This window comes from Streptomyces sp. NPDC060049, from assembly GCF_042736715.1.
Taxonomy (GTDB): Bacteria; Actinomycetota; Actinomycetes; order Streptomycetales; family Streptomycetaceae; genus Streptomyces.
Map to the genome: position 1 here is coordinate 225,740 of NZ_JBHWVV010000006.1, position 57,671 is coordinate 283,410.

At 71.5% G+C, this 57,671-nt stretch carries 48 protein-coding genes (2 of these 48 running past the window's edge); 28 read left to right on the top strand and 20 right to left on the bottom strand.

Translation table 11 applies throughout. The annotated features are described in order from the left end of the window. A protein-coding gene (locus ACFWBY_RS13555) for a penicillin acylase family protein (protein ID WP_385329555.1) crosses the window boundary here: on the bottom strand, positions 1–1,376 show its 5' portion. Its footprint begins 763 nt before the window's first position; only the first 1,376 of its 2,139 coding nucleotides appear in the window; its start codon is at positions 1,374–1,376; the stop codon falls past the left edge of the window. Positions 1,377–1,446: 70 nt separating this feature from the next. Here ACFWBY_RS13555 and ACFWBY_RS13560 point away from each other — a divergent pair, with 70 nt between their 5' ends. Continuing rightward, complete coding sequence (locus tag ACFWBY_RS13560) at positions 1,447–2,208, top strand: siderophore-interacting protein (RefSeq protein ID WP_385329552.1); 762 nt, start codon at positions 1,447–1,449, stop codon at positions 2,206–2,208. 71 nt (positions 2,209–2,279) lie between these two features. On the opposite strand, the gene ACFWBY_RS13565 is transcribed toward ACFWBY_RS13560, so the two are convergent. Both ACFWBY_RS13565 and ACFWBY_RS13570 read right to left on the bottom strand, forming a co-directional pair. Continuing rightward, on the bottom strand, positions 2,280–2,798 hold the full coding sequence (locus ACFWBY_RS13565; protein ID WP_385329549.1) for a DinB family protein: 519 nt from the start codon (positions 2,796–2,798) through the stop codon (positions 2,280–2,282). Between the two features lie 123 nt (positions 2,799–2,921). Further along, the gene (locus ACFWBY_RS13570; RefSeq protein WP_385329724.1) at positions 2,922–3,731 is read right to left on the bottom strand and encodes a GNAT family N-acetyltransferase; all 810 of its coding nucleotides are present in this window, start codon (positions 3,729–3,731) and stop codon (positions 2,922–2,924) included. 60 nt (positions 3,732–3,791) lie between these two features. Here ACFWBY_RS13570 and ACFWBY_RS13575 point away from each other — a divergent pair, with 60 nt between their 5' ends. The 6 genes from ACFWBY_RS13575 to ACFWBY_RS13600 all read left to right on the top strand — a co-directional run bounded on the left by ACFWBY_RS13575 (position 3,792) and on the right by ACFWBY_RS13600 (position 11,415). Further along, positions 3,792–4,250: a signal peptidase I gene (locus tag ACFWBY_RS13575; RefSeq protein WP_385329547.1), complete on the top strand. Its 459-nt coding sequence runs from the start codon at positions 3,792–3,794 to the stop codon at positions 4,248–4,250. Positions 4,251–4,353: 103 nt separating this feature from the next. Then, positions 4,354–6,603: an MMPL family transporter gene (locus tag ACFWBY_RS13580; RefSeq protein ID WP_385329545.1), complete on the top strand. Its 2,250-nt coding sequence runs from the start codon at positions 4,354–4,356 to the stop codon at positions 6,601–6,603. Positions 6,604–6,642: 39 nt separating this feature from the next. Beyond that, a complete protein-coding gene (locus ACFWBY_RS13585; RefSeq protein ID WP_385329542.1) occupies positions 6,643–7,197 on the top strand; it encodes a GNAT family N-acetyltransferase in 555 nt (184 codons plus the stop codon). A gap of 127 nt (positions 7,198–7,324) precedes the next feature. Continuing rightward, positions 7,325–7,915, top strand: coding sequence for a hypothetical protein (locus ACFWBY_RS13590; protein ID WP_385329539.1), 591 nt, complete (start codon positions 7,325–7,327; stop codon positions 7,913–7,915). A 209-nt stretch (positions 7,916–8,124) separates the two neighbouring features. Next, positions 8,125–8,292, top strand: a complete 168-nt coding sequence (locus ACFWBY_RS13595; RefSeq protein WP_385329536.1) for a hypothetical protein — start codon at positions 8,125–8,127, stop codon at positions 8,290–8,292. A gap of 81 nt (positions 8,293–8,373) precedes the next feature. Continuing rightward, on the top strand, positions 8,374–11,415 hold the full coding sequence (locus tag ACFWBY_RS13600) for an AAA family ATPase (RefSeq protein ID WP_385329721.1): 3,042 nt from the start codon (positions 8,374–8,376) through the stop codon (positions 11,413–11,415). Here ACFWBY_RS13600 and ACFWBY_RS13605 read toward each other — a convergent pair. The 3 genes from ACFWBY_RS13605 to ACFWBY_RS13615 form a co-directional block, all read right to left on the bottom strand. Then, positions 11,412–11,576, bottom strand: a complete 165-nt coding sequence (locus ACFWBY_RS13605) for a DUF6191 domain-containing protein (RefSeq protein ID WP_385329534.1) — start codon at positions 11,574–11,576, stop codon at positions 11,412–11,414. The two genes, ACFWBY_RS13600 and ACFWBY_RS13605, sit on opposite strands and share 4 nt — an antisense overlap. 51 nt (positions 11,577–11,627) lie before the next feature. Beyond that, positions 11,628–12,851, bottom strand: a complete 1,224-nt coding sequence (locus ACFWBY_RS13610; RefSeq protein WP_385329531.1) for a PQQ-dependent sugar dehydrogenase — start codon at positions 12,849–12,851, stop codon at positions 11,628–11,630. 117 nt (positions 12,852–12,968) lie between these two features. Next, positions 12,969–13,976: an aldo/keto reductase gene (locus tag ACFWBY_RS13615; protein ID WP_385329528.1), complete on the bottom strand. Its 1,008-nt coding sequence runs from the start codon at positions 13,974–13,976 to the stop codon at positions 12,969–12,971. Between the two features lie 80 nt (positions 13,977–14,056). Between ACFWBY_RS13615 and ACFWBY_RS13620 the strand changes: the two genes are divergently transcribed. The 6 genes from ACFWBY_RS13620 to serA all read left to right on the top strand — a co-directional run bounded on the left by ACFWBY_RS13620 (position 14,057) and on the right by serA (position 23,844). After that, positions 14,057–15,004 (top strand): 2-hydroxyacid dehydrogenase, encoded by a 948-nt coding sequence (locus ACFWBY_RS13620; protein WP_385329525.1) that lies wholly within the window; start codon positions 14,057–14,059, stop codon positions 15,002–15,004. A 273-nt stretch (positions 15,005–15,277) separates the two neighbouring features. Next, a complete protein-coding gene (locus tag ACFWBY_RS13625; RefSeq protein ID WP_385329522.1) occupies positions 15,278–18,166 on the top strand; it encodes a putative bifunctional diguanylate cyclase/phosphodiesterase in 2,889 nt (962 codons plus the stop codon). Positions 18,167–18,381: 215 nt separating this feature from the next. Continuing rightward, positions 18,382–20,268, top strand: coding sequence for an acetolactate synthase large subunit (locus tag ACFWBY_RS13630; RefSeq protein ID WP_385329520.1), 1,887 nt, complete (start codon positions 18,382–18,384; stop codon positions 20,266–20,268). 32 nt (positions 20,269–20,300) lie between these two features. Beyond that, the gene (gene ilvN, locus ACFWBY_RS13635) at positions 20,301–20,825 is read left to right on the top strand and encodes an acetolactate synthase small subunit (protein WP_053677671.1); all 525 of its coding nucleotides are present in this window, start codon (positions 20,301–20,303) and stop codon (positions 20,823–20,825) included. 127 nt (positions 20,826–20,952) lie between these two features. Further along, entirely contained in the window at positions 20,953–21,954 is a 1,002-nt protein-coding gene (gene ilvC / locus ACFWBY_RS13640; RefSeq protein ID WP_385329517.1) for a ketol-acid reductoisomerase, read from the top strand. A 300-nt stretch (positions 21,955–22,254) separates the two neighbouring features. Then, positions 22,255–23,844 (top strand): phosphoglycerate dehydrogenase, encoded by a 1,590-nt coding sequence (gene serA, locus ACFWBY_RS13645; protein ID WP_385329514.1) that lies wholly within the window; start codon positions 22,255–22,257, stop codon positions 23,842–23,844. Positions 23,845–23,960: 116 nt separating this feature from the next. Here the strand turns inward: serA and ACFWBY_RS13650 are convergent, their stop codons facing one another. Next, a complete protein-coding gene (locus tag ACFWBY_RS13650) occupies positions 23,961–25,505 on the bottom strand; it encodes an MFS transporter (protein WP_385329511.1) in 1,545 nt (514 codons plus the stop codon). Positions 25,506–25,608: 103 nt separating this feature from the next. On the opposite strand from ACFWBY_RS13650, the gene ACFWBY_RS13655 reads away from it, so the two are divergent. After that, entirely contained in the window at positions 25,609–26,220 is a 612-nt protein-coding gene (locus ACFWBY_RS13655; protein WP_385329508.1) for a TetR/AcrR family transcriptional regulator, read from the top strand. Between the two features lie 53 nt (positions 26,221–26,273). On the opposite strand, the gene ACFWBY_RS13660 is transcribed toward ACFWBY_RS13655, so the two are convergent. Next, positions 26,274–27,662 (bottom strand): helix-turn-helix domain-containing protein, encoded by a 1,389-nt coding sequence (locus tag ACFWBY_RS13660; protein WP_385329505.1) that lies wholly within the window; start codon positions 27,660–27,662, stop codon positions 26,274–26,276. 202 nt (positions 27,663–27,864) lie between these two features. Between ACFWBY_RS13660 and ACFWBY_RS13665 the strand changes: the two genes are divergently transcribed. Beyond that, on the top strand, positions 27,865–28,791 hold the full coding sequence (locus ACFWBY_RS13665; RefSeq protein WP_385329503.1) for a proline dehydrogenase family protein: 927 nt from the start codon (positions 27,865–27,867) through the stop codon (positions 28,789–28,791). 33 nt (positions 28,792–28,824) lie between these two features. Then, positions 28,825–30,456, top strand: a complete 1,632-nt coding sequence (gene pruA, locus ACFWBY_RS13670; protein WP_385329501.1) for an L-glutamate gamma-semialdehyde dehydrogenase — start codon at positions 28,825–28,827, stop codon at positions 30,454–30,456. Positions 30,457–30,555: 99 nt separating this feature from the next. Here the strand turns inward: pruA and ACFWBY_RS13675 are convergent, their stop codons facing one another. Beyond that, positions 30,556–31,257: a nitroreductase family protein gene (locus ACFWBY_RS13675; protein WP_385329498.1), complete on the bottom strand. Its 702-nt coding sequence runs from the start codon at positions 31,255–31,257 to the stop codon at positions 30,556–30,558. Positions 31,258–31,459: 202 nt separating this feature from the next. Between ACFWBY_RS13675 and ACFWBY_RS13680 the strand changes: the two genes are divergently transcribed. Continuing rightward, positions 31,460–32,002 (top strand): GNAT family N-acetyltransferase, encoded by a 543-nt coding sequence (locus tag ACFWBY_RS13680; RefSeq protein ID WP_385329495.1) that lies wholly within the window; start codon positions 31,460–31,462, stop codon positions 32,000–32,002. Between the two features lie 5 nt (positions 32,003–32,007). On the opposite strand, the gene ACFWBY_RS13685 is transcribed toward ACFWBY_RS13680, so the two are convergent. Beyond that, positions 32,008–34,035, bottom strand: a complete 2,028-nt coding sequence (locus ACFWBY_RS13685) for a phosphocholine-specific phospholipase C (RefSeq protein WP_385329492.1) — start codon at positions 34,033–34,035, stop codon at positions 32,008–32,010. A 622-nt stretch (positions 34,036–34,657) separates the two neighbouring features. Between ACFWBY_RS13685 and ACFWBY_RS13690 the strand changes: the two genes are divergently transcribed. The 3 genes from ACFWBY_RS13690 (at position 34,658) to ACFWBY_RS13700 (ending at position 37,289) form a co-directional block, all read left to right on the top strand. Next, complete coding sequence (locus ACFWBY_RS13690) at positions 34,658–34,789, top strand: hypothetical protein (RefSeq protein WP_385329490.1); 132 nt, start codon at positions 34,658–34,660, stop codon at positions 34,787–34,789. Positions 34,790–34,928: 139 nt separating this feature from the next. Then, positions 34,929–35,969: a 3-isopropylmalate dehydrogenase gene (locus ACFWBY_RS13695; protein WP_385329718.1), complete on the top strand. Its 1,041-nt coding sequence runs from the start codon at positions 34,929–34,931 to the stop codon at positions 35,967–35,969. 231 nt (positions 35,970–36,200) lie between these two features. After that, positions 36,201–37,289: a branched-chain amino acid aminotransferase gene (locus tag ACFWBY_RS13700; RefSeq protein ID WP_385329487.1), complete on the top strand. Its 1,089-nt coding sequence runs from the start codon at positions 36,201–36,203 to the stop codon at positions 37,287–37,289. A gap of 77 nt (positions 37,290–37,366) precedes the next feature. Here the strand turns inward: ACFWBY_RS13700 and ACFWBY_RS13705 are convergent, their stop codons facing one another. Beyond that, positions 37,367–38,788, bottom strand: a complete 1,422-nt coding sequence (locus ACFWBY_RS13705; protein ID WP_385329485.1) for a cytosine permease — start codon at positions 38,786–38,788, stop codon at positions 37,367–37,369. Between the two features lie 155 nt (positions 38,789–38,943). On the opposite strand from ACFWBY_RS13705, the gene ureA reads away from it, so the two are divergent. From ureA to ACFWBY_RS13735, 6 genes are all read left to right on the top strand, one after another. Then, the gene (gene ureA, locus ACFWBY_RS13710; RefSeq protein ID WP_385329483.1) at positions 38,944–39,648 is read left to right on the top strand and encodes an urease subunit gamma; all 705 of its coding nucleotides are present in this window, start codon (positions 38,944–38,946) and stop codon (positions 39,646–39,648) included. Beyond that, positions 39,645–41,378, top strand: a complete 1,734-nt coding sequence (locus tag ACFWBY_RS13715) for an urease subunit alpha (protein ID WP_385329480.1) — start codon at positions 39,645–39,647, stop codon at positions 41,376–41,378. Before ureA ends, ACFWBY_RS13715 begins: the two co-directional genes overlap by 4 nt. Before the next feature lie 104 nt (positions 41,379–41,482). After that, positions 41,483–42,517: an agmatine/peptidylarginine deiminase gene (locus ACFWBY_RS13720; RefSeq protein WP_385329478.1), complete on the top strand. Its 1,035-nt coding sequence runs from the start codon at positions 41,483–41,485 to the stop codon at positions 42,515–42,517. 45 nt (positions 42,518–42,562) lie between these two features. Beyond that, positions 42,563–43,171, top strand: coding sequence for a TetR/AcrR family transcriptional regulator (locus ACFWBY_RS13725; RefSeq protein WP_385329476.1), 609 nt, complete (start codon positions 42,563–42,565; stop codon positions 43,169–43,171). Positions 43,172–43,463: 292 nt separating this feature from the next. After that, positions 43,464–45,095, top strand: a complete 1,632-nt coding sequence (gene cimA, locus ACFWBY_RS13730; RefSeq protein ID WP_385329473.1) for a citramalate synthase — start codon at positions 43,464–43,466, stop codon at positions 45,093–45,095. Between the two features lie 126 nt (positions 45,096–45,221). Continuing rightward, the gene (locus ACFWBY_RS13735) at positions 45,222–46,592 is read left to right on the top strand and encodes a hypothetical protein (protein ID WP_385329470.1); all 1,371 of its coding nucleotides are present in this window, start codon (positions 45,222–45,224) and stop codon (positions 46,590–46,592) included. A 24-nt stretch (positions 46,593–46,616) separates the two neighbouring features. Here the strand turns inward: ACFWBY_RS13735 and ACFWBY_RS13740 are convergent, their stop codons facing one another. Further along, positions 46,617–47,243, bottom strand: coding sequence for a YceI family protein (locus tag ACFWBY_RS13740; protein ID WP_385329468.1), 627 nt, complete (start codon positions 47,241–47,243; stop codon positions 46,617–46,619). A 299-nt stretch (positions 47,244–47,542) separates the two neighbouring features. Between ACFWBY_RS13740 and ACFWBY_RS13745 the strand changes: the two genes are divergently transcribed. Both ACFWBY_RS13745 and ACFWBY_RS13750 read left to right on the top strand, forming a co-directional pair. Next, a complete protein-coding gene (locus ACFWBY_RS13745; protein ID WP_385329465.1) occupies positions 47,543–49,126 on the top strand; it encodes an acyl-CoA carboxylase subunit beta in 1,584 nt (527 codons plus the stop codon). 22 nt (positions 49,127–49,148) lie between these two features. After that, positions 49,149–49,346, top strand: a complete 198-nt coding sequence (locus ACFWBY_RS13750) for an acyl-CoA carboxylase subunit epsilon (protein WP_385329462.1) — start codon at positions 49,149–49,151, stop codon at positions 49,344–49,346. 92 nt (positions 49,347–49,438) lie between these two features. On the opposite strand, the gene ACFWBY_RS13755 is transcribed toward ACFWBY_RS13750, so the two are convergent. The 8 genes from ACFWBY_RS13755 to ACFWBY_RS13790 all read right to left on the bottom strand — a co-directional run. Then, positions 49,439–50,023 (bottom strand): ATP/GTP-binding protein, encoded by a 585-nt coding sequence (locus ACFWBY_RS13755; protein ID WP_007266770.1) that lies wholly within the window; start codon positions 50,021–50,023, stop codon positions 49,439–49,441. Continuing rightward, positions 50,004–50,606 (bottom strand): DUF742 domain-containing protein, encoded by a 603-nt coding sequence (locus ACFWBY_RS13760; protein WP_385329460.1) that lies wholly within the window; start codon positions 50,604–50,606, stop codon positions 50,004–50,006. Before ACFWBY_RS13760 ends, ACFWBY_RS13755 begins: the two co-directional genes overlap by 20 nt. A gap of 93 nt (positions 50,607–50,699) precedes the next feature. Further along, positions 50,700–51,113: a roadblock/LC7 domain-containing protein gene (locus ACFWBY_RS13765; RefSeq protein WP_007266772.1), complete on the bottom strand. Its 414-nt coding sequence runs from the start codon at positions 51,111–51,113 to the stop codon at positions 50,700–50,702. A 10-nt stretch (positions 51,114–51,123) separates the two neighbouring features. After that, complete coding sequence (locus ACFWBY_RS13770) at positions 51,124–54,327, bottom strand: nitrate- and nitrite sensing domain-containing protein (RefSeq protein WP_385329457.1); 3,204 nt, start codon at positions 54,325–54,327, stop codon at positions 51,124–51,126. Positions 54,328–54,633: 306 nt separating this feature from the next. Next, positions 54,634–55,218 carry an ATP/GTP-binding protein gene (locus tag ACFWBY_RS13775; RefSeq protein WP_385329454.1) on the bottom strand — a complete coding sequence of 195 codons (585 nt, stop codon included), beginning with the start codon at positions 55,216–55,218 and terminating at the stop codon, positions 54,634–54,636. Then, positions 55,199–55,591 carry a DUF742 domain-containing protein gene (locus tag ACFWBY_RS13780; RefSeq protein WP_214947821.1) on the bottom strand — a complete coding sequence of 131 codons (393 nt, stop codon included), beginning with the start codon at positions 55,589–55,591 and terminating at the stop codon, positions 55,199–55,201. Before ACFWBY_RS13780 ends, ACFWBY_RS13775 begins: the two co-directional genes overlap by 20 nt. Before the next feature lie 152 nt (positions 55,592–55,743). Beyond that, positions 55,744–56,157: a roadblock/LC7 domain-containing protein gene (locus tag ACFWBY_RS13785; RefSeq protein WP_008739864.1), complete on the bottom strand. Its 414-nt coding sequence runs from the start codon at positions 56,155–56,157 to the stop codon at positions 55,744–55,746. Positions 56,158–56,166: 9 nt separating this feature from the next. After that, positions 56,167–57,671, bottom strand: the final stretch of a protein-coding gene (locus ACFWBY_RS13790; RefSeq protein WP_385329451.1) for a nitrate- and nitrite sensing domain-containing protein. It continues 2,278 nt past the right edge of the window; 1,505 of the gene's 3,783 nt are visible here — the last part of the coding sequence; its start codon lies beyond the right edge, outside the window; it ends in the stop codon at positions 56,167–56,169.

Genomic DNA, 57,671 nt, shown 5'->3' on the forward strand with positions numbered 1-57,671 from the left:
TTGGCGCGGTGGGGCGGCGCGAACTCCACGCCCAGCGGGGAGGCGATCCCGCGCGCGTTCGCCATGACGGCGAAGCCCTGCACCGGCTCGGCGGGGGTCTTCGCCCAGCCCTGCCAGGCGTGGCGGGCGTCCGAGGCGGGCACCGGCCGCAACCGGTTGGCGGGGTCGCGCAGCGGGACGGCTCCGGCGACGCGGTGCAGCAGGCCGCCCTCGGTGTCGGCGGCGTGGACGACGTTGACGGGCTCGGCCCAGCCGTCCAGGGCGGCGTCGATGTCGGCGACGGTCCGGGCGCGCAGGAGCGCGGGCAGGGCGGCGAAGCCGAGATCGCGGCGGACGCGGGGCGGGTAGCGCAGCGAGAGGGTCCGGCTGTTGCTGCCGTTGCTGCCGTCCCGGGCGGTCGCGCCTTCCGCGTCGGTCGCGTCGTCCGCGTCGGCCTCGTCGGCCTCCCGGATGATCACGGGGCCGCGTGCGGTCTCCAGGACCTCCACCTCGACCGGATCCGCTCCGGCGACCGCGATGGTCTCGGTGTGGCGGGCGACCGGTTCCCAGGCGCCGTCGGGGCCGAGGGCCTCGACGCGGCCGTCCTCCAAGTGCCGCAACCGCTCGCAGTACAGGTCCTGGTAGTCGGCCATGGCGTTGGTGATGGCCCAGGCGGCGCTGCCGGTGTGCCCGAAGTGGGCGATGCCGGGGACGCCGGGGACGGCGAGGCCGAGGACGTCGTACTCGGGGCAGGCGATACGTATCTGCTGGTACACACCCGGGTTCTCGATGAACCGGTGCGGGTCGCCCGCGATGATCGCCGCTCCCGTGGCGGTCCGGTCGCCCGGCACCAGCCAGCCGTTGCTGCCGGCGGTGCCGGGGCCGTCGGTGGCGAACAGGGTGGCGGCTTCGTCGCCGAGGGCGCGGGCCACCCGCTCGCGCCACAGCTTCGTCGCGAAGCCCGCGAACAGGATGTGGGTGGAGATCCAGACGGCGAGCGGGACCCACGGCTCCCACGGCTCGGGGGCGTGCGCGAAGCGCGTGTCGCGGGCGGCCCCGGAGGCCAGCCCGTCGTTCACGCCGGCGACGTACGCCCGGACCCAGTCGGCCGTTTCGGGGTCGAGCGCCTCGTAGCAGCGGCGCGCGGTGTCGGCGAGACGGCTCTGGCGGGCGAAGCGGTCCCAGGGCACGGATCCCGCGCCGAGGAGGGAAGCGCTCGCGCCGTCGGCGCGCAGGTGCTCGATCTCCAGCTGCCAGGCACGGTCGAGGGCGGTGGTGCGCCCCTGGGCGTAGGACAGACGGAGCGGGTCCGGGGCGCGGAGGTGCGCGATGCCCCAGGTGTCCCGGTAGAGCTCGTAATCGTCGTCGTCCTTGTATACGTCGTCCGTGCTGCTCACAAGGCTCACACTCTTCCCCACGTGCAATTAGGTTAGGCTGCCCTAACTATAAGGGGAAGGTAGGGGTGCGATGAGCGTCGCGAGCGGGGCGGAGAGAACGGCCAAGGGCTGGGAGGGCGTGGTCCTCAAACTGATGCGGGGCAAGGACTTCCGCTTCACCGTGACCGGGGCCGAGCAGGTCACCGAACACTTCCGGCGCCTGCGGCTGACGGACGGCGGACTGCTCGCGGCGGCGGGGCAGTCGCTTCATCCGACCATGTGGGTACGGCTCTGGTTCGCAGCCGCCGACGGCAAGCCGCACCAGCGGGCCTACACGCTGGTCGACCCGGACCCGGCCGCCGGTACCTTCTCGCTGGAATTCGCCCTGCACGACGGGGTCGCGAGCGACTGGGCGCGGCGCGCGGCGCCGGGCGACACCATCGAGGCGACCGTCCAGGGCACGGGCTTCACTGCGCCGGATCCGGCCCCCGCGCGGCTCCTCGTGATCGGAGACCCGGCCTCGCTGCCCGCGGTCAACTCCCTGCTGGACGCGTTCCCGGACACCCCGGCGACGGTCTGGTTCGAGACCCAGCACGCGAGCGACGCCGAACTGCCCCTACGGGCACACGCGGACCGCCACGACGTACGGCGGGTCGAGCGGGGCGCGGGCGCAGGCGCGGCGCTGGCCGAGCGCGTGCGCGCCGAACTCCCGCCCCTCCTCGGCGAAGCCGGGTCGGCCTACGTCTGGCTGGCCTGCGACACGGCCACCACCCGCACCCTGACGAGCTGGCTCCGCAAGGACCTGGCCCTGCCGAAGATGCGCGTCAACGCCCTGGGCTACTGGCGCCCTTGACGCGCGGGGACCCGGCCGCGCCGCCGCCGTACGGCGCGGCCCCGTAGGGGGGCGGGCTCATGTGCCCGGGCTCACGCCCCCGTGGTGCCGTCGATGGCCTCGCGGAGGAAGTCCGCGTGGCCGTTGTGGCGGGCGTACTCGTGGATCATGTGCAGCATGAGCGTGCGGAGCGAGGCGTCCTCCTCCCACTTCACGACGTGCGCCGTCACGTCCAGGGACTCGGCGGCCGCCTCCACCGCACGTGAGTGCTCGACCTCCGCCTCCCAGGCCGCGAAGGCCTCGGCGCGGGTCGAGCCGGAGGCGTCGTAGGCGGCCTGGAAATCGCGCTTGTCCGACCACAGGTGCGGGACGTCCGCCCCGCCCATCGTCCGGCGGAACCAGTGCCGCTCGACCTCCGCCATGTGCCGGACCAGCCCCAGCAGGGACAAGGTGGAGGGCGGGGAAGCCTGGAGGCGCAGTTCCTCGTCGGTGAGGCCGTCGCACTTCCAGGCGAGGGTCGCCCGGTGGAAGTCGAGGTAAGCGCGGAGCGTCTCGCGCTCGCCCCCGGTGAGGGGCGGGCCGACGCGCTGGGTGGGTTCTGTCGCTGCCATGCCTGTGATCTTGCCCCGTCGGGACGGGCCGTGGAAGGCGTTCCGGGCGACTCGTCGGGGACCAGCCCGTCTCTCGCGGATCCCGCCGGCCGTCACCGGCAGGCGGGACTCTCGCAACGCGCCCTAGCCCTCCCACACCCACGGCACCGTGACCCCGAGCACCTCGAAGCCCAGCCGCTCCAGGATCGGCCGGCTGTCCCGCGACGCGTCCACCTGGAGGTAGCGGATGCCGCGCTCCGCCGCCACGCGGGCGCGGTGGGCGACCAGGAGGCGGTAGATGCCGCGGCCGCGCCACCGCGGCACCGTGCCGCCGCCCCACAGGCCCGCGAATGAGGTGCCCGGGCGCATCTCCATCCGGGCCGCGGACACCGGGACGTCGCCCGCCATCGCCACGACCGCTTCGATCGTGTCCGGCTCGTCCCGCCACAGGTTCACCATCAGCTCCCTGATGCGCGGCCGGTCCGCGGCGAAGGCGCCCCGGTGGGCCCGCATCATCAGGTCCACGCCCTCTTCGTCGGTCACCACCCGCAAGGTGATCCCCGCGGGCGGCTCCGCCGGGAGCTTCGCGAGCTCCGACGTCCGGCCGATCATCAGCGTCTCCGCCGGCTCCGCCACGAAGCCCGCCGCGCGCAACCGGTCCCCGAGGTCGGCGGGGCGGTCGTAGTCGTAGAGCTTCCACTCGAACTCCGGCGCCGCGATCTCGCCCCGGGCGGCCAGCCCCGTGAAGTACCCCACCTGCTCCGCGATCACCGCATCCGCGGTCCCCTCGTCCAGGTCCGACCAGAGCACGGTGCTGCCGCCCGCGCCCGGCACGATCTGGCGTACGACCGAGCCCGCCCGCTCCACGCGCGCGTCGCTCGTGTCGGGCCGCGCCTCCCGGCGCATCTCGGTGTCGAACTCGGCGCGCAACTTCAGCAAGGCGTCTCGATCCATCGTCATCCGGCCAGCTCACCAGCCGTCACCCACCGGCACAACTGCATTAACCTCACCCGGGTGAGCGACCCCGGACTCCCCGCCCCCGCCGTGTACACCGGCAAGGCCGCGCCCGACGCCGCGGTGGACCGCGGCTGGCTGCTCGGCCATTTCAAAGAGGCCGGCGACCCCCGCCACAGCGAGGACGTGGAGATCAAGTGGGGCGTGCACCCCAAGGGCGAGGAACGGTCGCGCTGGGTGCGCGGCGAGTCCCGAACGGCACTGCAGGTGCTGATCAGCGGCCGGTTCCGCCTGGAGTTCCCCGGCCGCAGCGTCGTGCTCGCCGAACAGGGTGACTACGTCGTGTGGGGGCGCGGTGTGGACCATTCCTGGTACGCGGAGGAGGACTCCGTGGTGCTCACCGTGCGCTGGCCCTCGCTGCCCGGCTACCGGGCCGACGACGGCGCCGCAGCCCGCCCCCTGCCGCCTGTGACGATGCCCACGAAGGCCTCCGACGATCACGGAACGCTGCGATCGTGAAGGGTGGAGGCCGTAAGTTCTGAGAAGCTCGGCGTTCAGTGTTCAAGCGTTCTTTGCGACGGGCCCTTCCCGGTGAAGACCGAACCACCAGGGAGCCCGTCCGTTGGCAGCAATCGCACGGTGGTGCATGCGGCACCGCCTCGTCGTCGTCATGCTCTGGCTCCTCGCCTTCGGCGGGACCGCGGCTGCCGCGATCGGCGCCGGAGCGGCGTTCTCCAACGACTACGAGGTCCCCGGCACCGAGTCCAGCAAGGCGCACGCCCTGCTCCGGGAGGGCTTCCCCGGTCAGGGCGGTGACGCCGGCACCATCGTGTGGCGGGCCCCGGACCACCAGAGCGTACGGACGCCCGCCGTCGAGGAGCGCATGGCGCGGGCGCTCGCTTCGATAGCCGCACTGCCGGGCGTCGGATCGGTCGCGGGCCCCTACGGCGGCGAACCCGAGAGCACGGCCCGGATCAGCGCCGACGGTCGCACCGCCTACGCCGTGGTCACCTTCGACCAGCCGGCCGACTCGGTCCCCCCGTCCGAGGCGAAGGCCGTGGTCGACGCCGCGAAGAACCCGACGACCCAGGCCGACGGCCTCCAGGTCGAGCTCGGCGGCCGCGCCATCGGCCTCACCGAGGCCCCCAGCGCGCACCTCGCCGAGGTGATCGGCGTCGCCATCGCCGCCGTGGTCCTCTTCCTGGCCTTCGGGTCGCTGGCCGCCAGCCTGCTGCCCATCGCGACCGCACTGGTCAGCGTGGGCACCGCCTATTTCGGCATCACCCTCCTCGGTCACGCCATGCCGGTCGCCGACTTCGCCCCGATGCTGGGCACCCTCGTCGGCCTCGGCGTCGGCATCGACTACGCGCTGTTCATCGTCACCCGCCACCGCAAGGGCCTCCAGCGCGGCCTGCCGGTCGAGGAGGCGGCCGAGAACGCCGTCGCCACCACCGGCCGGGCCGTCGTCTTCGCCGGTGCCACCGTCTGCATCGCACTGCTCGGCATGCTGGTGCTGCGGCTGAACTTCCTCGACGGCGTCGCGATAGCCGCCTCCCTCACCGTGGTCCTGACCGTCGCCGCCTCGGTGACCCTGCTGCCCGCCCTCCTGTCCTCCATCGGCACCCGCGCGCTCTCGCGCCGCGAGCGCCGCAGACTGGCAGTCGAGGGCCCGAGAGCCGAGTCCGTCACCGGCTTCGCCGCCCGCTGGTCGGCCTTCGTCGAGCGCCACCCGAAGCTGCTCGGCCTGGTCGCCACGGCAATCATGGCGGTCCTGGCCCTGCCCGCGCTCTCCCTCCACCTCGGCACCTCCGACCAGGGCAACAACCCGGCCACCTCCACCACCCGCAAGGCCTACGACCTGCTCGCCGACGGCTTCGGCCCGGGGACCAACGGCCCGCTGACCGTGGTCGCCCGCCTCGACGGCGCCGGCGACCGGCTGGCCGTGGACCGGCTGGCCGAGTCCCTCCGGACGACCAGGGGAGTGGCGTCCGCGGGACCGGCCGTCTTCAACCGGAGCGGCGACACGGCCGTGGTCACCGTGGTACCGGACTCCTCGCCGCAGACCAGGGCCACGAGCGACCTGGTCGACAGGCTCCGCGAGGAGGTCGTCCCGCGCGCCGGGCACGGCAACTCCATGCGGGTCCACGTGGGCGGCGTGACCGCCGGCTACGACGACTTCGCCGCCGTCATCATCGGCAAACTGCCGCTCTTCGTCGGAGTGGTCATCGCTCTGGGCTGCGCGCTCCTGCTCCTGGCTTTCCGCTCCATCGGCATCCCCGTCAAGGCGGCCGCCATGAACGTCGCCGCCGTCGCGTCCTCCTTCGGCGTCGTCGTCGCGATCTTCCAGTGGGGCTGGGGCAGCGAACCGATGGGCCTGGGCAGCTCCGGCCCCATCGAGCCGTTCCTGCCGGTGATCATGGTCTCGGTGCTCTTCGGACTGTCCATGGACTACCAGGTCTTCCTCGTCAGCCGGATGTACGAGGAGTGGCTCGCCACCGGCGACAACAAGCGGGCCGTCCGCGTCGGCCTCGCCGAGACCAGCCGGGTGATCAACTCGGCGGCGGTCATCATGATCTCCGTCTTCCTGGCCTTCGTGCTCAGCGGCGACCGGCTCATCGCCATGTTCGGCATCGCGCTGGCCGTGGCCGTCGCCCTCGACGCCTTCGTCCTGCGCACCCTGCTCGTCCCTGCCCTGATGCACCTGCTCGGCGGCGCCAACTGGTGGCTGCCGGCCTGGCTGGACCGCAGGCTGCCGCGCATCAGCATCGAACCCCCCGAACGACGGCCCCGTGCGACACTTCCGGCGCAGCGGGCCGGCGCCGTCGACGCCACGAGCGAGGACGGCACCGAGCCCGCCACAGCATCCCGGTGACGCGGTCGACCGCCGCCCGAACCCCAAGGACGAGCCCGCATGTTCTCGATAGACCTCGCCGAAGGCGCCCAGCTGTTCCCCCTGGAGATCCGGCACGCCGAGGAGCTCCTGGCGCACATGGACCGCGGCCGTGAGCACATCGGGCAGTTCGTCGGACTTCCCGACGTCGTCGCGGACATCGAGGGAGCCCGGTCCTACCTGGCGGCCTACGCGCAGAAGGCGGCCACCGACACCGGGCGCCTCTACGGCATCAGGGTCGAGGGCGTCCTCGTCGGCGGAGTCCTCTTCCGCACCTTCGACACCGGCAGCGGCACCTGCGAGGCCGGCTGCTGGCTGGAGCCCGCCATGGTCGGCCGCGGCCTGGTGACGAAGGCCTGCCGGATCCTGATCGACTGGGCCTTCCGCGAGCGCGGGATGCACCGCGTCGAATGGCACGTCGCCTCCGCCAACAAGAAGAGCGTCGCCGCCGCCGAGCGCCTCGGCATGACCCGGGACGGCGTCCTGCGGGAGAACGACCTCTACCGCGGCGTCCGCCAGGACACCGAGATCTGGTCGGTCCTCGCCCACGAGTGGCCCCCGGCCGCTCCCGCGTAACCGCGCCCGCGCCCACAGCCGTTGCCGCGCCCGGCCCCCGTCCCCCCGCGGACCCGGGGCCGGGCGGCGCGGGCGGTCCCGCGGGATTCTCAGACACCTCTCATACAAGCCGCCTACGGTGCCCCGCATGGACACCAAGAAGACCCCCGCCCCGACCGCTCCCGAGGCGGACTCCCCGGCCGACCTGAAGAAGGCCGACACCGCCGGCGAGACAACCGTCCCGGTCGCCGCCGACGCCGCCGTCACCGGCCTCGGCGACGAGGAGATCCCCGACGAGGAGCTCGACTCGGACCTCGACGACGAGTTCGACGCGACGGCCGACGCCGAGCGCGGCAACGGCGTGGGCGCCGGAGCCGGCGCGATCGTCGCCGCCGGTCTCGGCCTGATCGCCCTCAGCGGCAGCTGGGTCTCCCGCGTCGTGGCCGAGCGATCGAACCTCATCGGCCAGATCGACTCGGCCAACGCCACCAGCACCGAGGCGAAGATCGAGGCCCTGTACGGCAACGCCTGGCAGCTGACCGCCCTGGTCAACGGTGTCCTGTCGACGGTCGCGCTGCTCATCGCCGTCCTCGTGCTGGCCCTCCCGGCCTTCGGCGCCCCCGGCCGCACGCTCCCCAGCTGGGTCCGTGCCGTGTCCTGGGCCGCCGTGGCCATCGGTGCCATCGGTGTGATCGTCTTCGGCATCATGTACTTCCTGCCCCTTCCCAAGGTCGCCTAGGCAGTAGGCGGTCTCCACCAGGTCTTTCGTGCTCGCCCCTCTCCCGTCTAGGTATTGCCTCAGCCCACCTCGGGGACCTTCCGCCCCGGACTAAGGACCCCCGGTACGCCCGGATGCGGCATGCTCCCGATGTGCCGGTACCCCCTGGGGCGCGAATCTTGGATCACACCGAACGAGGTGCCCGAGAGAACGCACACAGGGAGTACGAGATGTTCGAGTACGAGATCGCCACCGCCCGCCGCAACGACCTCATCCGTGAGGCCGACGCGTACCGCCTGGCCCTCGAGGCGAAGAAGGCCCGCCGCGTCTTCTCCCGGTTCCAGGAATCCGAAGGGCCGGTGAGAAGCCTGCGGGGCAGCTTCACCCGCGCCGCGTAGCCCCGCGCCGCGAACCGCGTGAATCGCCGCGTGATGAGAAGCGCACCGATAACGAGTGCCGGTGAGCAGGGCCCCTGTGCGATGCTCGGCGGCGTGGAGACCAGATCTGTCAGCCCGGTGTTCGTCGGCCGAGCCGACGAACTGGCCGTTCTCACCGACGCCCTGAGTCGTGCCGCCGGCGGCCAGGAGCCGCAGGCACTGCTCATCGGCGGCGAGGCAGGGGTCGGAAAGACCCGCCTCACCGAGGAGTTCCTCTGCGAGGCCGACCGCCGCGGCGCGGTCGTCGCCGTCGGAGGCTGCGTGGAGATCGGGGCGGAGGGCCTTCCCTTCGCCCCGTTTTCGACGGCCTTGCGCACCCTGCACCGGCTGCTCCCCGCCGAACTGGCCGCGGCGGCCGCCGGCCAGGAGGACGAACTCGCGCGCATCCTCCCCGAACTCGGCGAGACCCCGCGCGGCCCGCACGACGAGGAGAGCACCGCCCGGCTCTTCGAGCTGACGGCCCGGATGCTGGAGCGCCTCGCCGCCGACCGCACCGTCGTCCTCGTCCTGGAAGACCTGCACTGGGCCGACACCTCCACCCGGCACCTGCTCTCCTACCTCTTCCGGGCCCTCGGCAGCGGCCGGCTCGTCGTCGTCGCCACCTACCGGGCCGACGACGTCCACCGCCGCCACCCGCTGCGCCCGCTCCTCGCCGAACTGGACCGCCTGCGCACCGTCCAGCGCATCGAACTGGCCCGCTTCAACCGGGCCGAGGTGCGCCGCCAGCTCGCAGGCATCCTCGCCTCGCAGCCCGACGAGGACTTCGTCGAATCGGTCTTCGACCGTTCCGACGGAAACGCCTTCTTCGTCGAGGAACTCGTCGCCTCCCGTGCCGGCGGCTGTCTCACCGGCCTCACCGAATCCCTGCGCGACCTCCTGCTCGTGCGCGTCGAAGTCCTCCCGGACGCCTCGCAGCGCGTCGTGCGCATCGTCGCCGAGGGAGGCTCCACGGTGGAGTACGGCCTGCTGCGCGCCGTCACCGGGCTCACCGAGGACGAGCTGATCGAGGCCCTGCGCGCCGCCGTCGGCGCCAACATCCTCACCGCCACCTCCGACGGGGACGGCTACCGCTTCCGCCACTCCCTCGTCCGCGAGGCCGTCTCCGACGACCTGCTGCCCGGCGAACGCGCCCGGGTCAACCGCCGCTACGCCGAGGCGCTGGAGGCCGACGCCTCGCTGGCCCGCGCCGAGGAGCGGGTCATCCGGCTCGCCAACTACTGGTACTACGCCAACGACACCACCAAGGCACTGCCCGCCGTCCTCGCGGCCTCGGTGGCCGCCCGGCGCCGGCACGCCTACTCGGAGCAGCTGCGGCTGCTGGAACGGGCCATGGAACTGTGGGAGGGCGTCCCGCAGGAGGTGCGCGGCGAACTGCGTCCGGCGGACTACACCGAGGTGTACCCGCCCTGCGGCTGCGACCCCGCGACCACCCCGTTGCAGCGCCTCGACCTGCTGGCCGAGGCCACCGTCGCGGCCCGCTTCGGCGGCGAACGCGAACGGGCCCTGAAGATCACCAAGCTCGCCCTGCGCTCCCTGGACGACGGCCACGACCCGTTGCGCGCCGCATGGTTCTGGACCGAGCGCTCCCGGCTCGTCGTCAGCCTCGCCCGCGGCGACGGCTGGGAGGAGCTCGCCATGGCACAGGAACTGGTCCGCGGGCTGCCCCCGTCCCAAGTGCACGCCGAAGTCCTGGTCCGGGCCGCGAGCTGGGGCATGCTCCACGATCCGGGCCCCGACAACCTGGCCGCCGCCGAACGCGCCGTGGAGTACGCGCGGATGGTCGGCGCCGAGGAGACCGAACTCAACGCCCGGATCACCATCGGCACCCTGCTCACCGACGCCGGGGACCCCGAACGCGGCCTCGCCGAGATGTACGCGGTCAAGGACCGGGCCACCGAACTCGGCCTCGGCATGCTGACAGGACGCGCTCATATCAACCTCACCTCTCAGTTGGAAAGCATGGGCCGGTCCCGCGAAGCCGTGGAACTGGCCGAACAGGGCGTCGCACTGGTCAAGAAGTCCCGGCTGATGGACTCCGAGGCCTGGGTCCGAGGGAACCTGGCCGAGAGCCTCTACAGCCTCGGACGCTGGGAGGAGGCCGCGAAGGAGGCCCGGCTCACCCTGAGCCTCGTCAGCAGCGCCGCTCCGCGCGCCTCGGCCGCAGCACGCCTCTCCTACCTGGCCCTGGCCCGCGGCGAGCTCGCCGAGGCCGCCGGCCAGCTCAGCGCCGCCCGAGCCCACTTCGGGGCCCACGACGGTCAGCCCCAGCACCGGATCCCGATGTTCCGCCTCGGGATCGGCCTGGCCGCGGGGGAGGGACGGATAGCCGACGTCCGCACCCAGGTCGCCGAGGCCATCGCCTACGGCTTCCCGCTCGGCCACCACCGCTACGCCTGGCCGCTGCTGCTCGCCGCCGCCACGGCCGAGGCCGACGCCCGGGGCCTGCCGGCCGCCGAAGCCGGCCGGGCCGAGGCACTGACGGTCCTGCGCACCGCCGCCCGCGCCCTGGCTGCACCGGTCCCGGTGTGGGTCGCCCACTCCGAGTACCTCCGGGCCGAGCTGCTGCGCGCCGAGGGCCAGGACACGGTCGCCGACTGGACGACCGTGGAGGAAGCCGTCAGCCCGCTCGAACGCCCGTACCTGCTGGCCAGGGCCCGCCACCGGCTCCTGGAGGCCCTCCTCGCCTCCGGGGGCGACCGGGACGCGGCGACCGGGCTGCTCCACCAGGCCCATGCGACGGCGCAGGAGCTCGGCGCCCGCCGGCTCCGCGAGGACCTGGCCCTGCTCGCGCAGCGCGCCAGACTCCCGCTCACCCCCGCGTGCACCCCCAAGGACGCTTCCGCGCCCGACGCCGACCCGGTCCAGGCGCTGGGCCTGACCAGCCGTGAACGGGACGTCCTGCGCCTCGTCGCGGCAGGCCACACCAACCGACAGATCGCCGAGGAGCTCTTCATCTCCCCGAAGACGGCCAGCGTGCACGTCTCGAACATCCTGGCGAAGTTGGGCGTCGCGGGCCGCGGCGAGGCGGCCGCCCTGGCCCACCGGCTACGGCTCTTCGGACCGGTCCCCCCTCAGGCGGCCTAGCCCCGCGGCTGTTCCTTCGGGCGTATGAGCACCTTGCCGGAGTCCAGGTCTATCGGACCCTTTCCCGGGTCGCCGTCGTTCACGTCGATCCGGGAGAGCTCCAGGCGCTTCTTCTCATCGTCCGCGTTCTTGCGTCCCGGGCTGAAAAGCTCCTCGATCATGTTGAACACCGCACCCACCGTGCCTTTCGTCCGCCTGTCGCAGCCCGCCGGTCATCGCACCGTAAGTGTCAGGATCCTGTCGTCGCCCGATTCCGGCGACCCGCGCCCGTCCGTCTCGCTCGTGACCAGCAGCAACTTGTCCGCGCCGAGGGAAACCACGGTCCGCAGGCGACCGTACTCACCCTCCAGGAAGGCCTCGGGCTCCGCCACCGGATGTGCCCCGGCCAGCGGAATCCGCCAGAGCCGCTGCCCCTTCAGGCCGGCCATCCATATCGAGCCCTGCGCCCAGGCGATCCCACTCGGCGACGCCTCGTCCGTCTTCCACACCGCCACCGGATCGCGCAGCCCCGGCTTTCCGGCCTTCCCCTCCGCCTGCGGCCAGCCGTAGTTCCCCCCGGGCTCGATCAGATTCAGCTCGTCCCACGTGTTCTGGCCGAACTCGGCGGCCCACAGCCGCTTGTCCTCGTCCCAGGCGAGCCCCTGCACATTGCGGTGCCCGTAGGAGTAGACGACCGAATCGCCCTCCGGATTGCCGTGCACCGGCCGCCCGTCCGGGGTCATCCGCAGGATCTTGCCGCCCAGCGACTTCTTGTCCTGGGCGAGCCCCGTGTCCCCGCTCTCGCCCGTCCCGGCATAGAGCATCTTGTCCGGGCCGAAGGCGATCCGCCCGCCGTTGTGGATCGTCCCCTTGGGGATTCCCCGCAACACCGTGTCGGGCGCGCCCAGTTGATCTCCGGTTGGCCGCTTGTCGTCATAGCGGAGCCGTGCGATGCGGTTGTCGGACTCGGTCGTGAAATACGCGTAGACCATGCGGTCCGAGGCGAAGGAGGGAGACAGCGCCAGGCCCAGCAGCCCGCCCTCACCGCCCGGAGCCACCCCGGGCACCTCGCCGATCCGGGTTGCCGTGCCCGTGGCCGCATCGACCCGGCTGATCGTCCCCTTGTCCCGCGAGGCGACCAGCAGGTCCCCGTCGGGCAGCGGCGCCACGCCCCACGGGGACTCCAGGTCCTTGGCGGCCTCGCCCGTCACCGTCACCCCGCCCCGGGCCGGCGGGACGGACACCGAGGGGGAGGCGGACGGCCCGCCGGAGGCACCCTGCGTCGACGCGGTGGAGGCGGTGCCCGGTGAGGACCCTCCCGGCTGCGCCCCGGCCCCGCCCGGTGGCGAGCACCCCGCCGCCAGCAGCGTCCCGCATCCGGCCAGGGCGCAGACCGCCAGCACTCCGCGCTTCCCGGCACGCGGGCCGACGTACCCCTGAATCCGTCCGTATCGCATCGCCTTGCTCCCCTCAGGTCCTCCGGTCGTCCCTCTCACATGACTCAACAGCCGCAACGGTTCCCGAAGTTCCACCACTCGTACACTCGATCGAGTGGTTGCGGAGACGGCCACGGCCTAGTCCCAGGCTCCCACCGGAGCCGGCAGATCCGACAGCTCCACCAGGTCGTCGGCGGTCAGCAGCACCTCCGCGGCCCGCGCGTTCTCCGCCGCCCAGCGCGCCTGCCCGGCACCCGGCACCGGAACCACCTGCGGACCCTGCGCCAGCACCCACGCCAGCGCCGCCTGGGCCGCCGTGACCTCCGGTCCGTGCCGCCGCGCCACCCGCCGCAGCGCAGCCACCAGCACCTGGTTCGCCGCCATCGCGTACGCCGTGAACAGCGGATGCCGGGCCCGCACGTCCTGCGGCTCGAAGCCCTCGCCCGGAGTCAGCGTCCCGGTCAGGAAACCGCTCCCCAGCGGCATCGCCGCCAAGAACCCCACCCCGCGCGCCGCGCACCACGGCAGCAGGTGCCGCGCCGCCCGCGGCGACCACACCGACAGCTCCGCCTGCACCGCGCTCACGGGGAACACCTGCTGCGCCCGCTCCAGGTGCCCTACGGTCGCCTCGTACGTCCGGTCCCCGCGGCGTCCCGCACCCGGTCCGGCCCCCGCGCCCAGCGCGCAGAAGCCGAGCGCCCGCACCTTCCCGGCGCCCACCAGCTCCGCCATCGCGCCCCACGTCTCCTCCAACGGCACCTCCGGGTCCACCCGGTGCAGCTGGTACAGGTCTATGACGTCGGTGCGCAGCCGCCGCAGCGAGGCGTCGCAGGCCCGCCGCACGTACCCGGGACGGCCGTCCGCCACCACGTGCCGCCCGTCCCCCCGCAGCCCCACCTTCGCGGAGACGAAGGCGTCCGGCCGGCGCTCCCGCAGCACCCGCCCGAGCAGCAGCTCATTGGTGTACGGACCGTACAGATCGGCGGTGTCCAGCAGGTTCGCGCCCAGGTCCAGGGCCGTGTGCACCGTGCGCAGCGATTCCTCGCGCCGCCTGCGCGAGGGCGCGTACGCCCCGCTCATGGGCATGCACCCGAGTCCGACGGCACCCACCGCCAGCGCTCCCGCCCCGATCGACCTGCGCTCCACCCGTGCGTCCCCCTTGGTCCTCCCGGTCCGGCACACAAACTAACGGCTCGATCCGGATCACCTGGCATAGCCTCCCGATCATGACCGTAGAGATTCCCGACGTATGGCTGCCCTTCCCCGCCGAGGAGATCGAGGGCCTGCCCGATTCCTTCCGCTACCGCCGATGGGACGGCGAGGAGGACTTCCCGGCCGATCCGGCCGCCTGTGTCTTCTACGTCACGCCCTACATGAAGTCCCAGGCCGTCACCCTGCGCCCGCTGGCCGCGATGCCCCGCCTCCAGGTCGTGCAGACCCTGACCGCGGGCATAGACCACGTCCTGGGCGGCCTCGGCGACCTCGGCCCCGGTGTACGGCTGTGCAACGCCCGCGGGGTCCACGAGGCGAGCACCGCCGAACTGGCGCTCGCCCTGACCCTGGCCTCCCTGCGCGGGATCCCCGGCATGGTGCGCGGCCAGGACCGCGAGGAGTGGCGTTCCGGGTTCTACGACGCCCTCGCGGACAAGTCCGTACTGATCATCGGCTACGGGGCGATCGGCGCCGCCATCGAGGACCGGCTCGCGCCCTTCGAGTGCGAGCGGATCACCCGGGTCGCGCGGACGGCGCGCACCACGGCGCGCGGGCCGGTGCACGCCCTCGCCGAACTGCCCCGACTGCTGCCCCCGGCCGACGTGGTGATCCTCTCCACGCCGCTCACCGAAGGGACGCGGGGACTGGCGGACGCCGAGTTCCTCGGCCGCATGAAGGACGGGGCGCTGCTCGTGAACGTGGCCCGCGGCCCCGTGGTCGACACCGAGTCGCTGCTGGCGGAAGTGGAGTCGGGCCGGCTGCGCGCCGCGCTGGACGTCACCGACCCGGAACCGCTGCCCGCCGGCCATCGGCTCTGGCATGCTCCGGGTGTCCTGATCACGCCCCATGTAGGCGGCAGCAGCTCGGCGTTCGAGCCGCGGGCCAAGCGCCTGGTGGCCCGTCAGCTCAGACGGTTCGCCACCGGATCGCCCGTGGAGAACACGGTGTTGATCACGGAGTGATCCTTGGTGCGCACGCTCCGCAGTCGCACGGATGCGCTCAGTGGACCCAACTCTCCACATGGTGACGGAGAGTAGAGATGCTATGTCCCTGAGTGACGAAAGTGGTGTATCGTCCGGAAGAAGGGGCTGCGGCGCGTTGGTCTGGCGCTGGGGAGTGATCGGACACTTTGGGGGGCGACGGGCGATGTACGGCCAATGGGCGAAAGATCCGGTGCGGCGAAGCCGCCGCAAACGACGATGGGTTACGCCGAAACCAGCCAGCGAGGGGGACCGGTGAGCGCCCCGGGGGCGGCGCTCCTGACCCGACAGCCACTCGCGGGCGAGGGCGGGGGCGGCAAGAGCCTGGCGATGCAGCTCCTCCTCGCGGTGGTCAGCAGCGGTTACGCCGTGGGCGCCGCCCTCGGGTGGGGCTCGGAGGACCTCGCCGAGATCATGGGCGACTTCGGGCTCAGCGCCGCAGGCCTGCTGGCCGCCGTCTCCTGCTTCACCTACGCGCGGGCCATCGACAGCCGTGAGCGCCCGGCCTGGCTGCTCTTCGCGTTCTCCTCGCTCATGGGCTGCTGCGGCAACGCAGTCTGGGGCTGGTACGAGGTGGTCCTCGGCGAGAGCGTGCCGAAGCCCTCCATCGCCGACTTCGCCTTCCTCTGCTTCGCGCCGCCCGCCATCGTGGGCCTGCTGGTCCTCGCCAAGCGCCCGGTGACCAGAGCCGGTTGGGTCTGCCTCGGGCTCGACTCCTGGCTCATCGGCGGCTCCCTGCTCACGCTCTCCTGGAGCCTGGCCCTCGCGCACGCGGCGCGCACCGCCCAGTCGGGCGCCCCCGGGAGCGTCCCGCGCGCGGCGCTCTCGCTGGCCTACCCGCTCCTGGACATCGCGCTCGTCTCGATGGTCCTGGTGCTGCACTTCCGGCGCTCCGAGAGCAACCGCTCCGCCGTCAACACCGCCATCGCGGCGCTCGCCCTGACCGTTCTCAGCGACGCGCTGTTCACCTCGCCGCTGCTCAGCGCCGAGTACCAGTCGGGCCAGCTCCTCGACGCCGGCTGGTTCGCGGGCTCGCTCCTCCTCGCGTACGCGCCGTGGGGCGCCCGCCGCATGTACCCGGGCCCCGGGCCCGGTCCCGCCGCCCACGCCGAGCGGCCGCACAGCCGCCCCATCACCGGCTCCCTGCCCGCCCTGACCCCGTACCTCGCGGCCGCCGTCTGCACGCTGGGGATCCTCTACAACGTGGTGGACGGCCGGAAGGTCGACCGGGTCGTCGTCTTCACCGGATGCACGGTCGTGCTCGCCCTCGTGATCCGCCAGGGCATCATGCTCCTCGACAACATCGCGCTGACCCAGGAACTGGCACAGAAGGAGAACCACTTCCGCTCCCTGGTCCAGGGCTCCAGCGACGTCATCATGATCGCCGCCCCCACCGGCACGCTGCGCTACGTCAGCCCCGCCGCCGCCGGGGTCTACGGCCGCGAGGCGGAGGAACTGGTCGGCACCGAGCTGGCCACCCTGATCCACCCCGACGACCTGGGCCGCGTCGTCCACGAGGTGCGCCGCTTCCTGGCCGCGCCGCCCACCGAGGAGCCGACCACCCGCATCGAGTGCCGGTTCGAGTCCGGCGGCGGGGAATGGCTCAATGTGGAGTCCACCGTCAACCGCCACCAGGGCGGGCTCATCCTCAACAGCCGCGACGTCACGGAGCGGGTCCGCCTCCAGGCGCAGCTCCAGCACAGCGCCGAGCACGACCCGCTCACCGACCTCCCCAACCGGGCCCTGTTCACCCGCCGGGTCCGCCAGGCCTTGAACGGCCGGCGGACCGGGGACCACAGCACCGCCGTGCTCTTCATCGACCTCGACGGGTTCAAGGCCGTCAACGACACCATCGGCCACCAGGCGGGCGACGAGCTGCTCATCGAGGCCGCCCGCCGTCTCCAGGACTCGGTCCGGGCCGGGGACACCGCGGCCCGCCTCGGCGGCGACGAGTTCGCCGCCCTGATCATGGGCGACGGAGGCCGCGACCGCAGCGCCCGCGAGTACCAGGTCCACGAGATCGCCGACCGGCTGCGCACCACGCTCTCCCAGCCCTACCGGATCGCGGGCAGCGAGGTCCGGGTGGCCGCCAGCATCGGCGTGGCCTTCGCCGAGCCGGGCATCACCCCTTCGGACCTGATGCGCAACGCGGATCTCGCGATGTACCGGGCCAAGGCGGGCGGCAAGGACCGGGTCGAGATGTACGCGCCGCAGATGCAGGCCGAAGTCGTCCGCAAGGCGGAGCTGGCGGGGCGGCTGCGCACCGCGCTGCACGAGGGCGAGTTCGCGCTGCTGCACCAGCCGGTCGTCTCCCTGGCCACCGGTGAGATCTCGGCCGTCGCGGCGCAGGCCCGGTGGCGCTCCGCCCAGGGGATCCTCTTCACGCCGGCCGAGTTCCTGAGGGTCGCCGAGTACAGCGACGGCGGGCACCCCCCGGCCGTCCCGGACGCCTCGCGCACCGCCGAGCTGGGGCGCTGGCTGCTGGAGGAAGCCGTGGGGCAGGCCGCCGAGCGGCACCGCGCCGGGCACGCCGTACCGGTAGCCGTACGGATGACCGCGCAGCGGCTGCTGGACCGGTCGATGCCACTGGCTTCGGTGGAGGCCCTGCTGACGCGCAACGGGCTGCCGTCGGGGGCTCTCGTCCTGGAGCTCGCCGTCTCCGACCCCAGGGTGCCCTTCGACGACCTGGAGCGGCGTCTGGCGGCGCTGCACCGGCTCGGGGTCCTGATCGCCCTGGACGGCTTCGGCAGCGGCTACGCGGCCATCAGCGCGCTGCGGCGGCTCCCCGTGGACATGCTCAAGCTCGACCGAGGCCTGGTCGAGGGCGTCGTGGAGTCCCCCCGACTCCACAAGATCACCGCAGGCCTGTTGCGGATCGCAAACGACCTCGGCATGGAGTCGGCGGCGGAGGGGGTGGACCTCCCCGAGCAGGTCCTGGCGCTGCGCGCGATGGGCTGTACGCACGGACAGGGAATGGCCTTCTCCGGCCCTCTCGACGAGTACAGGCTGCGGCGCGCGCTCGTGCGGGGTACGTTCCCTGTACCGGGCGGCGCGGCCCAACCCGCATTGGCCGGTGGTTCCCCAGGGGGCACGATGGCCATTCACAGAGGCTCACATAATGAGACGCCCGTCCCACCCGCTTGACATCACCCTCCCGCCGGAGGGAGGGTCAATGCCATGCGCACCCGAATTCTCGTACTTGGAAAGCGCGTCGGCTGAAGCTGGGACCTGCATGTCCCCGCTCAACGCACCCGACGCGCTCCCCTCGCTTGCCTCCCGGCACGAGGGGTTTTTTGTTGCACTGGCAACGTCGAATCTCGTAAAACCCTCCTCGTAAAACCCTCAGCTTCGAGAAGAGAATGCCGATGACCGAGCAGGCCACCGGGGCCCACCATCCGCAGCCGCGGGCCCGTACCGGCGGACACCAGTCCGCCGCAGTTGAGCACGTCACGGGTGCGCAGTCCCTCATCCGCTCTCTCGAAGAGGTGGGGTGCGACACCGTCTTCGGCATCCCGGGCGGCGCCATCCTCCCCGCGTACGACCCGATGATGGACTCCAAGAAGGTCCGTCACATCCTGGTCCGCCACGAGCAGGGGGCCGGCCACGCCGCCACCGGCTACGCGCAGGCCACGGGCAAGGTCGGCGTCTGCATGGCGACGTCCGGCCCGGGCGCCACCAACCTGGTCACCCCGATCGCCGACGCGCACATGGACTCCGTCCCGCTGGTCGCGATCACCGGGCAGGTCTCCTCCAAGGCGATCGGCACCGACGCCTTCCAGGAGGCGGACATCGTCGGCATCACGATGCCGATCACCAAGCACAACTTCCTGGTGACCAGGGCCGAGGACATCCCGCGGACGATCGCCGAGGCCTTCCACATCGCCTCGACCGGCCGCCCCGGCCCGGTCCTGGTCGACATCGCCAAGGACGCCCTGCAGGCGAAGACCACCTTCTCGTGGCCGCCCACCCAGGACCTCCCGGGCTACCGTCCGGTCACCAAGCCGCACGCCAAGCAGATCCGCGAGGCCGCGAAGCTGATCTGCCAGGCCAAGCGCCCGGTCCTGTACGTCGGCGGCGGCGTCATGAAGTCCGGCGCGACCGCCGAGCTGAAGGTGCTCGCCGAGCTGACCGGCGTCCCGGTCACCACCACGCTGATGGCGCTCGGCTCCTTCCCCGACAGCCACCCGCTGCACGTGGGCATGCCCGGCATGCACGGCGCGGTCACGGCCGTCACCGCCCTGCAGAAGTCGGACCTGCTGATCGCTCTCGGCACCCGCTTCGACGACCGGGTCACCGGCAAGCTGGACAGCTTCGCGCCCCTCGCCAAGATCATCCACGCGGACATCGACCCGGCCGAGATCGGCAAGAACCGCGCCGTCGACGTCCCGATCGTGGGTGACGCCCGCGAGGTCATCGCCGACCTCATCCAGGCGGTCCAGGCCGAGCACACCGAGGGCAACGCCGGAGACTACAGCGCTTGGTGGAAGGACCTCAGCCGCTGGCGCGACACGTACCCGCTGGGCTACGAGAAGCCCTCGGAGGAGATGCTCTCGCCCCAGCAGGTCATCCAGCGCATCGGCCAGATGGCGCCCGAGCACACCATCTACGCGGCCGGTGTCGGCCAGCACCAGATGTGGGCCTCGCACTTCGTCAACTACGAAGAGCCCCGCACCTGGCTGAACTCCGGCGGCGCCGGAACCATGGGCTACGCGGTCCCGGCCGCGATGGGCGCCAAGGTCGGCATGCCGGACCGCACGGTCTGGGCGATCGACGGCGACGGCTGCTTCCAGATGACCAATCAGGAACTGGTCACCTGCGCGCTGAACAACATCCCGATCAAGGTCGCGATCATCAACAACGGTGCGCTGGGCATGGTCCGCCAGTGGCAGACCCTCTTCTACAACCAGCGCTACTCGAACACCGTGCTCCACGCGGACGAGACGGGCATGGACACCGTCGGCTCCCAGCTGGGCGAGTCCACCGCCCCCCGCAAGGGCACCCGCGTCCCGGACTTCGTCAAGCTGTCCGAGGCCATGGGCTGTGTGGCACTGCGCTGCGAGGACCCGGCGGACCTGGACCGGGTCATCGCCGAGGCCAACGCGATCAACGACCGTACGGTGGTCGTCGACTTCATCGTCCACGAGGACGCCATGGTGTGGCCGATGGTCGCCGCCGGAACCTCGAACGACGAGGTCATGGCCGCTCGGGGCGTCCGTCCCGACTTCGGCGACAACGAAGACGACTGAGCCGAGAGAGCCTGAGAGAGAGAACGACTCACATGTCCAAGCACACGCTCTCCGTCCTGGTCGAGAACACGCCCGGCATCCTCGCCCGGATCGCCGCGCTGTTCTCCCGACGAGGGTTCAACATCGACTCCCTCGCGGTCGGTGTCACCGAGCACCCCGACATCTCGCGCATCACCATCGTCGTGAACGTCGAGGACCTCCCGCTGGAGCAGGTGACCAAGCAGCTCAACAAGCTGGTCAACGTGCTCAAGATCGTCGAGCTGGAGCAGCACAACGCCATCGAGCGCGAGCTCGTTCTGGTGAAGGTCCGCGCAGACAACGAGACCCGCTCGCAGATCGTCGAGATCGTCCAGCTGTTCCGCGCCAAGACGGTCGACGTCTCTCCGGAGGCCGTCACCATCGAGGCCACCGGCGGCACCGACAAGCTGGGCGCGATGCTCAAGATGCTGGAGCCCTTCGGCATCAAGGAGCTCGTCCAGTCCGGGACGATCGCCATAGGGCGCGGCGGCCGGTCCATCACGGACCGCAGCCTGCGCGCGCTCGACCGCAGCGCCTGAGCCGGCGGGGCCGGACACCGGCCCCGCCGCTCCCCGTTCGCTCGCTCGTATGGCGAGACCGAGAACCACGTATTCCGTTCCCCGCCGTACGGTGGGAGCAACACCCGCGCACCAAGGAGATATCCCAGTGGCCGAGCTGTTCTACGAGAACGACGCCGACCTGTCCATCATCCAGGGCCGCAAGGTCGCGGTCATCGGTTACGGCAGCCAGGGCCACGCCCACGCGCTGTCGCTCCGTGACTCCGGCGTCGACGTCGTCGTCGGCCTGAAGGAGGGCTCCAAGTCCAAGGCCAAGGCCGAGGAGCAGGGTCTGAAGGTCCTCCCCGTCGCCGAGGCGGCGGCCTGGGCGAACGTCATCATGATCCTGACCCCGGACCCGCTCCAGGCCGAGATCTACGCGGAGTCCATCGAGCAGCACCTGGAAGAGGGCGACGCGCTCTTCTTCGGCCACGGCTTCAACGTCCGCTACGGCTTCATCACGCCCCCGGCGAACGTGGACGTCGCGCTGGTCGCCCCGAAGGGCCCGGGCCACCTGGTCCGCCGTCAGTACGAGGAAGGCCGCGGCGTGCCCTGCATCGCCGCCGTCGAGCAGGACTTCACCGGCTCCGCCTTCGCGCTCGCGCTCTCCTACGCGGCCGGCATCGGCGGCACGCGCGCCGGCGTCATCAAGACCACCTTCACCGAGGAGACCGAGACCGACCTGTTCGGTGAGCAGGCCGTCCTCTGTGGTGGCGCCTCCGCCCTGGTCAAGGCCGGTTTCGAGACCCTGACCGAGGCCGGCTACCAGCCGGAGATCGCGTACTTCGAGTGCCTGCACGAGCTGAAGCTCATCGTGGACCTCATGTACGAGGGCGGCCTGGAGAAGATGCGCTGGTCGGTCTCCGAGACCGCCGAGTGGGGCGACTACATCACCGGCCCCCGCATCATCACGGACGCCACGAAGGCCGAGATGAAGAAGGTCCTCGCGGAAATCCAGAACGGCGAGTTCGCCAACACCTGGATGGCCGAATACAAGGCGGGCCTGCCGAAGTACAACGAGTACAAGAAGGCCGACGAGGCGCACCTGCTCGAGACCACCGGCAAGAAGCTGCGCAAGCTGATGAGCTGGGTCGACAACGACGAGAGCTGATCCCGTGCGCGACGGGGCCGGGACGGTGCGTCCCGGCCCCGCCGCACAGAGGGGCGGCCACGAGGGCCGGCACGCGGGCGGGCACGCGCTCCGCGGGCCTCGAAACAGCCCGCTTGTCCACCCCGGCCAATCACGGACGGGTGATCCTTCCGTTCAGGCGGAATTCCGAACCGGATCCGCCACTACACTGCTCAACACAACGCGTCAGGCCCACAGTGTCGTGCGTCTTCCACGCGGCTACCCCCTCCACCGCCTGCGGCCGTCGGGACGGCCGTCCGCACTGGACTTGTGAGGACCCACGTGAGCTCGAAACCTGTCGTACTCATCGCCGAAGAGCTGTCGCCTGCCACCGTCGAGGCGCTCGGCCCGGACTTCGAGATCCGGCACTGCAACGGCGCCGACCGCGCCGAGCTGCTCCCCGCGATCGTCGACGTCGACGCGATCCTGGTCCGCTCCGCGACCAAGGTCGACGCCGAGGCCATCGCCGCGGCCAAGAAGCTGAGGGTCGTCGCGCGCGCCGGTGTCGGTCTGGACAACGTCGACGTCTCCGCCGCCACCAAGGCCGGCGTGATGGTCGTCAACGCACCGACCTCGAACATCGTGACGGCGGCCGAACTGGCCTGTGGTCTGCTCGTCGCCACCGCGCGCAACATTCCGCAGGCCAACACCGCCCTGAAGAACGGCGAGTGGAAGCGGAACAAGTACACGGGTGTCGAGCTCAGCGAGAAGACCCTGGGTGTCGTCGGCCTCGGCCGCATCGGTGTCCTGGTCGCCCAGCGCATGTCGGCCTTCGGCATGAAGATCGTCGCGTACGACCCCTACGTACAGCCCGCGCGCGCCGCCCAGATGGGCGTCAAGATGCTCACGCTGGACGAGCTCCTCGAGGTCGCCGACTTCATCACCGTGCACCTGCCCAAGACCCCCGAGACCCTCGGTCTCATCGGCAACGAGGCCCTGCACAAGGTGAAGCCGTCCGTCCGCATCGTCAACGCCGCCCGCGGCGGGATCGTGGACGAGGCCGCGCTGTACTCGGCCATCAAGGAGGGCCGCGTCGCAGGCGCCGGCCTCGACGTGTACGCCAAGGAGCCCTGCACGGACTCCCCGCTCTTCGAGCTCGACCAGGTCGTCTGCACGCCGCACCTCGGCGCGTCCACGGACGAGGCCCAGGAGAAGGCCGGCGTCTCGGTCGCCAAGTCGGTGCGCCTCGCGCTCGCCGGCGAGCTCGTGCCCGACGCGGTCAACGTCCAGGGCGGCGTCATCGCCGAGGACGTCCGTCCGGGCCTGCCGCTCGCCGAGAAGCTCGGCCGCATCTTCACCGCCCTCGCGGGCGAGGTCGCCGTCCGCCTCGACGTCGAGGTCTGCGGCGAGATCACCCAGCACGACGTCAAGGTGCTGGAGCTCTCCGCGCTCAAGGGCGTCTTCGAGGACGTCGTCGACGAGACGGTCTCCTACGTCAACGCCCCGCTCTTCGCGCAGGAACGCGGCGTCGAGGTCCGCCTGACCACCTCGTCGGAGTCCCCGGACCACCGCAACGTGGTGACCGTCCGCGGCACGCTGTCGGACGGCTCGGAGGTCTCGGTCTCCGGCACGCTCGTGGGTCCGAAGCACCTTCAGAAGATCGTGGGCGTCGGCGAGTACGACGTCGACCTGGCGCTCGCCGACCACATGGTCGTCCTGCGCTACGCAGACCGCCCGGGCGTGGTCGGCACCGTCGGCCGCATCCTCGGCGAGGCCGGCCTGAACATCGCGGGCATGCAGGTCGCCCGCGCCGAGGAGGGCGGCGAGGCGCTCGTCGTCCTCACCGTCGACGCGAAGGTCCCGGTGAACGTCCTCGCGGACATCTCCACCGAGATCGGCGCCGTCTCGGCCCGCACGGTCAGCCTCGGCTGACCCTCCGTCAACGGACGCACGCAGACGCACGGAAGGGCCCGGGGGCGACCCCGGGCCCTTCCGCGTGCCACGCTCTTCCCCGCTCCGCCGCGCCCGTTCGGGCCCGGCGGACGTCCTTACGCCGCTCGGTGCGCGAGGGCTTCGCCGGCCCCGGCCCGCTCCGGCGGGTTCGTAGCCTGGGCGCTGCGCCCCCGGAGCAGGGCCGCGGCGAGCACCGCCGCCGCGAGCAGCAGGACCGTACCGCCCCAGGCCGCGTACTGCATCCCGTGGACGAAGGCCTCCCGGGCCGGCGTCAGGACCTGCCCGCCCGCTTCGGCGCCGAGCTCCCGGGAGGCGGCCACGGCCCCGCCCAGGGTCTCCCGTACGGCCGGGTCGGAGCCGGACAGGTCGGAGCGGTAGACGGCGGTGCCGAGGCTGCCCAGTAGGGCCATCCCGAGGGCCCCGCCGAACTCCTGGCCCGTCTCCAGCAGGGAGGCGGCCGAGCCGGCCTTCTCGGCGGGAGCGGCGCCGAGCGCCATGTCGGAGACCAGGGACATCACGGTGACGATGCCGGAGGCGAGGACGCCGGCGCCGGTCAGCAGCAGCCAGAGGGAGTCGGTGTCGACGAGGCCGACCAGGGCGAAGCCGGCGGCGGCGAGGACGAAGCCGCCGGCGATGACGTAGGCCCGGTCGGTCTTGCGGGCCAGGACGGCGCCGACCGGGGCGGCGGCGCCGATGACGACCGACGGGGCGAGGCTCCAGAGGGCGGCTTCCAGCGTGCCCATGCCGAGCACCGACTGGAGGTACTGGGTGGTGAAGTACGCCGAGCCCATCATGGCGAAGGCGGCGATGGTGTTCAGACCGATGCCGGCGCCGAAGGCGCGGCCCTGGAAGAGGGCCCGGGAGACCATGGCGTCGTCCCGGGTGCGCTGGCGGCGGACGAAGGCGTATCCGAAGGCCAGCCCGACGGCGAGGCAGCCGGCGTAGAGCGGGGTGACGCCCTCGGCGGCGATCTCCTTGAGGCCGTAGACCACGGGCAGTACGGCGGCCATGGACAGCGGCACGCTCAGCAGGTCGAAGCGGCCCGGGGCCGGGTCCTTGAACTCCGGGACCAGCACGGGGACCAGGACGAGCAGCAGCAGCATCGCGGGCACGTTGATCAGGAAGACGGAGCCCCAGTGGAAATGGTTCAGCATGACGCCGCTCAGTACCGAGCCGAGGGCGATTCCGCCGGTCATGGCGCCGGACCAGATGGCGATGGCCTTGCCGCGCTGCCCGTCGTCCTGGAAGAGGTTGCGGACGAGGGCCAGGGTGGAGGGCATCAGGGTGGCGCCGCCGATGCCCAGCAGCACGCGGGCCGCGATGAGCATCTCGGCGCTGGTGGCGTAGCCGGCGCCGATCGAGGCGAGGCCGAAGGCGGTCGCGCCGATCAGCAGCAGCTTGCGGCGGCCGATCCGGTCGCCGAGCGAGCCCATCGTGACCAGCAGGCCGGCGAGGGCGAAGGCGTAGCTGTCGAAGATCCAGAGCTGCTGCGTGGCGCTCGGGTCCAGCTGCTCGCTGATGGCCGGTATGGCGAAGTAGAGGACGGAGACGTCCATCGAGACCAGGAGCAGGGGGAGCAGGAGAACGGTGAAGGCGGTCCATTCCCGGCGACCGGCGAGACGTGCTGCGGGGTTCGTCATGAGCAGCAATGTACAAGCGTCATAAACGCCCGTCTAGTACGAATGTATAGGACGATTGTGTGGAACGGTTGTCTTGGATGGGCGCCGTGGCTACCTTGGGGACATGGGACATCGCGAAGACCTGCTGGAAGGCGCCAAGAAGTGCGTGGTCGAGAAGGGTTTCGTGCGCACGACGGCGCGCGACATCGTCAAGGCCTCGGGTGCGAACCTGGCCTCGATCGGCTACCACTACGGCTCCAAGGACGCACTCCTGACGGAGGCGTTCATCGCCGTCGTCCAGGAGTGGGGTGACCAGTTCACGGCCGGGGTGAAGGGGGAGGGCGGCTCGCTGGAGCGCTTCCGCTCGGTATGGGACGGCGTGCACTCCGGGCACGAGGAATCCGGCCCGATCTGGGCGGCCAGCATGGAGATCGCGCTGACCCGGGACGGGCTGCCGGAACTGCGGGCCCTGCTCGCCGCCTCGCAAGGGGAGGGGCGCAAGGGGCTGGTCTCGATGTTCACCGGCGTGCCCGAGGACGATCTGACGGAGGATGACCTGAGGACCAGCGGCGCCTTCTACCAGGCCCTGCTGAACGGCTTCATGCTCCAGTGGCTCTTCGATCCCGCGTCGGCCGCGACGCCGGCGGAGCTGACCGAGGGGATGCGGCGGGCGGTGGAGGCGGCGGCGAAGGTACCGGTCGACGCGGTGGCGGCGGAGCCGACGGCGACGCCCTAGGGCCGGCTCTTGCGGCTCTTCCGGCTCTTGCCCGGGTCCGGCCCGCCGCCCGGTCAGTCGTGCAGGCGGGCCGCCTTCAGGGACATGTGGAGGAGCAGGCGGTCCTCGCCCTCGTCCAGGTCGAGGCCGGTCAGCTCCTCCACCCGGGCGAGGCGGTAGTACAGGGTCTGGCGGTGGATGCCCAGTGCGGCCGCCGCCCGCCCGGCCTGGCCGGCGCAGTCGAGGAACACCTCGGCGGTACGGGCCAGTTCGGGGTGGGAGGGGCCGAGCAGGGCCCGGGTCGCCGGGTCGTCGAGCGCTTCCTCGGCGACGGCCGCCAACATCCGGTACGGCCCGATCGCGGACCACTGCGCGACCGGCCCGAACCGCGGCCCGGCGGCCGCGGCGGCACGGGCGGCGGAAGCGGCCTGCCGCCATGCCGCGGGCAGCCCGGCGAGGGCCCGGACCGGATCGGACACCCCGGCGGTCATCCCGTGGAAGTGTCCGCCACCGCTGTGCGAGCCGCCGGCCCCGGCGAAGCCGGCGGGGGGCACGGCGCCCTTGGACAAGCCCCCGGAGGGCGAGCCTGCCTTGGCGGTCCCGCCGGGGGTCGGCGCCGGGCGGCCCGCCCGTGTACCCGGGGTGGCGGCGGGCGTCCCGGCCGCCTCGTGCGCGCCGGGGCCCGGGCCGGACGCGCGGGGCATCAGCCGGGAGACGGCCGTCAGGGCCGGAGCCAGCGGGTCCGTACCCCGCAGGCGGATCAGGACCGCCAGGGACCGGCGTCCCGGGCCGGCCGGGCCGTCCTCGCCCTGCGGACCGGCGCCGGTTTCCCCCTCTCCGGCCCCCCGCCCGGGGACGACGCACACCGCCGCCGCCCCGGGGACCGAGGCCGGCGCCTCACCGGGCCACGGGCTCACGCAGACGGCCGCGTGCGGTCCGTCGGCTCCCGGACCGAGGGCCACCCGTAGCGCCGCCACCGCCATGTCCTGCTGCCAGCCCCGTCCGGCGGTGAGCACCGCGCGGAACTCCCGCGACAGGCCGGCGCCCGCCCTGGCCTCCTCCGCGAGGAGCAGCCCGATCCGCTCGGCCACGTCCATGGCCGCGGCCAGCGCCTGCGCGTCCGGGCCGGGGTCCTGGTCGAGCAGCCACACGTAGCCCTGGACGATTCCGCGGTAGCGCACGGGCAGGCAGATCCGGCCCCGGAAGACGCCGGCGTCCGGAGCCGCGGGGATCCGTACGGGGCCGGTGGCGCGGGCGATGCCGAAGCCCTCGAACCAGGACCGTACGGCCGCCGTGGACTGGCGGGTCAGGATCGAGCGGGTCCGTACCGGGTCCATCGCGAGGTCGTCGTCGCTGTCGTGCGCGCCGAAGGCGATGAGGCGGAAGTCGCGGTTCTCCAGCGTCGCCGGAGCACCGAGCAGCGCCGAGATCTCGTCCACCAGGTCCTGGTAATCGCCCTTCACCCGCACATTCTCCCACCCCCGCACCCGCTCTTCAGACAGATGTATGAGATCGGGGCCACGGATGCGTGACAGCTGTCGATGGCAGAGGATCGTGGAGATCCCTAGGTTTCACGGTGGTTTCACTTGCATTTTCCCTATGGCCCATGTCGTCCCGACAAGGGCTGTATGTCTGCTCCTGTCAGCCACCCGTTGGAGGTACCCCGTGCTGGGTCCCGCGATCCTCGCCGCCTCGCGCAGCGACAAGATGCGCCGAATCGTCTCTGCCGCCCCGGTGACCAAGCCCGTGGTGAACCGGTTCATCCCCGGTGAGACGGTCGACCAGGTCATCCCGATCGTCGAGGACCTCACCGGCAAGGGGCTCGAGGTGACCCTCGACGTCGTCGGCGAGGACATCACCACCGTCGAGCAGTCCCACGCCGCTCGCGACGCCTACCTGCAGCTCATCGAGCAGCTGGCGCACCTGGGCCACGGCGAGGCCGTCGAGATGTCCGTGAAGCTGTCGATGTTCGGACAGGCGCTGGAAGGCGGCCACGAGCTCGCCCTCGCCAACGTCCGCCCCGTCGTCGAGGCCGCCGCCGCCATCGGTACGACCGTCACCCTGGACGCCGAGGACCACACCACCCTCGACTCGATGTTCGCCATCCACGAGGAGCTGCGCCGGGACTTCCCGCAGACCGGCTGCGTGATCCAGGCCTACCTCTTCCGTACCGAGGCCGACGCCCGGCGGCTGGCCGACGCCGGCAGCCGCGTACGCATCGTGAAGGGCGCCTACAAGGAGCCCGCCGAGGTCGCCTACCAGGACAAGGGCGAGATCGACCTGAGCTACGTCCGCATCATGCGGATCCTGATGGAGGGCGACGGCTACCCGATGATCGGGTCCCACGACCCGCGTCTGATCGCCATCGCCCAGGAGCTCGCCCGCAAGGCGGGCCGCAAGCTCGACGAGTACGAGTTCCAGATGCTGTACGGCATCCGCGGCGAGGAGCACCTGCGGCTGGCCGCCGAGGGGCACCGGATGCGCGTCTACACGGCGTACGGCACCGACTGGTACGGCTACTTCATGCGGCGCCTCGCGGAGAAGCCGGCCAACCTCCTCTTCTTCCTCCGCTCGATGATCACCAAGAACTAGGCCCTCCCACTAGCTCAAGGAGTTACCAGCCCCATGGACGCTGTGACCCAGGTTCCCGCGCCGGTCAACGAGCCGGTCCACTCGTACGCCCCCGGCACCCCGGAGCGCGCGCGTCTCGAGATCCAGCTGAAGCAGCTGTCCGAGAACCCGATCGAACTCCCGATGACCATCAACGGCGTCAAGCGGATGGGCGGCGGCGAGCGCTTCGACGTCGTGCAGCCGCACGACCACAAGTCCGTCATCGGTACGTACGCGAACGCCACCGGGACCGACGCCCAGGAGGCCGTCGACGCGGCCCTGGCCGCCGCCCCGGCCTGGCGCTCGATGTCGTTCGACGACCGCGCCGCGATCATCCTGCGCGCCGCCGAGCTGCTCGCCGGCCCGTGGCGCGAGAAGCTGGCCGCCTCCACGATGCTGGGCCAGTCGAAGACCGCGCAGCAGGCCGAGATCGACTGCCCGTGCGAGCTCGTCGACTTCTGGCGCTTCAACGTCCACTTCGCCCGCCAGATCCTCGCCGAGCAGCCCGGCGCGAACTCGGCCGGCGTGTGGAACCGCAGCGACCACCGTCCCCTCGAGGGCTTCGTCTACGCGATCACACCGTTCAACTTCACGGCCATCGCGGGCAACCTGCCGACCGCCCCCGCCCTGATGGGCAACGTGGTCGTGTGGAAGCCGTCCCCGACGCAGACCCACTCCGCGGTCCTCCTCATGGAGCTCCTGGAGGAGGCCGGCATGCCGAAGGGCGTCATCAACCTGGTGACCGGCGACGGCATCGCGGTCTCCGAAGTAGCCCTGAACCACCCCGAGCTGGCGGGCATCCACTTCACCGGCTCGACCAAGACCTTCCAGTACCTGTGGAAGACGGTCGGCAACAACATCGAGAAGTACAAGTCCTACCCGCGCCTGGTCGGCGAGACCGGTGGCAAGGACTTCGTCGTCGCGCACCCGTCCGCGGACCGCGCCGTCCTGAAGACCGCCCTGACCCGCGGCTCCTTCGAGTACCAGGGCCAGAAGTGCTCGGCGTCCTCGCGCGCCTACGTCCCGGCCTCGATCTGGAACGACGGCTTCAAGGAGGCCTTCGCGGCCGAGGTCGACGGCATCACCATGGGTGACGTCCGCGACCTGACCAACTTCATCGGCGCCGTCATCGACGAGCGGTCCTTCGCCAAGAACAAGGCCGCCATCGACCGGGCCATCGCCGATCCCACCTGCGAGATCGTCGCGGGCGGCACGTACGACGACTCGGAGGGCTACTTCGTCCGCCCGACCGTCATCGCGTGCACGGACCCGGAGAACGAGGTCTTCACGACCGAGTACTTCGGCCCGATCCTCGCCGTCCACGTCTACGAGGACGCCGACTTCGACGCGATGCTGGCCCAGATGGAGTCCGTCTCGGCGTACGCCCTGACCGGCTCGATCATCGCGGGGGACCGCTACGCGGCCGCCGACGCGATGGAGAAGCTCCGCTTCGCCGCGGGCAACTTCTACATCAACGACAAGTCGACCGGCGCCGTCGTCGGCCAGCAGCCCTTCGGCGGCGGCCGCGCCTCGGGTACGAACGACAAGGCGGGCGCGGCGACGAACCTGCAGCGCTGGACCTCGACCCGCTCCATCAAGGAGACCCTGGTCGCGCCGACGGACTACCCGTACCCCCACATGGGCTGACCCGGCCCCGCTGAACCCCGCCCCCGCTCCGGTACCCCCAATTCCGGAGCGGGGGCGGTTCCATTTCCCCGCGGGGCAACTCCTGCCGGCCGGTCGGCGCTAGACCTCGACCATGACCTGGTCCAGGGACTTGCGGACCAGGTCGGGGACCTCGCAGTCGGACACGGGGTAGCCGACCGGGACGACCGCGAAGGCCTTCTCGTTCTCGGGGCGGTCCAGGACGTGGGAGAGGAAGCGCATCGGGCTCGGCGTGTGGATCAGCGCGGCCAGGCCGGACAGGTGCAGGGCGGACAGGAGCATGCCGACCGCGATGCCGACCGACTCGTCGACGTAGTAGTGCTTGTGCTTCGTGCCGTCCGGCCCGAGCCAGTAGCGCTGCTGGAAGACCACGAGCAGGGCCGGTGCGTCGGTGAGGTGGGTCTTCACGGCGTCCGTGCCGATGGGGCGCAGGGCCGCGAGCCACTCGTCGCCGAGCCGGCCGTCGTAGGACAGCTGCTCCTCCTGTTCGGCGGCCGCCCGGATCTGCCGCCGTACGGCCGGATCCTTGACCAGGACGAAGGTCCACGGCTGCTGGTGCGCCCCGGAGGGCGCGGTCGCCGCGCACGCGACGGCGTCGCGGATCACCTGCTCGGGCACCGGGTCGCGGGAGAAGTGGCGTACGGTCCTGCGCTCGTCCATCCGCGTCCGCAACTCGGCGGCGCGCGCGAGGGACTCCGCGCCCGGCATCCGCTCGGGCCGGTAGGGGGCGGGACGGTACGGCTGGCCGTGGATCGGGGTCCACCGCTGGGTATCGGGCGACATGCGCCGAGTCTGCCGAGGCCGCGACCGCGCCCGCCAGAGCCGCGTCGGCCGATTCCGGCCGGTGGGCGCCGCTCGGCGTCCGCATAGCGGGAACCGCGGCCGCGAGGACCGCTTGGTACGGTCCCGCCATGGATGACCGGGACGCACGGGCGGTACGGGTGGTACGGGCGGGATTGCGGCGGACGGCGGCGGGGGACCCGGAATGAGGGAGACCTCGCTGCGGCACACCTCGCAGCTCGACCAGCCGGAGCTGCGCAGGGTCCGGGAGCTGCTTGTGGACGCCTTCGAAGGGGACTTCGGGGAGGAGGACTTCGAGCACGCGCTCGGCGGGATGCACACGCTGGTGTACGAGGGCGAGGAGCTCGTCGCGCACGGGAGCGTCGTGCAGCGGCGGGTCGTGCACGCGGGGCGGGCGCTGCGTACCGGGTACGTCGAGGCCGTGGCCGTGCGGGCCGACCGGCGGGGGCGCGGGCTCGGCGGGGTCGTGATGCGGTCGCTCGAGGGGGTCGTCGAGCGGGCCTACGTGCTCGGCGCGCTCAGCGCCTCCGCCGCCGGGGCCGCGCTGTACGCCGGCCGCGGATGGCAGGTGTGGGGCGGGGAGATCGGCGTGCTCGGGCCCGAGGGGCCCGCGCGGCTCGCCGACGAGGAGGGGTCGACGTACGTGTGGGCGCCGAGCGGCGGGATCCTGCCGGACCCCGCCGCCGGGCCGCTCCACTTCGACTGGCGGGACGGGGACGTCCTCTAGGGGCGTCAGCCGCTGACGCTCGCCGCGCCCGACTCGATGTGGCCCGTGTAGCGGCGCGACCAGCTGCCGTCGGAGTCGGCGAGCACCGTGAAGTCGTACCAGCCGTCGTGGTAGGCGACCGCGTTGAAGTAGTCCTCGCGCGAGGAGTTCGCCGGGACGGTGTAGGTCCACGGGCCGTCGGTGCGGTAGGCGTTCGAGCGGATCGTGAAGGTGACCGGCGAGGCCGAGGAGTTGGTCATCTTGAAGTAGACCGCCGTCTTGCCGGTGCCCGGTTCCACGGCGAAGCGGGCGGCGACCTCGATCGACTTGCCCGCCTTCGACGCGTCGCCGATGAAGCGCCGCAGGAAGCGGTTCGGCCCGTACATCGAGATGTCGTACTTGCCGGAGCCGCTGCCGAGCCCGATGTTGAAGTAGTCCGTCGACGTCGCGCCCGGGTCGACCGTGTACTGCCAGGCCGCCGTGTCCCGGTACTGGTGCGGGTGGATCGAGAAGTGCGCCGCCCGCTTCGCCTCGGTGCCCGCGTTCGTCATCGAGAACCAGGCCAGTATCTTGCCCGCCGCCCCGAACTCGAAGCGGTCGAGGTTCCCGTTGACCTGGTACGGCAGGGCCCGTGCGGGCCGCGTCCCGGCTTCCTGCACCGGCAGCGCGTTGTCCTGCGGCACCGGGTTGGTCAGCGGGCCGCAGGTCGCCTGGCCGATGACCTTGGCGGTGGACGGGAGGCCGGCGGGGACCCCGTAGACCGGGTGCGCGAAGTCGAAGACGCCCGTGAGGTCGCCTGTCACCTTGCGGCGCCACGCGCTGATGTTCGGGCAGGCGGCCGGCGTTCCCAGCGCCGCCGTCCAGGTCTCCATGAAGCGCAGTACGGAGGTGTGGTCGAAGACCTCGGAGCTCACCCAGCCGCCGCGCGTCCACGGGGACATCACGATCATCGGGACGCGGAAGCCGAGCCCGATGGGGGTGCCGTCGATGTACTCGCCAGGGGTGCCCGGCGGGGCGACCGGCGGCGGGACGTGGTCGAAGAATCCGTCGTTCTCGTCGTAGTTGAGGAACAGGACGGTGGAGTCGAAGACCTCCGGGTTCGCCGAGAGCGCGCGGTAGACCAGGTCCACGAAGTGTGCGCCGTCGCCGGGCGGGGCGTAGGGGTGCTCGGAGAAGGCCTCGTTCGCCACGACCCAGGAGACCTGGGGCAGGGTGCCGGCGACGACGTCCGCGCGGATGGCGGCGGCGATGTCGTCCGGGGTGGAGCCGGTGACCTTGGGGACGGAGCCCATGCCCCGGTCCCACAGGGGGTTGCCGGGGGCGGCGTCCGTGAACTTCTTGAAGTAGGCGAGACCGTTGTCCCCGTAGTTGTCCTGGGCGTTCTGGTAGACCTTCCAGCTCATCCCGGCGCGCTGCAGGGCCTCCGCGTACGTCTCCCAGGTCAGGCCCGACTCGTCGCCGCCGTCCTTGCTGCCCGCGTCGACCTTGCCGCTCCACAGGAAGGTGCGGTTGGGGCCGGTCGCGCTCAGGGTCGAGCAGAAGTAGGCGTCGCAGACGGTGTAGTTGTCGGCGAGGCCGTAGTGGAAGGGGATGTCGCCGCGGTCGAGGTAGCCGAGGGTGCGGGTGTTGCCGACGCCGGTGACGAAGTTGTCCATGCGGCCCTTGTTCCAGGCAGCGTGCTGCGAGGTCCAGCTGTGCGGGAGGTCGCCGTTGCACTGGGCGAGGGTCTCGCCGTCCACGCCGCCCACCGGCGGGGTGGAGCTGAGCTTCCACGGGTAGTGGCGGCCGCCCCAGTTGGGCTGGTTGAACATGCCCCAGCCGCCCGGGATGTTGCCGGCGGCGCGGTCACCGAAGCCGCGGACACCCCTCAGCTTGCCGAAGTAGTGGTCGAAGCTGCGGTTCTCCTGCATCAGGATCACCACGTGCTTCACGTCGGTGAGCGTGCCGGAAGCGGCGGCCGCGGCCGCCGACGTCGGCGTGATCGCGGGCAGGGCCGCCCCTGCCATCAGCCCGGCGCCGATTCCCACGAAACCCCTGCGGCTGATCGGTGTCACTGGCTACTCGCCTCCAACTCAAGTGCCCCGCTGGCACATTGACGGCAAGAGTGACGGTAGCCCGGCCAAAGGTCTATATCCGTGCGGTAAGAACTCGGTGAACATCAGGATGGCTGGAACCGCACGGTGACCGCGGCCGTGGATTGGTGTGACGGTGAACCAATGCGGTGAACCCGTGCATCAGGCCGCCGCCCGGGCGGGCGTTTGCCCAGCCGCGGGCAAGTCGCCCGCGGAGTGGCGGTCGGGGCCGCCCCGGAAACCGTGGGGCCATTGGGGCGGGTGGGATGCGTCACTCCACCGGAACGGGTGAACGGACACCGGGCTCGGCTCTGACCAGGCAATACGGCTCGGTAGGCGAGCGAAACGGACCTGCGGAACGGGGCCTTCCGAGGGGGATGGCGTCTCAGATAGTAGGAAGTCCGAGTAACTGCGGAGACATACAGCGGGAGCTGGCTTACGTTGTAGGAGCCGAACGTCTCGCCGATCCGGCGAATGGCGGTCGAGAGCGCGCGCTCCATGGCAGGCAACCCCTGCCGCGCACCGCTCCCCGCCTCTTCCGGCGCCTTGAAGGAACCCCTCATCCGCGGCCCCGCCGCGCCGTGATCTCAAGGAGTCGATCACCATGACGCAGAACCCCGTCGCCGTCCGCCGTGCCCGGCGCTCCACCGCCGCCGAAGCGGACCGCAAGAACGCCGCCGCCGCCCTCCAGCGCGCCCTGGACCGCCGCGACAACGGCGGCTCGACCGGCCACTGAGCGCGTTTGCGCCCCACGCTGAGCGCGTCCTTGCCCCACCCTGGACGCGCCCTCGGCCCACCTCCCGGCCCCGTGCAGAGTGCGTCCACATGGTGGACGCAATATGTCTGAGGAATGGGACAAGGAGTACGGTTCCACCATGTCGACCAGCATCAATCTCGCAGTGATCCCCGGTGATGGCATCGGCCAGGAAGTCGTGGCTCAGGGCCTCAAGGTCCTTACCGCGGTCCTGCCCCAAGATGTAAAGCTGGAGACCAAGCAGTACGACCTCGGCGCCCAGCGCTGGCACCGCACCGGTGAAACCCTCCCGGAAGCGGAGCTCGAGGCCCTCAAGCACCACGACGCGATCCTGCTGGGTGCCATCGGCGACCCCTCGGTCCCGTCGGGCGTACTGGAGCGCGGTCTGCTGCTGAAGCTCCGCTTCGCCTTCGACCACTTCATCAACCTGCGCCCGTCGAAGCTGTTCCCCAACACGGCCACCCCGCTCGCGGGCCGCCCGGAGATCGACTTCGTCGTGGTCCGCGAGGGCACCGAAGGCCCGTACACCGGCAACGGCGGCAGCCTGCGCACCGGGACGCCTGCCGAGGTGGCCACCGAGGTCAGCGTCAACACCGCGTACGGCGTGGAACGCGTCGTCCGCGACGCCTTCGAGCGGGCGAACGACCGTCCCCGCAAGAAGCTGACGCTGGTCCACAAGAACAACGTCCTCGTCTACGCCGGCCACCTGTGGAAGAACACCTTCGACAAGGTCGCCCAGGAGTACCCCGAGGTCACCACCGACTACCTGCACGTCGACGCCGCGACGATCTTCTTCGTCACCCAGCCGGAGCGCTTCGACGTCATCGTCACCGACAACCTCTTCGGTGACATCCTCACGGACCTGGCCGCCGCCGTGACCGGCGGAATCGGCCTGGCCGCCTCCGGGAACATCAACCCGACCGGCGCCTTCCCGTCCATGTTCGAACCCGTCCACGGCTCGGCTCCGGACATCGCCGGCACCGGCAAGGCCGACCCGACGGCGACGATCCTCTCGGTCGCCCTCCTGCTGCGCCACCTGGGCTACGAGGCCCAGGCCGTCCGCATCGAGGACGCGGTCTCCGCCGACCTGGCCGAGCGCGACGGCACCTTCCGGTCCACCGACGCGATCGGCGACGCCCTCGCCGCCCGAGTAGCCGGCTGACCCGGCAGCCCCACATCGAGGAAGCCGCCGGGTCGCGACCACCGCACCCGGCGGCTTTTCCTGTGCGGCCCCGGGTGCCACCATCTCCCCTGGGCCGCAATCACCCCGTTTCACCGAAGCCTGCTCCCGCGCGATAATCGAACGCGAGGCCGCGGAATACGGGGAAGCTCGGACGTCCTAGTACGCCGTGAGCGCGGTCCGCCATACACAACCGGTGAAGGACATGCACTCATGACGACGACGCCCACGATCGAGCTGAAGCCCTCCTCGAACCCCCTGTCCGCCGCGGAGCGCGACGCGATCCTGGCGAGCCCCGGTTTCGGCCGCCACTTCACCGACCACATGGTGACGGTCAAGTGGACCGAGGGCCGCGGCTGGCACGACGCCGAGCTGGTCCCGTACGCGCCGCTGTCGATGGACCCGGCGAACATGACGCTGCACTACGCGCAGACCATCTTCGAGGGCCTCAAGGCCTACAAGCAGCCCGACGGCACCGTCGCCACCTTCCGTCCGCAGGCGAACGCCGAGCGCTTCCAGGCCTCCGCCCGCCGGATGGCGATGCCGGAGCTCCCGGCCGAGCTGTTCATCGCCGCCTGCGACGCGCTGATCAAGCAGGACCGCGCCTGGGTGCCGGACTCCGGCGAGGCCTCGCTGTACCTGCGGCCGTTCATGTTCGCCTCCGAGGTCGGTCTCGGCGTCCGCCCGGCCAACGAGTTCCTCTTCATCGTCATCGCCTCGCCCGCCGGCGCGTACTTCCCCGGCGGCGTCAAGCCCGTCTCCGTCTGGCTCTCCGAGGAGTACGTCCGCGCCGTCAAGGGCGGCACCGGCGCGGCCAAGACCGGCGGCAACTACGCGGCCTCGCTCGTCGCGCAGGCCCAGGCCGCCGAGCACGGCTGCGACCAGGTGGTCTGGCTCGACGCCGTCGAGCACCGCTGGATCGAGGAGATGGGCGGGATGAACCTGTACTTCGTGTACGGGGACCGCATCGTCACCCCCGAACTCACCGGCTCGCTCCTCCCCGGCATCACCCGCGACTCGCTCCTCACCATCGCCCGCGACCTCGGCTACACCGCCGAGGAGGGCCGGATCACCACCGAGGACTGGAAGCGCGACAACGAGAACGGCACCCTGACCGAGGTCTTCGCCTGCGGCACCGCCGCCGTGATCACCCCGGTCGGCTCCGTGAAGTCCGAGCGCGCCAACTGGACGCAGGGCGACGGCGAGCCCGGCGAGGTCACCATGAAGCTCCGCAAGGCGCTGCTGGACCTCCAGACCGGCCGCACCGCCGACACCCACGGCTGGATGCACCCGCTCGGCTAGGCATCCCGCGCCCGTACGTACGAAGGCCCGCGCCCCCGGACACATCGGGGCGCGGGCCTTCGTGCGTAGGGGGCGGCTCAGGCGGCCGCCGGCTCCTCGGCGGCCTCCGGGGCGGCGGCGGGGGAGGAGCGGGCGGTCAGGGCCGTGTAGACCAGGCCGCCGGCCAGGCCGGACAGGACGAAGGAGCAGTCCACACCGCCGGTCAGGGCCAGGAGCGGGCCCTCGTAGAAGGGGGTGGTCACGGAGAGCAGCCCGACCCCCGCGCCGACCGCCCAGGAGGCGGTGGCGGCCACGTTCCAGCCGGAGCGGAACCAGTAGATCCCGCCCACCGCGCGGCGGTTGAAGACCTGGAGGGCGTCGGCGTCGTACCGGCCGCGGCAGCGGACGTAGCCGATCAGGGTGATCACGGCCCACGGGGTGCCGATCGCGGTCAGCAGCAGCACGAACGAGGTCATCGCGGACTGCACGTCCCACGAGAAGGAGCCGACGAACACGAAGGCGGTGGCCACGGCGGCAGCGACCAGGGTGGCGGTGGCGCGGGTGGCCCGGGGGACGATCGCGTCGAGGTCGAGGCCCATGGAGTAGAGCATCAGCCCGGCGTTGCCGACCGACCCGGCGGCCGCGGCGGCGAGCAGCGGGACCAGGTACCAGAACGGCGCGGCGTCGACCAGCGGCCCGGCGTACTCGGCGCCCGCCTCGGCGGCCAGCGCGGTGTAGGTGCCGAAGAGCTGCGGGATCAGCAGACCGATGAGCAGGCCGAGCCCGGTGGACCGGAGCACCTTGCGGGAGCTGTGCCGGTGGGGGGAGATGTAGCGGGTGTAGTCGCCCAGCAGGGTGATGAAGGCGACGGGCCCGCTCAGCCCGGCGGCGACCGCGGCGAGCAGCCAGGTCGGCCAGAAGGAGCCGAGCAGGTACGGGGTGTCCGGCGGGGCGGCGGTGGTGAAGTCCGGGGCGTAGGCGAGGACGCCGACGGCCAGCAGGACGATCATGCCGATGGAGAGGACCTTGCTCAGGCGCAGCAGCAGCCGGTAGCCGAAGACGGCCGCCACGACCGTGCACGCGGCCAGTACGCCGTACATGACGGCCCGGGAGACGCCGGTGTCCGGCAGTCCGGTGAGCCGGGACAGGGCGCCGACCATCACGTCGCCGCCGATCCACAGGGTCAGCGCGGTGTAGCCGAGCGCGAGCAGCAGGCCGACGACCGAGCCGACGAGCCGGCCGCGGACGCCGAACTGGGCGCCACTGGAGGTGGAGAGGTTGGTCGCCGTGCGCAGGGAGACGAGCGCCAGCGGCGCGGTGAAGGCGATGCCGACGAGGGTGCCGGTCACGATGGCGGTGACCGACGGCCACAGACCCAGTCCGAAGGACGGCGGCAGCCAGCCGAAGACGATCACACCGAGGCAGAGATTGGAGCCGAGGAGGATCGACACCAGGTCACGGGGACCGCTCGTCCGCTCCTCTTCCGGGATGGTGTCGACTCCGCGCTGTTCGATGGGCATGGGGGGACTCCCTTGGAAGGGCGGGGGGTGGCGGCATTGGTTTGAGCGACACTCAATGTGACCTAAGCCCTGTTCCCAGGTCAATGCTTCAGTGCGGCGAGATGAAGAGTTAGAGTGATGCTCTAACCCATCGACTCAAAAGGTGGTGGATCGGCGTGCGGCTGACCCCAACGGAGCGCGACCGGCTGCTGCTGCGCAGCGCCGCGGAACTGGCCAGGGCCCGGCGGGCCCGAGGGCTCAAGCTCAACGTCCCGGAGGCCACCGCGCTCATCGCGGACACGGTCTGCGAGGCCGCGCGCGACGGCAAGCGGCTGGCCGAGGCCATCGAGGAGGCCCGCTCCGTACTGGGCCGGGACGACGTCCTGCCCGGCGTCAGCGACGTGGTCACCGAGGTGCACGTCGAGGCCGTCTTCGACGACGGATCCCGCCTCGCCGTCGTCTCGTCCCCCATCCGGGACGCCGTCGGCCTCGACGAGAACGCCCCCGGCGCGGTCGTGCCCGGTCCCGGCGTCCCCCAGCCGGAACCCGCCCTCCACCTGCGCGTGCGCAACACCGCCTCCGTGCCGGTCAGCGTCACCTCGCACTTCCACTTCTTCGAGGCGAACCCGCGCCTGGACTTCGACCGGGCCGCCGCCTACGGCATGCGCCTGTGCGTGCCCGCGGGCTCCTCGGTGCGCTTCGACCCCGGCGGCGAGGCCGAGGTCGGGCTGGTCCCGATCGGCGGCGAGCGCATCGCCATCGGCTTCGCCGGGCTGGTCGACGGCCCCCTCGACGCCCCGGGCGCCAAGGCCGAGGCCCTGCGCCGCGCGGCCGCCTGCGGCTACCTCGGAACCGACACCGCGGACGGAGACCGGACGTGAGCAAGCAGACCCGGCACAGTGACCACTGCGCCCCCGGCAGCCGGCACATCGACCCGCACGAGTACGCCTCCGTCTTCGGCCCCCGCGCCGGGGACCGGGTCCGACTCGGGGACTCCGGGCTGACCGTCCGCGTCGAGTCCGACTCCCAGAAGCCCGGCGACGAGTTCCTGGCGGGCTTCGGCAAGACCGCCCGCGACGGGCTGCACCTCAAGGCCGCCGCCGTCCGCGCGACCTGCGACGTCGTGATCAGCAACGTGCTGGTGATCGACGCCGTCCTCGGCATCCGCAAGACCAGCGTCGGTATCCGCGAGGGCCGGATCCACGCGATCGGCCGGGCGGGGAACCCCGACACGCTCGACGGGGTGGAGGTGGTGGTCGGCACGGGCACGACCATCGTCTCCGGCGAGGGCCTGATCGCCACCGCGGGGGCCGTGGACACCCACGTCCACCTGCTCTCCCCCCGCATCATGGAGGCCTCGCTCGCCGCGGGCGTCACCACGGTCATCGGCCAGGAGTTCGGCCCGGTCTGGGGCGTCGGCGTCAACTCCCCGTGGGCCCTGAAGCACGCCTTCAACGCCTTCGACGCCTGGCCCGTCAACATCGGCTTCCTCGCCCGCGGTTCGTCCTCCGACCCGGCTCCGCTGACCGAGGCCCTGGCCGAGGGCGGTGCCTGCGGCTTCAAGGTCCACGAGGACATGGGCGCCCACACCCGCGCCCTGGACACCGCCCTGCGCGTCGCCGAGGAACACGACGTGCAAGTCGCCCTGCACAGCGACGGCCTGAACGAGTGCCTGTCCGTCGAGGACACCCTGCGGGTCCTGGACGGCCGCACCATCCACGCCTTCCACATCGAGGGCTGCGGCGGCGGACACGTCCCCAACGTGCTCAAGATGGCGGGCGTGCCGAACGTCATCGGCTCCTCCACCAACCCCACCCTGCCCTTCGGCCGGGACGCGGTCGCCGAGCACTACGGCATGATCGTCTCCGTCCACGACCTCAAGCCGGACCTGCCCGGCGACGCCGCCATGGCCCGTGACCGGATCCGCGCCGGCACCATGGGCGCCGAGGACGTCCTGCACGACCTGGGCGCGATCGGCATCACCTCCTCGGACGCCCAGGGCATGGGCCGCGCGGGCGAGACCATCCGCCGCACCTTCGCCATGGCCGCGAAGATGAAGGGCGAGCTGGGCCCGCTGGCCGGCGACGGCGAGGGCGACGACAACGCCCGCGTCCTGCGCTACATGGCCAAGCTGACCATCAACCCCGCCATCGCCCACGGCCTCGCCCACGAGATCGGCTCCATCGAGGTCGGCAAACTTGCCGACATCGTGCTGTGGCGCCCGCAGTTCTTCGGCGCCAAGCCGCAGCTGGTCCTCAAGTCGGGCTTCCCGGCCTACGGGGTCACCGGCGACCCCAACGCCGCCACCGACACCTGCGAACCGCTGGTCCTAGGGCCGCAGTTCGGCTCGTACGGCGCCACGCCCGCCGACATCTCCGTCGCCTTCGTCTCGGCCGCCGCGGCGGCCCTGGGCAGCGACGAGATGCCGACCCGCAGGCGCCGGGTCGCCGTCCGGGGCACCCGGGGCATCGGCCCGGGGGACCTCCTCCTCAACTCCCGGGTGGGCGCGGTCGATGTGGACGCGCGCAGCGGGCTCGTCTCCCTGGACGGGGAACCGCTGCGCTCCGAGGCGGCCGATTCGGTCTCCCTCAACCGCCTGTACTTCCTGTAGACCCGCACGGCCCGCAGCACGGCCCGCAGCACGGCCCGCGAGCCGGCCGGCCGGCAAGCCAGCACCGTCTTCGAGACACCGTTTCACTAAGGACGACACCTGCCATGACGAAGCCCGCAGACAACGGATTCCGGATGCCCGCCGAGTGGATGCCCCACGAGCGCACCTGGATGGCGTGGCCGAGCCCCAACCCGACCTTCACGAACGAGGACGAGCTCGCCGAAGCCCGCCGGGCCTGGGGAGCCGTCGCCCGCGCCGTCCGCGCCTACGAGCCCGTGACCCTCGTGGTGTCCCCGGGCGACGCCGAGGGCGCGCGCGCCCTCGTGGGCGAGGACGTCGAGCTGGTGGTGCGGGAGCTCGACGACGCCTGGATGCGCGACATCGGCCCGACCTTCGTCACCAACGGCGCCGGAGAGCTGGCCGCCGTCGACTGGACCTTCAACGGCTGGGGCGCCCAGGAGTGGGCCCGCTGGGACCACGACTCGAAGATCGCGCGGTCCGTCTCGGAGCTCGTCGGGACGCGTACGTACAGCACCCCGCTGGTCAACGAGGGCGGCGCCGTCCACGTCGACGGCGAGGGCACCGTGCTCCTCACCGACACCGTGCAGCTGGGCAAGGGGCGCAACCCCGACTGGAGCCGCGAGGAGGTCGAGGCCGAGATCCACGCCCACCTGGGCACGACCAAGGCGATCTGGCTCCCGTACGGCCTGGCAGGCGACTACGGCACCTACGGCACCCAGGGCCACGTGGACATCGTCGCCGCGTTCGCCCGCCCCGGCGTGGTCATGGTCCACACCCAGCCGGACCCGGCCCACCCGGACCACGAGCGCGGCAAGACCATCGCGGCCATCCTGCGGGCGTCCACCGACGCGCGGGGCCGGCGCCTGGAGGTCGTGGAGATCCCGGCGCCGACCGTGCTGGAAGAGGACGGCGAGTGGGTCGACTACTCCTACATCAACCACTACCTGTGCAACGGCGGCGTGGTCCTGTGCGCCTTCGACGACCCCCGGGACGAGGAGGCGGCGGAGATCTTCCGCTCGCTGTTCCCCGAGCGGACCGTGACGCTCGTCGACGCACGTACGATTTTCGCCGGGGGTGGCGGCATCCACTGCATCACCCAGCAGCAGCCGAAGGTCTGAGCCGTCCGCCGGACGGGACGGGCCGACCAGAACGAGGAGTGGGCCATGGTGGCGGGTGAGGTACGGGCCGCGCGCAAGAACGCGCCGCCGCGCGAGGACGTACTGGCCGCCGCCATGGCCACCATCGCCGAACGCGGCCTCGACGGCCTGACCATGGCCGGTCTGGGCCGCCAGGTCGGCATGAGCAGCGGCCACCTCCTCTACTACTTCCGCACCAAGGACGAGCTCCTGCTGCGGACCCTGGAGTGGAGCGAGGCGGCGCTGGGCACCGAGCGGCGGTCCCTGCTGTCCCGCCGCGGCCCGGCGCGCGAGCGGCTGCAGGCCTACGTCGACCTGTACGTGCCCGGGGCCGCCCGGGACCCGCACTGGACCCTGTGGCTGGAGGTCTGGAACCGCTCGCAGAACGCGGGGCCGGCGGAGCGGGAGCGGCAGGCGGCCATCGAGGGCGCCTGGCACCGCGACCTGGTGGCACTCCTCGCCGAGGGCATCTCGCGGGGGGAGTTCCGCGCGGTCGACCCGGACCGCTTCGCCGCCCGGCTGCGGGCCCTGCTCGACGGGTTCAGCATCCAGGTCGCCGTCGGGCTGCCCGGGATGGGGCGGGGCGACATCCTGGCCCACGTCTCGGAATTCCTCGACGAGGCGCTCGTATCGTGAGACGTGCGTCCACGGGTGTGGACGCCTGTGGCAGACTGCCGACGTGCCTGCTCAGCTCATGATTATGGACAGCAGCGCGCCGGTCCGCAGTGACCGCTGAACCGTGGAAGAACTTCGCGGCGGCGGCCATCGTGCCCCAGACCCGCGCGCAGACCTCTCGCATCCGCGAGAGGTTTTTTCGTTTTCCGGCTCCGAACGGGCCGGCGGCGGGCGGCGCGCGATGATGGGGGCAGTGGCGGCGGCCTGCCCTGGGGCATCCGGAAACCACTCATCCGACAGGAGTCAGATCAGCATGACGACGACAGAGGCGACTGAGCCGACTGCGCCGGCTACGGGTCCCGACGACGGCTTCCACGTCTTCGACACGACCCTGCGCGACGGCGCCCAGCGTGAGGGCATCAACCTCACGGTCGCTGACAAGCTGACGATCGCCCGGCACCTGGACGACTTCGGGGTGGGGTTCATCGAGGGCGGGTGGCCCGGCGCCAACCCCCGTGACACGGAGTTCTTCTCCCGCGCCCGCGCGGAGATCGACTTCAAGCACGCCCAGCTCGTCGCCTTCGGCGCGACCCGCCGGGCGGGCGGCACCGCCGCCACCGACCCGCAGGTGCGCGCCCTGCTGGAATCCGGCGCCCCGGTGATCACACTGGTCGCCAAGTCCCACGACCGGCACGTCGAGCTCGCCCTGCGCACCACCCTCGACGAGAACTTGGAGATGGTCCGCGACACCGTCTCGCACCTGGTCGCCCAGGGCCGCCGGGTCTTCGTCGACTGCGAGCACTTCTTCGACGGCTACCGCGCCAACGCCGAGTACGCCAAGTCCGTCGTCCGCGTCGCCCACGAGGCCGGGGCCGACGTCGTCATCCTGTGCGACACCAACGGCGGCATGCTGCCCGCGCAGGTGACCGCGACCGTCGCGACCGTGCTCGCCGACACCGGTGCGCGCCTGGGCATCCACGCCCAGGACGACACCGGCTGCGCCGTGGCCAACACGCTGGCCGCCGTCGACGCGGGCGCCACCCACGTCCAGTGCACCGCGAACGGCTACGGCGAGCGGGTCGGCAACGCCAACCTCTTCCCCGTCGTCGCCGCGCTGGAGATCAAGTACGGCCGCACGGTCCTTCCCGAGGGCGCGCTCGCTGAAATGACGCGGATCTCGCACGCCATCGCCGAGGTCGTCAACCTCACCCCCTCCACTCACCAGCCCTACGTCGGCGTCTCCGCCTTCGCGCACAAGGCGGGCCTGCACGCCTCGGCCATCAAGGTCGACCCGGACCTCTACCAGCACATCGACCCCGAGCGGGTCGGCAACACGATGCGGATGCTGGTCTCCGACATGGCCGGCCGTGCCTCCATCGAGCTCAAGGGCAAGGAGCTCGGCGTCGAACTGAACGGGGACCGCGCGCTGATCTCCCGGGTCGTGGAGCGGGTCAAGGAGCGCGAGCTCCAGGGCTACACGTACGAGGCCGCCGACGCCTCCTTTGAGCTGCTGCTGCGTGCCGAGGCCGAGGGCCGGGCCCGCAAGTACTTCCGCATCGAGTCCTGGCGGGCGATCGTCGAGGACCGCCCCGACGGCACGCACGCCAACGAGGCCACGGTGAAGCTGTGGGCCAAGGGCGAGCGGATCGTCGCGACGGCGGAGGGCAACGGCCCCGTCAACGCGCTGGACCGGGCGCTGCGGGTGGCACTGGAGCGCTTCTACCCCCAGCTGGCGAAGTTCGAGCTGATCGACTACAAGGTCCGCATCCTGGAGGGCAAGCACGGCACCGAGTCCACGACCCGCGTGCTCGTCACCACGACGGACGGCGCCCGCGAGTGGAACACGGTCGGCGTCGCCGAGAACGTGATCGCGGCGTCGTGGCAGGCCCTGGAGGACGCCTTCACCTTCGGCCTCCTGCACGCGGGCGTGGAGCCCGCGGAGTAGGCGTCCCCGGCCTGCCGGCGTACTCCCGGAACGGCTTCCGGGAGTACGCCGTGGTTCCCCGCGCCGCCAGATGCTCCTTATGTCCGCCTCACACAGAATTGGACCCGTTCGGGTAGCGTCTTCATCATGAGGACCAGGCACATATCCATACGCTCCGGTCGACTGCTGGCCGGTCTGCTGCTGGCCCTGTCCGCGACCGCCCTGGCGGTCGCCCCGCAGGCTTCGGCGGCCACCGGAACCGGCACCGTGGCGGAGGCCCTCAAGAAGGGCCCTGTCTACGTCGACCCACGCGCGGAGGCGCAGCTGCCGCCGGCGCAGGCGGAGGCGCTCGCGAAGAAGATCAAGGATGCCGGGAAGCCGGTGTTCGTGGCCGTGCTGCCGGCCACCGCCGAGTTCCCCGCCGCCACCGTGCTCAAGACGGTCCGTACCGAGACCGGCATCACCGGGCTCTACGCGATCCGGCTCGGGGACGGCTTCAACGCCGGCGCCGACAGGGCGGTCATGCCGAACAACGCGGTCCGCAACCTGGTCGACGCCGTCAAGGCGGGCGCCTCGGCCGACGCGACCACCGAGCTCAACGCCTTCGTGGACCAGGCCCTCGCCCAGGCCAAGGGCAAGGCCCCGGCATCGTGGGGCGGTACGAGCGCGGACGGCGGCGGCTCCCCGGCCGGCGCCCTGATCGGCCTCGGGGCCGTGGCCGCGGTCGGCGGTGGCGGTGCGTACCTGCTGGTCAAGCGCAACCGCAAGAAGAAGGAAGAGACCCGTCGCGAGGCCATCGCACGACTGGGCGTGGTCGTCGACGAGGACATCACGGCCTTCGGCGAGGAGCTCGACCGCCTCGACTTCCACCCCGGCGAACCCGGCGCGGACGACGCCATGCGGGCGGACTACGAGCAGGGCCTCGACTCGTACGAGAACGCCAAGCGGATCATGGCCTCGGTACAGCACCCCGAGGAGGTCAAGGGAGTCACCCAGGCGCTGGAGGACGGCCGGTACGCCCTGGCCCGGCTCGACGCGCGCCGACAGGGCCGGCCGCTGCCCGAGCGCCGTGCGCCCTGCTTCTTCGACCCGCGCCACGGGCCGAGCACCGAGGACGCGGCCTGGGCCCCGGCGGGCGGGGCCGCCCGTACCGTGCCGGTCTGCGCGGCCGACGCCGTGCGGCTGCGCGACGGCCATGACCCGGCGGTCCGCACGGTGGACACCGAGCACGGACCGCGCCCCTACTACGACGCCGGCCCGGCGTACGGTCCCTGGGCCGGAGGCTACTTCGGCGGCGGCATGCTGCCCGGCCTGCTCATGGGCACGATGCTCGGTTCGATGATGTCCAGCCCGGCCTACGCCTCCGACTTCGGCGGCGGCAACGGCTTCGACGGCAACGGGTTCGACGGCGGTGACGTCTCCGGCGCCGACTTCAACCCGTCCGACTTCGGCGGCGGGGACTTCGGCGGCGGTGGGGGATTCGACGGCGGTGGCGGCTTCGGCGGGGGCGACTTCTGAGCCGCCCCCCTCGCCGCGCCGGGGTCAGGCCTGCTTGATCGCCGAGATGTCGAAGGTCAGCTTCACCTTGTCGCTGACCATCACGCCGCCGGTCTCCAGGGCCGCGTTCCAGGTCAGGCCCCAGTCGGAGCGCAGGATCTCGGCGGAGCCCTCGAAGCCGACGCGCTCGTTGCCGTAGACGTCGGTGGCCGAGCCGTTGAACTCCAGGTCGATGGAGAGCGGGCGCGTGACGTCCTTGATGGTCAGCTCGCCGGTGACGCGGTACGTGTCGCCGCCGAGCTGGGCCGCCCGCGTGGAGCGGAAGGTCATCAGCGGGAACGTCTCGGCGTCGAAGAAGTCGCCGGAGCGCAGGTGGCCGTCGCGGTCGCCGATGCCGGTGTCGACAGAAGCGATCTTCACGTCGATGGAGGCGGAGGAGCGGGACGGGTCGGCGCCGTCGAGGCGGAGGCTGCCCTCGTGGTCGGCGAAGGTGCCGCGGACGTTGGTGACCATCGCGTGGCGGACGGTGAAGCCGATGCTGCTGTGGGCGGCGTCGATGGCGTAGTCGCCGGTGAGGGCGGCGAGGGCCGGGTCCACGTCGAGCGTGGCGACGGCGCCGGCGCCGCCTTCCTGGGCCTGAGCGGTCTGGTTGCGGCGGGTGAAGAGACCCATGGTTTGCTCCTCTGTCGCGTGCCGTTCGGTGTGGGTACCCGGGTGGGTGCTCCGGTCCGGCACTCGTTGAACTTTCAACAAGAATGACGCTAGACCCATTCCGTTCAAATTTCAACTTCCTGGGTCGCGAAGCGGTGCTTCCCCGCGCTCTTTGTAGGATGCCGACAAAGGATGAGGGTCCCCTCTGGCGGTGTCCACTCAGCCCCTCGTGGTTCTGTCCGGGCCGGACAGCGGAACACACCCGACACTGTGTGGATTCGACGGAGGGTTTTGCCGGTCCCACTTCGTAAGGTCGGTACATGACCGTTGTGGACCAGATTCCGAGCGAGCCGACGGACGCCCGCGGGCGCGTGGCCGAGCTGCACGACCTGCGCGAGCAGGCGCGGCGCGGACCGAGCGAGCGGGCGACCGAAGCCCAGCACGCCAAGGGCAAGCTCACCGCGCGCGAGCGCATCGCGCTGCTGCTCGACGAGGGTTCCTTCAAGGAGGTCGAGCAGCTCCGCCGCCACCGCGCCACCGGGTTCGGCCTGGAGGCCAAGAAGCCCTACACAGACGGTGTCATCACCGGCTGGGGCACGGTCGAGGGCCGCACGGTCTTCGTCTACGCACACGACTTCCGGATCTTCGGCGGCGCCCTGGGCGAGGCCCACGCCACGAAGATCCACAAGATCATGGACATGGCCATCGCGGCCGGTGCCCCGCTGGTCTCGCTCAACGACGGCGCCGGTGCCCGTATCCAGGAGGGCGTCTCCGCCCTCGCCGGCTACGGCGGCATCTTCCAGCGCAACACCAAGGCCTCGGGCGTCATCCCGCAGATCTCGGTCATGCTGGGCCCCTGCGCCGGCGGCGCCGCGTACTCCCCGGCCCTCACGGACTTCGTCTTCATGGTCCGCGAGACCTCGCAGATGTTCATCACCGGCCCGGACGTGGTCCGCGCGGTGACCGGCGAGGAGATCACCCAGAACGGCCTCGGCGGCGCGGACGTGCACGCCGAGACCTCCGGTGTCGCGCACTTCGCGTACGACGACGAGGAGACCTGCATCGCGGAGGTCCGCTACCTCATCACGATGCTCCCCTCCAACAACCGCGAGAACCCCCCGGTCCACCAGACCGACGACCCCGCCGACCGGCGCTCGGAGGTCCTGCTGGACCTGGTGCCCGCCGACGGCAACCGCCCGTACGACATGCTCAAGGTGATCGAGGAGCTCGTCGACGAAGGCGACGTCCTCGAGATCCACGAGCGCTGGGCCCGCAACATCATCTGCGCCCTCGCGCGGATGGACGGCCAGGTCGTCGGCATCGTCGCCAACCAGCCCGGCCACCTCGCCGGCGTCCTGGACATCCACGCCTCCGAGAAGGCGGCGCGCTTCGTCCAGCTCTGCGACGCCTTCAACATCCCGATCATCACCCTCCTGGACGTCCCCGGCTTCCTGCCGGGCGTGGACCAGGAGCACGGCGGCATCATCCGGCACGGCGCCAAGCTGCTGTACGCGTACTGCAACGCGACGGTGCCCCGGATCTCGCTGATCCTGCGCAAGGCCTACGGCGGCGCCTACATCGTCATGGACTCCCAGTCCATCGGCGCCGACCTCACCTACGCCTGGCCGACCAACGAGATCGCCGTGATGGGCGCCGAGGGCGCCGCCAACGTCATCTTCCGCAAGCAGATCGCGGACGCCGAGGACCCCGAGGCCATGCGCACGCGCATGGTCAAGGAGTACAAGGCCGAGCTGATGCACCCGTACTACGCGGCCGAGCGCGGCCTCGTCGACGACGTCATCGACCCCGCCGAGACCCGCGAGGTGCTGGTCAGCGCCCTCTCGATGCTCCGCAACAAGCACGCCGATCTGCCGTCCCGCAAGCACGGCAACCCGCCGCAGTAATCGCGAAGGAGACCTGCCACCGATGAGTCACACCAACACCCTGCTGCGTGTCGAAAAGGGCAACGCCGAGCCGGAGGAGCTGGCCGCGATCACCGCGATCCTGCTCGCCCGCGCCGCCTCCGCCCCCGAGGACACCACGGCAGCCGTCCGCTCCCAGGCCGGCTGGCGCCGCCTGGAGCGCACCCCCGGCTTCCGCGCGCCGCACAGCTGGCAGGGCTAGTAGCCGAAGCTCGCACGGCCCCTGGCCACCGAGCGAGAAAGCCCCCCGCACTCCTTCGAGTGCGGGGGGCTTTCGCGTGGAGCCGCGAGCGGCTACCGCAGGCGTGCCATGAGGGCGTGCTCGACGAGCGTGATGAGCGCGCTCTTGGCGTCCGCGCGGTGGCGGGCGTCGGTGGTGATGATGGGTGCGTCCGGGCCGATCTGCAGGGCCTCGCGGACTTCCTCGGGGGTGTACGGCTGGTGGCCGTCGAAGCCGTTGAGGGCGATGACGAACGGCAGGCCGCTGTTCTCGAAGTAGTCGACGGCGGGGAAGCAGTCGGCCAGGCGCCGCGTGTCGACGAGGACGACGGCCCCGATCGCGCCGCGCACCAGGTCGTCCCACATGAACCAGAAGCGGTCCTGACCGGGGGTACCGAAGAGGTACAGGATCAGGTCCTGGTCCAGGGTGATGCGGCCGAAGTCCATGGCGACCGTGGTGGTCGTCTTGTCACCGGTGTGGGTGAGGTCGTCGATGCCGGCGGAGGCGCTCGTCATCACGGCTTCGGTGCGCAGCGGGTTGATCTCGGAGACGGCGCCGACGAACGTGGTCTTGCCCACGCCGAAGCCGCCCGCCACCACGATCTTCGCGGAGGTGGTGGAGCGAGGAGCCGCTCCGCCGTTAGAGCTTGCGAAGTCCACTGAGCACCCTTTCGAGCAGTGTCACATCGGGCTGGCCGCCGGCGGACTCGTCGCCGCCGGGCTGGTGGATGGCGACAAGGCCCGCCTCCGCCAGGTCGGCCACGAGGATCCGGGCGACGCCAAGAGGAATGGTGAGAAGTGCCGAGATCTCCGCGACGGATTTGATCTCCTGGCACAGACGGCAGATGCGCTGGTGCTCGGGCAACTGCCCTTGCAGACGCGCGGGATCGGCCGTGGTGCTGACCAGCGCCTCGATGGCGAGCTGGTAGCGCGGCCGCGTACGGCCGCCCGTCATCGCGTACGGACGCACCAGCGGGTTGTGCGCCTGCGGAGCCTGCGGACGCGAGGAGCGCGGAGGCTGCTGCGAGAGCCGGTAAGGCTGCTGGGGCTGCTGGGGCTGGCCGTACGGCTGCTGCTGGTAGGGCTGCTGCTGGTAATGCTGCCCCTGGTAGGGCTGCCCGGCCGGGTCGTGATCCGGCGAGGGCCGGTTGCTGGGAGCGGAGGGGAAGTTGAAGCGGTTCTGGTCGTGCCCACCCTGCGGCTGCTGCGCGCCGCCATAAGGATGTCCTCCGGGTGTTGTCACGTTTCCTCCTCCGACTCCAAGTACGCAGTACTCCCTGTGTAACCGCGCCACCGCACCCTATGGTGCGATGGCGCGAAACGCACTGCCTGTCTGCTAGTTGAGAAGACTTCCCTGCAGCTCCGCGCGCAGGTCCGGGGTCAGTACGGTGCCCGCACGATCCACCAGAAGGGCCATCTCGTAACCCACGAGGCCGATGTCGCACTCGGGGTGCGCGAGCACCGCGAGGGAGGATCCGTCGGAGACGGACATGAGGAAGAGGAATCCCCGGTCCATCTCGACCACGGTCTGGTTGACGGCGCCACCCTCGAAGATGCGGGAGGCCCCGGCGGTCAGCGACGTCAGACCGGAGGCCACGGCCGCCAGCTGATCGGCGCGGTCGCGCGGGAATCCGTCGGACATGGCCAGAAGGAGGCCGTCGGCGGATACCACCACCGTGTGGGACACCCCAGGGGTGTTGTCCACGAAGTTGGTGATCAACCAGTTCAGGTTTTGCGCCGCCTGGCTCATCGCGCTCACACTAACGCTCCTGGTCATAGCTGTTACTTGACTGCTCGGATCCCGCGTTGCGGCCCTGCTGGACACCGCGTCGCAGGTTGCTCAACCTGCCACGGATGTCCTCCGGGGACCGGGAGACCTCGGGGCCTCCCTGCGGCGTCGTCTCCGCAGCGCCCTCGACCAGGTTGGCCTTGGGCACCCGCCGAGGGAGACCGGACGGGGTGATCCCGCCCGCCTTCGGCTCACGGAGTTTGGCGGCCTGCTGCCAGCGCTCGTCGTTGTTCGAGCGCCAGTCGGCGGGGCCTTCCGTCGCCTCCGGTGCCCGCTCCGGTTCAGCGGGCCGCTGCTGACGCTGCGGTCGCTGCTCGAAGAGGGATCCGGTGGACTCCGCTTCCTGCTGTCCCGGCCGCTGCTGCTGCTGGCTGCCGCGTCGCGGCAGACCCGCTCCGGTCACTTGGTGGCCGGTGTCGGCAGTGGCACCCGGACGGTCGAAGCCTACGCGGTCCAGGGCCGCTTCGGGAGCGGCGGGTGATTCCGATTCGGTCCCGTAATCCTGCTGGTAGGAGCCCGAATACGTGTTCTGCCCGGGCCACTCGGCCTGCGGGGGACGGGAATCGTACCCACCGTCGTACGCCGGGAGGTCCTGTCGCTGATCCGAGTAGTCGGCTTCCGGATAGGCGTAATCCTGTTGGGGGTACGCCTCGTATCCCTGCCCGCCCTGAGCGGCTTCGTAACCGGGGTCGTATCCCTGCGCGGGCTGCTGCTCGTAGCCCTGGTACGGCTGGTACGCGTGCTCCGGCTGGGGTTCCGGATACTCGCCCCCGGGCTCGCCGTACTCCGGCTGCGCCTGGGGATAGCCCACCTGGGCCTCCAGCGCGGCCCGGCGCTCGTCGCGCCCCAGGGAGCGGACGACGGGGTCGGCCCCGGGTACGTCGGCGCCCGGCTGGTCGGCCCGGTGGACCTCGTAGCGGGAGTCGTCGAAACCGAGCTCGGCGGCCGTGCGCAGCGGCGCGGCCTGCTGGACCTGCTGCCGCGGGATCATCGAGGAGACGGTGAAGTCGTCGTCCGGAATGCCCTCGCCACCGCCACCGTGGGTGATGGCGTCGGGGAGCATGACCAGCGAAGTGGTGCCGGCGGCCTCGCCGGAGGGGCGCAGCTGGACGCGGATGCCGTGCCGGTCGGCCAGGCGGCCGACCACGAACAGGCCCATGCGCTGCGAGATCGCGGCGTCCACGGTCGGCGGGTTGGCCAGCTTGTGGTTGATGTCCGCGAAGTCCTCGGCGGTGAGGCCGATGCCCTTGTCGTGGATCTCGACCATCACGCGGCCGTCCGGCAGACGCGTCGCGTTGACCCGGACCTTCGTCTGCGGGGAGGAGAAGGTGGTGGCGTTCTCCAGCAGCTCGGCGAGCAGGTGCACGAGGTCGGTCACGGCCTGGCCGTGGATTTCGGCCTCGGAGACGCCCGACAGCTCGATGCGCTCGTACTGCTCCACCTCGGAGGAGGCGGCGCGCAGGACGTCGACGAGGGGGACCGGCTGGTCCCAGCGGCGGCCCGGTTCCTCACCCGCGAGGATGAGGAGGTTCTCGCCGTTGCGGCGCATGCGGGTGGCCAGGTGGTCCAGGCGGAAGAGGTTCTCCAGCTGGTCCGGGTCGGCCTCGTTGTTCTCCAGGTCGGTGATGAGGGTCAGCTGGCCCTCGATCAGCGACTGGTTGCGCATGGAGAGGTTCGTGAAGATCGCGTTGACGTTGCCCCGCAGGAGCGCCTGCTCGGCGGCGAGCCGGACGGCCTCGCGGTGCACCTGGTCGAAGGCGCGGGCGACCTCGCCGATCTCGTCCTGGGAGTCGATCGGGATCGGCACCACCCGGGTGTCGACCTTGCCGGGGTCGGTGCGCGAGAGCTGGTCGACGAGCATCGGCAGCCGCTGCTCGGCGACGTCGAAGGCCGCGTTGCGCAGGTGGCGCATGGCACGGCCCATCTGGCGGGCCATCATGCCGGCCAGGATGAAGGCGGCGAGCAGAGCCACGACGACGATGGCGCCGGTGATGATGGCGTCGTTGCGGGCCTCGTCGGAGACCGCGACGGCGTCCTTGACGGCCTTGTCGAGGAGTTCCCGCTCGATCTCGGCGTAGCCGTCGAACTTGGCGGTCGCGGCAGCCTGCCAGAAGACGGCGTTGGTGCCGTTGGCGGCGAGGACTTCCTTGCGCTCGCCGCTGGCTATCGCCTCGGTCATGCCGGTGAGCGCCGAGTCGTTGACCACGGGCGGGGCCTTGAAGGGGGTGCCGGCCTGCTCGGCCTGCTGCTTGGCGGCCGCGAGCTTGGCGGCGCCCAGCTGGGACTGCTTGCCCATGACGTCTTTGAGACGCGTGACGTCCTCTTCGGTGCCGGCGGCGACGTACTCGCCGATGGCTATCTCTTCGAGGTACGCGTACGAGGAGAAGGCGACCAGCTGTGCCTTGCGGATCTCCTCGACCGGGTTCGGCCGGACCAGGAGGTGCGTGCCGACGGAGCGCTGCAGCGAATTGGCGGCCTTGGCGAGCTCGATCGCGTAGACCATGCGGCCGTACGAGGTCACGTTGCCGGTGCCGAGGCCCAGCTCGTTGGAGAACTGCATGAGGTAGTGCTGGACCAGCACATAGCCCTCTTCGGTCGGAATCGGGCCGGCCGCCTTGGGCAGGGCCTTCTTCGCCGTCTCCAGCTGCGGGAGGTAGGCCGTCTTGCGGACCTGCTCCAGCTTGGGCTCCTCCTGGCGGAAGAGCTCCAGGCGGCGCTCCATGCCCTGGCCGTCGGGAATGTCCTTCGCGGCCTGGGCGAACTTCGCCTTGGCCGCGTCGGTGGCGGCGTACGCCTTCATGACGGGGTCGGACTCGCGCTGGCCCTTGAGCAGCGGGTCGGCCGTCAGGTCGCGCTCGTTGAGGAGGGCCTGGCCGTACTCCGCGGCCGCCTGGACGATGCGGGCCGTCTTCTCGGCGTCCTTGGCCTCGTCCCAGGTGTCGATGGAGCCCTTCACCTGGAAGCCGCCCATGACCAGTCCGACGAGGACCGGCACGAGCAGGATGGCGTTCAGACGGGTCGGCACGCGCCAGTTGCGCGGCGAGAACCTGCTGGTGCTGCCGCCGCTCGCGGGTGGGTCCACGGGTACGTCGATGGGTGACGCGGCCGCGCGCGGCGGCGGGGTGAAGTTGCCGCGCGCGGGTTCATCCGCGGGGCTCGAGTTGCTTCGCCTCACTCGACCAACAACCTCTCGGCGGTGCTACTAGCTAGTTCGATGAATTCCAGCACGGTTAACGGCCGTGTTCCAAACAGTTGAAATCAGCCATTCCCAGAACCTTATGCCCCACATAAACCGGACATAAAGAGCTTCCTGCGGCAAATATGGGGCCCGATGTGAGCGCAGTGACACCGGACGAACGCACCGTGTCGCCAACGCCCGGCAATTCTCTGTCGAAACGTTATGAACTAAGGGGGCGGGCCGTGTCCTATGACACAACCCGCCCCCCAAAACCAGCCGGTGGAGATCTTGTTACACGGAGATCTACTTGAGCCGCGCCATGAGGGCGTGCTCGACGAGCGTGATGAGCGCGCTCTTGGCGTCACCGCGGTGGCGGGCGTCGGTGGTGATGATGGGTGCGTCCGAGCCGATCTGCAGGGCCTCGCGGACTTCCTCCGGGGTGTACGGCTGGTGCCCCTCGAAGCCGTTGAGCGCCACGACGAACGGCAGGCCGCTGTTCTCGAAGTAGTCGACCGCCGGGAAGCAGTCGGCCAGGCGCCGCGTGTCGACCAGGACGATCGCCCCGATCGCGCCGCGCACCAGGTCGTCCCACATGAACCAGAAGCGGTCCTGACCGGGGGTACCGAAGAGGTACAGGATCAGGTCCTGGTCCAGGGTGATGCGGCCGAAGTCCATGGCGACCGTGGTGGTCGTCTTGTCCCCGGTGTGGGTCAGGTCGTCGATGCCCGCGCTCGCGGACGTCATCACGGCCTCGGTGCGCAGCGGGTTGATCTCGGAGACGGCGCCGACGAACGTGGTCTTGCCCACGCCGAAGCCGCCCGCCACCACGATCTTCGCGGAGGTGGTGGAGCGAGGAGCCGCTCCACCGTTAGAGCTTGCGAAGTCCACTGAGAACCCTCTCGAGCAGCGTTACGTCCGGAGTTCCGCCGGCCTCTCCATTGCCCGGCTGGTGGATGGCCACCATGCCGGCCTCCGCCAGGTCGGCGACGAGGATCCGGGCCACACCGAGCGGCATCGACAGCAGCGCGGAGACCTCCGCGACCGACTTCACCTCACGGCAGAGCGTGCAGATGCGCTGGTGCTCCGGAAGCAGCCCTGACAGGTGCATCGGATCGGCCGTGGTGCTGACCAGTGCCTCGATGGCGAGCTGGTAGCGCGGTCGGGTCCGGCCGCCGGTCATCGCGTAGGGACGAACCAGCGGCTGGTCGCCATCCGAGTACGAGTCTCCGTACTGATCGGAATAGGCGGGGGGCGGGGTCATTGATCCTCCGGGCTGGACAGCAGTGGTCAGCGTGCCGTCTGACGGGGCGGCCGGTGGGGGGACGGTATGACGGCCTGGCGGCGGTACTGGGGTTCCGGGGCGGGTACCCCGGTCTCCCGGCCGGAAGTACCGTCCGGACGGGAGAGCGGCAGTCAGATGAGCAGGCTTCCCTGCAGTTCCGCGCGCAGGTCCGGGGTGAGGACACTGCCCGCGCGGTCCACCAGGAGGGCCATCTCGTAGCCCACGAGGCCGATGTCGCACTCGGGGTGGGCGAGTACGGCCAGCGAGGACCCGTCGGAGACGGACATGAGGAAGAGGAATCCCCGGTCCATCTCGACCACGGTCTGGTTCACGGCGCCGCCCTCGAAGATGCGGGAGGCTCCCGCGGTCAGCGAGGTCAGACCGGAGGCGACGGCCGCCAGCTGGTCGGCGCGGTCACGGGGGAAACCCTCGGACATCGCCAGCAGGAGGCCGTCGGCGGAGACCACCACCGTGTGGGACACCCCGGGGGTGTTGTCCACGAAGTTGGTGATCAACCAGTTCAGGTTCTGTGCCGCCTGGCTCATCGAACTCAACTATCGCTCCTGCTGGTATGTGGGGTCGATGTGGTAACTGCCGGTAGCCGGGCCGCTGTTGCCGGCCTGACGTCCCTGCTGGATACCGCGTCGGAGGTTGGTCAGACGGCCACGGACGTCGTCCGGCGCACGCGAGACCTGCGGACCGGCCTGTGCCTCGGCCTGCTGCTGCGCGGTGCCGGCCACGAGGTTCGCCCGCGGTACCCGGCGGGGCAGCCCCGAAGTGGTGATGCCGCCGGCGGCGGGCTGGCGCACGCGCTCCGCCTGCCGCATCAGCTCGTCGTTCGGCGAGGAGCGCCAGCTGACGGTCGGCATCGCGCCGGTCGTCGTCTGTGCCGACTCGGCCGTCTCGGCCGGCGCCTGCTCCTGGCCGCGCTGCGGCAGCGAAGGCTGCTGCGGGCGCTGGGGGGAGGCCGGAGCGGGAGCCGCCGGGACGGGCTGCTGAGACGGCCGGCCCTGGTCGGGCGCCGCCGTGGCCGGTCCCTGCGCGGGGGGCTGAGCACCCTCCTGGCGGAACCAGTTCGACTCCAGCGTGTCGAAGATCGGGCTGCGGCCCTCGCCGGCGCCCGGACCCGCCGGGGGCAGTGCCTCCGGACGGGAAGCCTGCGGCAGCCGAGGCGCGTCCGCTCGCGCGGGCGGTACGGGGGCGTAGCCGGCCTGGGGCTGCGGGAACTGGCCCTGCTGGCCGTAGCCGCCGACTCCGGGACCGCCGGGCCGCTGGCCCTGGAGGTCCGGACGCGGGAACTGGCCGGTGGAGGCCGGGTCCGCGAAGTCGGGGCGGGGGAACTGGCCCGTACCGCTGTTGTCGGTGTAGTCGGCCCGGGCGCCGCCGCCGAGGTGGTGGCCTCCGGCCTGGGGGGCCGGTGCGTTGAAGTCGGGACGGGGGAACTCGGAGGTCGAGCCCGGACCCGACAGCTCGTCGTGGCCGCGCGGGACGTCGTGCCCGCGCTGGGCGGAACCCCAGCTGGTCGTCTGCGGCACCGAGGTGGGGGAGGTGCCCGCACCCGGGAGCTCCGGACGGGGACCGCCACCGCGCGGGGGCAGCTGCGGCCGGGGGCCGCGAGCGGCCGGACCGGCGGGAGCCGCAGCCGCGGGGGCGCCGGTCTGCTGCTGCGCCTGCGGGGGCTGCTGCATCTGCGGCTGGGGCTGCTGCGGACGCTCGAAGCCGTTGCCCTGCGGGAAGGCGCCGGGGCCCGACGCCGCGGGAGCGCCGCCGGGGCGGCCCTGGGGATTGCCGAAGCCGCCGGGAGCGCCGGGGCCGGAAGGGGCGCCGGAGCCCTGGGCCGGACCGCGGCCCGGCTGCGGGGCACCCGAGCCGAAGGCGCTCTGCGTCTGCCCGCCGGGAGCACCCTGCTGGGGACGGCCCGCCTGCGGCCCCTGGGGACCGCCCTGCTGGCCGGGACCCTGGGGACGCTGCCCGCCGGGGGCTCCGCTCTGGCCGGGCAGGGCCGCGCGCTGGGCTCCGCCGGCGACCTGGCCGCGCTGCGCGCCGGCGCCCACGGGGG

What these genes read in the sequence shown, in the direction of transcription:
- ACFWBY_RS13620 (WP_385329525.1), top strand. Translation starts at nt 14,057, where the DNA reads ATGACCGTAGAGATTCCCGACGTATGGCTGCCCTTCCCCGCCGAGGAG.
- ACFWBY_RS13600 (WP_385329721.1), top strand. Translation starts at nt 8,374, where the DNA reads ATGCTCGGCGGCGTGGAGACCAGATCTGTCAGCCCGGTGTTCGTCGGC.
- ACFWBY_RS13690 (WP_385329490.1), top strand. Translation starts at nt 34,658, where the DNA reads ATGACGCAGAACCCCGTCGCCGTCCGCCGTGCCCGGCGCTCCACCGCC.
- ACFWBY_RS13655 (WP_385329508.1), top strand. Translation starts at nt 25,609, where the DNA reads ATGGGACATCGCGAAGACCTGCTGGAAGGCGCCAAGAAGTGCGTGGTC.
- cimA (WP_385329473.1), top strand. Translation starts at nt 43,464, where the DNA reads ATGACGACGACAGAGGCGACTGAGCCGACTGCGCCGGCTACGGGTCCC.
- ACFWBY_RS13735 (WP_385329470.1), top strand. Translation starts at nt 45,222, where the DNA reads ATGAGGACCAGGCACATATCCATACGCTCCGGTCGACTGCTGGCCGGT.
- ACFWBY_RS13595 (WP_385329536.1), top strand. Translation starts at nt 8,125, where the DNA reads ATGTTCGAGTACGAGATCGCCACCGCCCGCCGCAACGACCTCATCCGT.
- ACFWBY_RS13570 (WP_385329724.1), bottom strand. Translation starts at nt 3,731, where the DNA reads ATGGATCGAGACGCCTTGCTGAAGTTGCGCGCCGAGTTCGACACCGAG.
- ACFWBY_RS13725 (WP_385329476.1), top strand. Translation starts at nt 42,563, where the DNA reads ATGGTGGCGGGTGAGGTACGGGCCGCGCGCAAGAACGCGCCGCCGCGC.
- ACFWBY_RS13675 (WP_385329498.1), bottom strand. Translation starts at nt 31,257, where the DNA reads ATGTCGCCCGATACCCAGCGGTGGACCCCGATCCACGGCCAGCCGTAC.
- ACFWBY_RS13650 (WP_385329511.1), bottom strand. Translation starts at nt 25,505, where the DNA reads ATGACGAACCCCGCAGCACGTCTCGCCGGTCGCCGGGAATGGACCGCC.
- ACFWBY_RS13605 (WP_385329534.1), bottom strand. Translation starts at nt 11,576, where the DNA reads ATGATCGAGGAGCTTTTCAGCCCGGGACGCAAGAACGCGGACGATGAG.
- ACFWBY_RS13720 (WP_385329478.1), top strand. Translation starts at nt 41,483, where the DNA reads ATGACGAAGCCCGCAGACAACGGATTCCGGATGCCCGCCGAGTGGATG.
- ACFWBY_RS13700 (WP_385329487.1), top strand. Translation starts at nt 36,201, where the DNA reads ATGACGACGACGCCCACGATCGAGCTGAAGCCCTCCTCGAACCCCCTG.
- ACFWBY_RS13780 (WP_214947821.1), bottom strand. Translation starts at nt 55,591, where the DNA reads ATGACCCCGCCCCCCGCCTATTCCGATCAGTACGGAGACTCGTACTCG.
- ACFWBY_RS13785 (WP_008739864.1), bottom strand. Translation starts at nt 56,157, where the DNA reads ATGAGCCAGGCGGCACAGAACCTGAACTGGTTGATCACCAACTTCGTG.
- ACFWBY_RS13750 (WP_385329462.1), top strand. Translation starts at nt 49,149, where the DNA reads ATGAGTCACACCAACACCCTGCTGCGTGTCGAAAAGGGCAACGCCGAG.
- ACFWBY_RS13560 (WP_385329552.1), top strand. Translation starts at nt 1,447, where the DNA reads ATGAGCGTCGCGAGCGGGGCGGAGAGAACGGCCAAGGGCTGGGAGGGC.
- ACFWBY_RS13740 (WP_385329468.1), bottom strand. Translation starts at nt 47,243, where the DNA reads ATGGGTCTCTTCACCCGCCGCAACCAGACCGCTCAGGCCCAGGAAGGC.
- ilvN (WP_053677671.1), top strand. Translation starts at nt 20,301, where the DNA reads ATGTCCAAGCACACGCTCTCCGTCCTGGTCGAGAACACGCCCGGCATC.
- ACFWBY_RS13630 (WP_385329520.1), top strand. Translation starts at nt 18,382, where the DNA reads ATGCCGATGACCGAGCAGGCCACCGGGGCCCACCATCCGCAGCCGCGG.
- ACFWBY_RS13610 (WP_385329531.1), bottom strand. Translation starts at nt 12,851, where the DNA reads ATGCGATACGGACGGATTCAGGGGTACGTCGGCCCGCGTGCCGGGAAG.
- ACFWBY_RS13695 (WP_385329718.1), top strand. Translation starts at nt 34,929, where the DNA reads ATGTCGACCAGCATCAATCTCGCAGTGATCCCCGGTGATGGCATCGGC.
- ACFWBY_RS13765 (WP_007266772.1), bottom strand. Translation starts at nt 51,113, where the DNA reads ATGAGCCAGGCGGCGCAAAACCTGAACTGGTTGATCACCAACTTCGTG.
- ACFWBY_RS13745 (WP_385329465.1), top strand. Translation starts at nt 47,543, where the DNA reads ATGACCGTTGTGGACCAGATTCCGAGCGAGCCGACGGACGCCCGCGGG.
- ACFWBY_RS13680 (WP_385329495.1), top strand. Translation starts at nt 31,460, where the DNA reads ATGAGGGAGACCTCGCTGCGGCACACCTCGCAGCTCGACCAGCCGGAG.
- ACFWBY_RS13705 (WP_385329485.1), bottom strand. Translation starts at nt 38,788, where the DNA reads ATGCCCATCGAACAGCGCGGAGTCGACACCATCCCGGAAGAGGAGCGG.
- ACFWBY_RS13590 (WP_385329539.1), top strand. Translation starts at nt 7,325, where the DNA reads ATGGACACCAAGAAGACCCCCGCCCCGACCGCTCCCGAGGCGGACTCC.
- pruA (WP_385329501.1), top strand. Translation starts at nt 28,825, where the DNA reads ATGGACGCTGTGACCCAGGTTCCCGCGCCGGTCAACGAGCCGGTCCAC.
- ACFWBY_RS13585 (WP_385329542.1), top strand. Translation starts at nt 6,643, where the DNA reads ATGTTCTCGATAGACCTCGCCGAAGGCGCCCAGCTGTTCCCCCTGGAG.
- ACFWBY_RS13565 (WP_385329549.1), bottom strand. Translation starts at nt 2,798, where the DNA reads ATGGCAGCGACAGAACCCACCCAGCGCGTCGGCCCGCCCCTCACCGGG.